The following is a 55,544-nucleotide window of genomic DNA, read 5'->3' on the forward strand; positions in this document are numbered from 1 at the left end:
ACGACGATCTCGCCCGGGGACGGGAGATCGCGTGCCAGTACTGACCCGGCTCATACCCTCGCCGGTCGTCGTGGACATCCGCCCGGGTGCCCTCGACGACCTGGCCGGCGTGCTCGCCGACGAACGCATCTCGCACTCGGGCAAGCTCGCCGTCGCCGTCAGCGGCGGCTCCGGCGCCCGGCTGCGCGACCGGGTCGCCCCGCAACTGCCCGGCGCCACCTGGTACGAGGTCGGCGGCGGCACCCTCGACGACGCCGTCCGGCTGGCCGCCGACATCAAGGCCGGCCACTTCGACGCACTCGTCGGCCTCGGCGGCGGCAAGATCATCGACTGCGCCAAGTTCGCCGCGGCACGCGTGGGCCTGCCGCTGGTCGCCGTCCCCACGAACCTCGCGCACGACGGCCTGTGCTCGCCGGTCGCCACCCTCGACAACGACGCCGGCCGCGGCTCGTACGGCGTGCCCAACCCGATCGCCGTCGTCATCGACCTCGACGTCATCCGCGAGGCCCCGGTCCGCTTCGTCCGGGCCGGCATCGGCGACGCCGTCTCCAACATCTCCGCGATCCGCGACTGGGAGCTGGCCAACCGCGTCAAGGGCGAGAAGATCGACGGCCTCGCCGCCGCCATGGCCCGCCAGGCCGGCGAGGCGGTGCTCCGGCACCCGGGCGGCATCGGTGACAACGACTTCCTCCAGGTACTGGCCGAGGCGCTGGTCCTCAGCGGCATCGCCATGTCCGTGTCGGGCGACTCCCGCCCCTCCTCCGGCGCCTGCCACGAGATCAACCACGCCTTCGACCTGCTGTTCCCCAGGCGCGCCGCCGCCCACGGCGAGCAGTGCGGGCTGGGCGCGGCCTTCGCCATGTACCTGCGCGGAGCCCACGAGGAGTCGGCCTGCATGGCCGAGGTGCTGCGTCGGCACGGACTTCCGGTGCTGCCGGAGGAGATCGGCTTCACGGACGACGAATTCGTCCGCGTCGTGGAGTTCGCTCCGCAGACCCGGCCCGGCCGCTACACGATCCTCGAACACCTCGACCTGACCACCGACCAGATCAAGGACATCTACGCCGACTATGTCAAGGCCATCGGTAGCTGAACTCCGCCCCGTCGTTCACCCCGCGGGGGTGAAGGACCGGCGCAGCGGTGAGCACTGGATGGGACGCCTCTACATGCGCGAGGTGTCCCTGCGGGTCGACCGCTACCTGGTGAACACCAGGGTCACGCCCAACCAGCTCACGTACCTGATGACCGTCTGCGGTGTCCTCGCGGCCCCGGCACTCCTGGTGCCGGGGATCCCCGGGGCGGCGCTCGGCGTGATCATGGTCCAGCTCTACCTGTTGCTGGACTGCGTCGACGGTGAGATCGCGCGCTGGAAGAAGCAGTACTCGCTGGGCGGTGTCTATCTGGACCGCGTCGGTGCCTACCTCACCGATGCCGCGGTCCTCGTCGGCTTCGGCCTGCGCGCCGCCGACCTGTGGGGCAGCGGCCGTATCGACTGGCTGTGGGCCTTCCTCGGCACCCTCGCCGCCCTCGGCGCCATCCTGATCAAGGCCGAGACCGACCTCGTCGGTGTCGCCCGCCACCAGGGCGGACTGCCGCCGGTCAAGGAGGCTGCCTCCGAGATGCGCTCCTCCGGCATGGCGCTCGCCCGCCGCGCCGCGGCCGCGCTCAAGTTCCACCGCCTGATCCTCGGCATCGAGGCGTCCCTGCTGATCCTGGTCCTGGCGATCGTCGACCAGGTCCGCGGCGACCTGTTCTTCTCCCGGCTCGGCGTCGCGGTGCTGGCCGGCATCGCGCTGCTGCAGACCGTGCTGCACCTCGTGTCCATCCTCGCCTCGAGCAGGCTGAAGTGAGCGGCATGAAGGTCGGGGCGGTCATCATCACCATGGGCAACCGCCCCGAGGAGCTGCGCGCCCTGCTCGACTCGGTCGCCAAGCAGGACGGCGACCCGATACCCGTGGTCGTCGTCGGCAACGGCTCACCCGTGCCGGAGGTCCCCGACGGTGTCCGCACGGTCGAGCTGCCCGAGAACCTCGGCATCCCCGGCGGCCGCAACATCGGCATCGAGGCCTTCGGCCCCAGCGGCCGTGACGTCGACATACTGCTGTTCCTCGACGACGACGGCCTGCTCGCCCGCACCGACACCGCCGAGCTGTGCCGCCAGGCCTTCGCGGCCGACCCGAAACTCGGGATCGTCAGCTTCCGCATCGCCGACCCGGACACCGGCGTCACCCAGCGCCGCCACGTCCCCCGGCTGCGCGCCTCCGACCCGATGCGCTCCTCCCGGGTCACCACCTTCCTCGGCGGCGCCAACGCCGTCCGCACCCAGGTCTTCGCCGAGGTCGGCGGCCTCCCGGACGCATTCTTCTACGCCCACGAGGAAACCGACCTCGCATGGCGGGCCCTCGACGCGGGCTGGATGATCGACTACCGGTCCGACATGGTGCTGTACCACCCGACGACCGCGCCCTCGCGGCACGCGGTCTACCACCGCATGGTCGCCCGCAACCGCGTCTGGCTCGCCCGCCGCAACCTGCCCGCCCCCCTGGTGCCGGTCTACCTGGGCATCTGGCTGCTGCTCACCCTGCTGCGCCGCCCCTCGCGGCCGGCTCTGCGAGCATGGTTCGGCGGGTTCCGGGAAGGCTGGCGCAGCCCGTGCGGCCCCCGCAGGCCCATGAAGTGGCGTACGGTGTGGCGGCTGACCCGGCTGGGCCGACCTCCTGTCATCTGACAAGCTCGTCCCTGAGAGCATTCGGGGCGTAACGCTCGGCTCCCGGCCCGTGGCCGGCCAGCACCGGCCGCGCATCTCGAAGACGAAAGTTTCCACCAGTGAGTGAGACAACGCACGACCGCTCAGTCGCGGTGACCGCGCCCGCGTCACCCGACGAGGGACTGACCGCGACGGAGCTCGCGGCGAAGTACGGCCTGTCCGTGAGCGGCGCCCGGCCCTCCCTCGTCGAGTACGTCCGCCAGCTCTGGGACCGGCGTCACTTCATCCTCGCCTTCTCGCGGGCGAAGCTGACCGCCCAGTACAGCCAGGCCAAGCTCGGCCAGCTGTGGCAGGTGGTCACGCCACTGCTGAACGCGGCCGTGTACTTCTTCATCTTCGGGGTGATCCTGGAGGCCGACCGCGGGATGGAACGCGAGGTCTACATTCCGTTCCTGGTCACCGGCGTGTTCGTGTTCACCTTCACGCAGAGCTCGGTGATGGCGGGCGTCCGCGCGATCTCCGGCAACCTGGGGCTGGTCCGCGCCCTGCACTTCCCGCGGGCCTCGCTGCCGGTGTCCTTCGCGCTCCAGCAGCTCCAGCAGCTGCTCTTCTCGATGATCGTGCTGTTCGCGGTGACCGTTGCCTTCGGCAGCTACCCGGACCTGTCCTGGGTGCTGATCCTTCCGGCGCTGGCCCTGCAGTTCTGCTTCAACACCGGCCTCGCGCTGATCATGGCCCGGGCCGGCGCCAAGACGCCCGACCTGGCGCAGCTGATGCCGTTCGTGATGCGTACCTGGATGTACGCGTCCGGTGTCATGTACTCCATCCCGATCATGCTCGCCGACAAGCCGCAGTGGATCGCCGACGTGCTGCAGTGGAACCCGGCGGCCATCTACATGGACCTGATCCGCTTCGCCCTGATCGACGACTACGGCTCCGAGTGGCTCCCCGACCACGTGTGGGCGGTCGCGGGCGGCTGGGCCCTCCTCTTCGCCGTCGGCGGCTTCGTGTACTTCTGGAAGGCGGAGGAGAGGTACGGACGTGGCTGAGCGCACCCCCGAGGACCGCATCCCCACCGTCATCGCGGACGACCTGCACATCGTCTACCGCGTCAACGGCGCCAAGACCGGCAAGGGCAGCGCCACCGCCGCCCTCAGCCGCATCCTGAAGCGTGGCGATGAGCGCGGCGTGCGCAAGGTGCACGCCGTGCGGGGTGTCTCCTTCGTCGCCTACCGCGGCGAGGCCATCGGTCTGATCGGCTCCAACGGCTCCGGCAAGTCGACCCTGCTGCGCGCCATCGCCGGCCTGCTGCCCGCCGAGAGCGGCAAGGTCTACACCGACGGCCAGCCCTCGCTGCTCGGTGTGAACGCGGCCCTGATGAACGACCTGACGGGCGAGCGGAACGTGATACTGGGCGGGCTCGCCATGGGCATGTCCCGGGAGCAGATCAAGGAGCGCTACCAGGAGATCGTCGACTTCTCCGGCATCAACGAGAAGGGCGACTTCATCACCCTCCCGATGCGCACCTACTCCTCCGGCATGGCCGCCCGCCTGCGCTTCTCCATCGCCGCCGCCAAGGACCACGACGTCCTGATGATCGACGAGGCCCTCGCCACCGGCGACCGCAAGTTCCAGAAGCGCTCCGAGGAACGCATCCGGGAGCTGCGCAAGCAGGCCGGCACGGTGTTTCTGGTCAGTCACAACAACAAGTCGATCCGCGACACCTGCGACCGTGTCCTGTGGCTGGAACGCGGCGAGCTGCGCATGGACGGCCCGACCGACGAGGTCATCAAGGAGTACGAGAAGTTCACCGGCAAGTAGCCCGGGTGTCCAGGGCCTGTCTTTCGGATCACGTCTTTCCGGCCGAGGGCACCCGAAAACGCTGGTGAGCGGGGCTTGGTGCGTGCAGCTGCAAGGCGGAGGAGGGAGTCGGCGACCGACGACAACGCGGCAGATGTGCGTGCGAAGCCCCGCGGCCCGGGCGTGATCCGAAAGACAGGCCCTGGGCCTCACCGGAACTGTTCCGGCGGGGCCCTGCGTCGTGTGCAAAGGGGCCTTGAGCCACCGGCAAAGGAAACGTCAACTCCGGCTTGCCGTAGGAATCTTGAGGTCAATCGGTGTGTTGTTGTGATGCGCCGGACACCCCCACGCTCCACGGCGCGTTGTACAACGTAAGCTGTACCGGTGCCGAATCACGGCAAGTAGGGCGATAATGCGCGACACCTACCACCGGGCGGCCGCACGAAACCCGGGCGGCGTGTCCGAAATAGTGCGTATTGGGTCGGCAGTGTAGAACGGGAGATGTGACGGCAATGGCTACGGAAACTCCCCAGCCCCGCGCAGCATGTGCCGTCCCCGCCCCGGGCAGCAAACGGTGACGGGAACCGACACGGCGCGCACGGCCGATCCGGAGCGCGCGACGCTGGACAAGGCCACGGCCGAGAACTTCCCCGTGGCCCCTTTCTTCCTGCCCAGAGCCTGGCGCACCGACCTGATGGCCGTGTACGGCTTCGCCCGACTCGTCGACGACATCGGTGACGGCGACCTGGCCCCCGGCGGCGCCGACGCACGGCTGCTCGGCGTGTCGGCCGACCGGGCCGGGGACCGGCTGGCGCTCCTCGACGCCTTCGAGGCCGACCTGCGCCGTGTCTTCGACTCCACGCCGCGCCACCCCCTGCTGCGCCGTCTCCAGCCGACCGTCCGCCGGTGCTCCCTCACGCCCGAGCCGTTCCTCGGCCTGATCGCCGCCAACCGCCAGGACCAACTGGTCAAGCGGTACGAGACCTACGACGACCTGCTCGCCTACTGCGAGCTGTCCGCCAACCCCGTGGGCCGGCTCGTCCTCGCCGTGACCGGCACCTCCACCCCCGAGCGGATCCGCCGCTCCGACGCGATCTGCACGGCCCTGCAGATCGTCGAGCACCTTCAGGACGTGGCCGAGGACCTCGGCCGTGACCGCATCTATCTGCCCGCCGAGGACATGAAGCGCTTTCATGTCCAGGAGGCGGATCTCGCCACGCCCACAGCGGGCGCGTCGGTGCGCGCACTGGTTGCGTACGAAGCGCAACGCGCCCGCGTTCTCCTGAATGAAGGCGCCCCCCTCGTGGGTAGCGTGCACGGCAGGTTGAGGCTGCTGCTTGCGGGGTTCGTGGCGGGGGGAAGGGCGGCAATCCGTGCGATCGCCGCCGCCGAATACGACGTACTTCCCGGCCCGCCCAAGCCCGGCAAGCTCCAGTTGCTGCGTGAGGTGGGCGTGACTCTGCGAGGAGAGGGGTGATCCGGACCGTGGAGTCGGAACCACACGTGTCCGCACCGGTACTCGCTGCCTACAGCTACTGCGAGGCCGTCACCGGACAGCAGGCCCGTAACTTCGCCTACGGCATCAGGCTGCTGCCGACGCCCAAGCGCCGGGCCATGTCGGCGCTGTACGCGTTCTCCCGCCGCGTCGACGACATCGGCGACGGCGCGCTCACCGACGACGTGAAGATCGCCAGACTCGAGGACACCCGGGCACTGCTCACCCGGATCCACGAGGAGGCGGTCGACGAGGACGACACCGACCCGGTCGGCGTCGCCCTCGCTCATGCCGCCCAGCAGTTCCCGATCCCGCTCGGCGGCCTGGACGAGCTCATCGACGGCGTCCTGATGGACGTACGCGGCGAGACCTACGAGACCTGGGACGACCTGAAGGTCTACTGCCGCTGCGTGGCCGGTGCCATCGGGCGGCTCTCGCTCGGCGTTTTCGGAACGGAACCGGGGGCGCGCGGCACCGAGCGCGCCTCCGAGTACGCCGACACGCTCGGGCTCGCACTCCAGCTCACCAACATCCTGCGGGACATCCGCGAGGACGCCGAGGGCGGACGCACCTACCTGCCCGCCGACGACCTGGCCAAGTTCGGCTGCTCGGCCGGGTTCAGCGGGCCGAAACCGCCGGAGGGCTCCGACTTCGCGGGCCTCGTGCACTTCGAAGTGCGACGGGCCCGCGCCCTTTTCGCCGAGGGCTACCAGCTCCTGCCCATGCTCGACCGGCGCAGCGGCGCCTGTGTCGCCGCGATGGCCGGCATCTACCGCCGCCTCCTCGACCGCATCGAGCGCGAACCGGAAGCCGTGCTGCGCGGCCGGGTCTCACTGCCCGGACGCGAGAAGGCGTACGTCGCCGTGCGCGGTCTGTCCGGCCTGGACACCCGGCATGTGACCCGGCGGACCGTCAGGAGGCGCGCCTGATGGACAACCTGGGACAGGGTGACGCCACCGGCGAAATGCGGCACGCAACCCTCCGCTGCCGGGCCGCGTCCCAGACTGCAACGACCTGCCGTGACCGGTTCTCGCGCCGCGGCCGGTACGTGGGGGAGGGTGCACGATGACCGACGGCACGTGGTCGGGGTCCGCCAGGGACGCCGTCGTGATCGGCGGAGGGCTCGCCGGTATCACCGCCGCGCTCGCGCTCGCCGACGCCGGAGTGCGCGTCACCCTGCTCGAAGGACGGCCCCGGCTCGGCGGGCTGGCCTTCTCCTTCCAGCGCGGCGAGCTGACCGTCGACAACGGACAACACGTCTACCTGCGCTGCTGCACCGCCTACCGCTGGTTCCTCGACCGTATCGACGGCGCGGCACTGGCTCCGCTGCAGGATCGTCTCGACGTGCCCGTCCTCGACGTCACCAAGCCCGAGGGCCGGCGGCTCGGCAGGCTGCGGCGCGACGCCCTGCCCGTGCCCCTGCATCTGGGGCGCAGCCTGGCGACGTATCCGCACCTCTCACTCGCCGAGCGTGCCATGGTCGGCCGGGCCGCGCTCGCGCTCAAGGGCCTCGACCTCGCCGATCCGACCCTGGACGCACAGGACTTCGGCAGCTGGCTGACCGCGCACGGTCAGTCGGCGCGTGCCGTCGAGGCCCTGTGGGACCTGGTCGGGGTCGCCACCCTCAACGCGGTCGCGGGCGACGCCTCCCTGGGGCTCGCCGCGATGGTGTTCAAGACCGGTCTGCTGTCCGACCCGGGCGCGGCCGACATCGGCTGGGCGCGTGTCCCGCTGGGCGAACTGCACGACCGGCTGGCCCGCAAGGCGCTCGACTCCGCGGGCGTCCGTACCGAACTGCGCTCACGAGTCACCTCCATCTCCCGGAACTCCCAGTACGAGAACGGGCGTTGGACCGTTCAGGTTCCCGGCGAGACCATCGAGACGGACGCAGTCGTACTCGCCGTACCCCAGCGCGAGACGTACGACCTGCTGCCGGACGGCGCCCTGGACGCCCCCGACCAGCTGCTGCGGATCGGCACCGCGCCGATTCTCAACATCCATGTCGTCTACGACCGCAAGGTGCTCGTCAGGCCCTTCCTGACCGCGCTCGGCACGCCGGTGCAGTGGGTCTTCGACCGCACCGAGGCGTCCGGGCTCGAGCAGGGGCAGTACCTCGCGCTGTCGCAGTCCGTGGCCCAGGACGAGATCGACGCTCCGGTCGCCGAGCTGCGCGAGCGGTACCTGCCCGAACTCGAAAGGCTGCTGCCCCGCGCCCGCGGTGCCGAGGTGCGGGACTTCTTCGTGACCAGGGAGCGCACCGCCACGTTCGCTCCCGCCCCCGGCGTCGGACGGCTGCGGCCCGGCGCCCGTACCAAGGCACCCGGCCTGTACCTGGCCGGAGCGTGGACCGCCACCGGGTGGCCCGCGACCATGGAGAGTGCGGTCCGCAGCGGCATCGGTGCGGCGGACGCCGCGCTGAGCGCCCTGGGCCGGCCCCGCCCCCGCCACCTCTTCGACGTCGAGGAGGCGGCCTGATGCTCGATCAGCGCGCGGCAGGCCCCCGCACCCCCGGTACCGCAACAAGAGGAGAGACTGTGCCCACTGTGCCCCTGGCCTCGAAGGCCGCTCGAGAGACCGCGGTGGACGTGACCGCGCTTCTGGAGCGCGGCCGGACCCTGGCCACACCGGTACTGCGGGCGGCCGTCGACCGCCTGGCACCTCCCATGGACACGGTCGCCGCCTATCACTTCGGCTGGATCGACGCCGCGGGCAACCCTGCCGACGGCGACGGCGGCAAGGCCGTGCGCCCCGCCCTCGCGGTGCTGTCCGCCGAGGTCACCGGGGCCGCGCCGGAGGTCGGCATTCCCGGAGCGGTCGCCGTCGAACTGGTCCACAACTTCTCGCTGCTGCACGACGACCTGATGGACGGCGACGAACAGCGCCGGCACCGCGACACCGTCTGGAAGGTGCACGGCCCCGCCCAGGCCATCCTGGTCGGTGACGCCCTGTTCGCCCTGGCCAACGAGATCCTCCTGGAGCTCGGCACCGTCGAGGCCGGCCGGGCCACCCGCCGGCTGACCACGGCGAGCCGCGCCCTGATCGACGGCCAGGCCCAGGACATCTCCTACGAGCACCGCGACCGCGTCAGCGTCGAGGAGTGCCTGGAGATGGAGGGCAACAAGACCGGCGCCCTGCTGGCCTGCGCCAGCTCCATCGGCGCGGTGCTCGGCGGCGCGGACGAGCACACTGCCGACTCCCTGGAGAAGTACGGCTACCACCTCGGCCTCGCCTTCCAGGCCGTCGACGACCTGCTCGGCATCTGGGGCGACCCGGAGGCCACCGGCAAGCAGACCTGGAGCGATCTGCGCCAGCGCAAGAAGTCCCTGCCGGTCGTGGCCGCGCTCGCGGCGGGCGGCGCCGCCTCCGAGCGGCTCGGCGAGATCCTCGCCGCCGACGCCAAGAGCAGCGACTTCGCGAACTTCTCCGAGGAGGAGTTCGCGGCCCGCGCCGCCCTCATCGAGGAGGCGGGCGGCCGCGAGTGGACCACCGAGGAAGCACGCCGTCAGCACACCATCGCCATCGAAGCCCTCGACGCCGTCGACATGCCCGACCGGGTGCGGCAGCAGTTCACGGCGCTCGCCGACTTCGTCGTCGTACGAAAGAGATGATCACTATCGGCCGAATAGCTCTCGCGTAGTCGCCGGCCGGTGCCGCGGATTCGTGTGTACCGGCCGACGGCGGACCCACAGCAGACGCACCACCGGAAGTGACTGCACGAAGGGGAAGCCATGACAGCGACGACCGACGGAAGCACCGGGGCCCAGCCGCCCCGCGCTGCCGCGGCCAGCGAAACCGACAGCACCACCCCCGAGGCGGCCGGGGGCCGAGAAGCCGCCGTACACGCCGTCCGGCGCGCCACCGACTTCCTGCTGTCCCGCCAGGACGCCGAGGGATGGTGGAAGGGCGACCTCGAGACGAACGTCACCATGGACGCCGAGGACCTGCTGCTGCGTCAGTTCCTGGGCATCCGCGACGAGTCCACCACCCGCGCCGCCGCCCTGTTCATCCGCGGCGAGCAGCGTGAGGACGGCACCTGGGCCACCTTTCACGGGGGACCGGGCGAACTCTCCACCACCATCGAGGCGTACGTCGCCCTGCGCCTGGCCGGCGACGCGCCCGACGCCCCGCACATGGCGAAGGCGTCGGAGTGGATCCGGGCAGCGGGTGGCGTTGCCGCCTCCCGCGTCTTCACCCGGATCTGGCTCGCCCTGTTCGGCTGGTGGAAGTGGGAGGACCTGCCCGAACTCCCGCCGGAGCTCATCTACTTCCCGACGTGGCTGCCGCTCAACATCTACGACTTCGGCTGCTGGGCCCGGCAGACCATCGTCCCGCTGACCATCGTCTCCGCGAAGCGGCCGGTCAGGCCCGCGCCTTTCCCGCTGGACGAGCTGCACACCGATCCGGGTGACCCGAACCCGGTGAAACCCCTTGCACCTGCGGCGAGTTGGGACGGGGCCTTCCAGCGGCTCGACAAGGGCCTGCACGCCCTGCGCAAGGTCGTGCCGAGGAAGCTGCGCAGAGCCGCCATGAACACCGCGGCGCGCTGGATCATCGAGCGGCAGGAGAACGACGGTTGCTGGGGCGGCATCCAGCCGCCGGCCGTGTACTCGCTCATCGCCCTGCATCTGCTCGGCTACGACCTCCAGCACCCGGTGATGCGGGCCGGGCTGGAGTCGCTGGACCGGTACGCCGTCCGGCGCGAGGACGGTGCCCGGATGATCGAGGCCTGCCAGTCGCCGGTGTGGGACACCTGCCTGGCGACCATCGCGCTCGTCGATGCCGGGGTGCCCGCCGATCACCCGCAGCTCGTCAAGGCCGCGGACTGGATGCTGGGCGAGCAGATCGTCCGGCCCGGCGACTGGTCGGTGCGCAGACCGGGGCTGCCACCGGGCGGCTGGGCGTTCGAGTTCCACAACGACAACTACCCCGACATCGACGACACGGCCGAGGTCGTCCTCGCACTGCGCCGGGTCAGGCACCACGACCCGGAGCGGGTGGAGAAGGCGATCGGGCGCGGGGTGCGCTGGAACCTCGGCATGCAGTCGAAGAGCGGGGCGTGGGGCGCCTTCGACGTCGACAACACCAGCCTGTTCCCCAACCGGCTGCCGTTCTGCGACTTCGGCGAGGTCATCGACCCGCCGTCCGCGGACGTCACCGCGCACGTCGTGGAGATGCTCGCGGCCGAGGGCCTGGCCCACGACCCGCGCACCCGGCGCGGCGTCCGGTGGCTGCTGGCCCAACAGGAGCCGAACGGCTCCTGGTTCGGGCGCTGGGGCGTCAACTACGTCTACGGCACCGGGTCGGTGGTGCCCGCACTCGTCGCGGCGGGCATCCCCGGTTCGCACCCGGCGATCCGCCGGGCGGTGACCTGGCTGGAGAGCGTGCAGAACGACGACGGCGGCTGGGGCGAGGACCTGCGCTCCTACCAGGACGTCGAGCGATGGAGCGGCCGCGGCGCCTCCACCGCCTCCCAGACGGCCTGGGCGCTGATGGCCCTGCTGGCGGCCGGCGAGCAGGACTCCAAGGCCGTCGAACGCGGTGTCGCCTGGCTCGCCGCGACCCAGCGGGAGGACGGCTCCTGGGACGAGCCGTACTTCACCGGCACCGGCTTCCCCTGGGACTTCTCCATCAACTACCACCTCTACCGGCAGGTCTTCCCGCTCACCGCCCTCGGCCGGTTCGTGAACGGAGAGCCCTTCGCACCGGCCAAGGGGAGCTGATGAGCACGCCGCCCGCCTCGGCACCGCTGCTGATCGCCTGTGCGCTCGGCATCGAGCGCCTGGCCCTGCGCCTGGGCGACCATGGCGGTGCCGACGGGCCGGTCACCGTCCTGCGCACCGGCATGGGGCCCCGGTCGGCCGAGCGCTCCGTCACCCGGGCGCTGGCCGACCCCGCCCTCACCGAGGCCTCCGTGCTCGCCACCGGCTTCTGCGCGGGGCTGGCCCCCGGCATGCATCCCGGCGACCTGGTCGTCGCCGAGGAGACCCGGCACCCGCATGGCAGCACGCCGTGCGTGGGCACCGAACTGCTCGTCAAGGAACTCATCCGTGCCGTGCCCGGCCGCACCGTCCACACCGGGCCGGTCACCGGCTCCGACCACGTCGTCCGTGGTCAGGAACGTGCCGACCTGCTCGCCACCGGCGCGATCGCGGTCGACATGGAGTCGGCGGCAACGCTTCTGAGCGCGGGGCGCGTGGGTGCGCGTCCGGTTGCGGCCGTCCGGGTGGTCGTGGACGCTCCAGAACATGAGCTCGTCCGGATCGGCACGGTGCGCGGTGGAATATCTGCTTTCCGCGTCCTTCGTTCCATTCTTCCCGCATTCTTTGAATGGCACCGTAATGTGTTGCTCCCCAGGAGGTGAGCCCGATGGCCATGCCGCTGCGTCAGTCCATCAAGGTCGCTACTTACTTGGCTGAACAGAAGCTCCGCAGGCGCGACAAGTTCCCGCTCATCGTCGAGCTCGAACCGCTCTTCGCCTGCAACCTCAAGTGCGAGGGCTGCGGCAAGATCCAGCACCCCGCCGGGGTGCTCAAGCAGCGCATGCCGGTCGCACAGGCCGTGGGAGCGGTGCTGGAGTCCGGGGCGCCGATGGTGTCGATCGCCGGCGGTGAGCCGCTGATGCACCCCCAGATCGACGAGATCGTGCGCCAGCTGGTGGCCAGGCGGAAGTACGTCTTCCTGTGCACCAACGCCATGCTGCTGCGCAAGAAGATGGACAAGTTCAAGCCCTCGCCGTACTTCGCCTTCGCCGTGCACATCGACGGCCTGCGCGAGCGGCACGACGAGTCGGTCGCGAAGGAGGGTGTGTTCGACGAGGCCGTGGCGGCCATCAAGGAGGCCAAGCGGCGCGGCTTCCGGGTCACCACCAACTCGACCTTCTTCAACACCGACACCCCGCAGACCATCGTCGAGGTGCTCAACTTCCTCAACGACGACCTCGAGGTCGACGAGATGATGATCTCGCCCGCCTACGCCTACGAGAAGGCCCCCGACCAGGAGCACTTCCTGGGTGTGGAGCAGACCCGCGAGCTGTTCAAGAAGGCCTTCGCGGGCGGCAACCGGCGCCGTTGGCGGCTCAACCACTCTCCGCTGTTCCTCGACTTCCTCGAGGGCAAGGTCGACTTCCCCTGCACCGCATGGGCGATCCCGAACTACTCGCTGTTCGGCTGGCAGCGCCCCTGCTACCTGATGAGCGACGGCTACGTGCCGACGTACCGCGAACTGATCGAGGAGACCGACTGGGACAAGTACGGCCGCGGCAAGGACCCGCGCTGCGCCAACTGCATGGCGCACTGCGGCTACGAGCCCACCGCCGTCCTCGCCACCATGGGTTCCCTGAAGGAGTCCCTGCGCGCCATGCGCGAGACGGTCTCCGGAAACCGGGAGTGACGCCATGACCGCCATCCCTCTGGGCGTCCCCGAGGTACCGGTCCGGCCGATCGCCGAGCGCCGGAAGAGCCGGCAGATCCAGGTCGGATCCGTGGCGGTGGGCGGAGACGCGCCGGTGTCGGTGCAGTCCATGACCACGACCCGTACGTCGGACATCGGCGCGACCCTTCAGCAGATCGCCGAGCTGACGGCGTCCGGCTGCCAGATCGTCCGGGTCGCCTGTCCGACCCAGGACGACGCGGACGCGCTGGCGACCATCGCGCGCAAGTCGCAGATCCCGGTGATCGCGGACATCCACTTCCAGCCGAAGTACGTGTTCGCCGCGATCGAGGCCGGCTGCGCCGCGGTCCGGGTCAACCCCGGCAACATCAAGCAGTTCGACGACAAGGTCAAGGAGATCGCGGGGGCCGCGAAGGAGCACGGCACGCCGATCCGGATCGGCGTGAACGCGGGCTCGCTGGACCGGCGGCTGCTGCAGAAGTACGGCAAGGCGACGCCGGAGGCGCTGGTGGAGTCGGCGCTGTGGGAGGCGTCGCTGTTCGAGGAGCACGACTTCCGGGACATCAAGATCTCGGTGAAGCACAACGACCCGGTCGTGATGATCGAGGCGTACCGGCAGCTGGCCGCGCAGTGCGACTACCCGCTGCATCTGGGCGTCACGGAGGCGGGCCCGGCGTTCCAGGGCACGATCAAGTCGGCGGTCGCCTTCGGTGCACTGCTGTCGCAGGGCATCGGCGACACGATCCGGGTGTCCCTGTCCGCTCCGCCCGCCGAGGAGGTCAAGGTCGGCATCCAGATCCTGGAGTCGCTGAACCTCAAGGAGCGCGGTCTGGAGATCGTCTCCTGCCCGTCCTGCGGGCGTGCCCAGGTCGATGTGTACAAGCTGGCCGAGGAGGTCACCGCCGGCCTTGAGGGCATGGAGGTCCCGCTGCGCGTCGCGGTCATGGGGTGTGTGGTGAACGGCCCCGGCGAGGCCCGCGAGGCCGACCTCGGCGTCGCCTCCGGCAACGGCAAGGGGCAGATCTTCGTCAAGGGCGAGGTCATCAAGACCGTCCCCGAGTCGAAGATCGTCGAGACGCTGATCGAAGAGGCCATGAAGATCGCCGAGCAGATGGAGCAGGACGGGGCCGCAGCGGGTGCCCCCACCGGCACGGGGAAGCCGGCAGTGACGGTGAGTTGAGGGAAGGCACGGACCGAGAGGGGGCCGAGCGTGACGATTCTGGAGAACATCCGGGGACCACGCGACCTGAAGGCGCTGTCCGAGGCGCAACTGCGCGAACTGTCCGACGAAATAAGAGAGTTCCTGGTGCAGGCGGTCGCCAGGACCGGCGGCCACCTCGGGCCCAATCTGGGGGTGGTGGAACTCTCCGTCGCGCTCCACCGGGTCTTCGAGTCACCGGTCGACCGCATCCTGTGGGACACCGGACACCAGAGCTACGTACACAAGCTGCTGACAGGACGTCAGGACTTCTCCAAGCTGCGCGGCAAGGGCGGGCTGTCCGGCTATCCGTCGCGCGAGGAGTCCGAGCACGACATCATCGAGAACAGCCACGCCTCCACCGCGCTCGGCTGGGCCGACGGACTCGCCAAGGCCCGCCGGGTGCAGGGCGAGAAGGGGCATGTCGTCGCGGTGATCGGTGACGGCGCGCTCACCGGCGGGATGGCCTGGGAGGCGCTGAACAACATCGCGGCCGCCAAGGACCGGCCGCTGATCATCGTCGTCAACGACAACGAGCGCTCGTACGCGCCGACCATCGGGGGGCTGGCCAACCATCTTGCGACGCTGCGCACCACCGACTCGTACGAGAAGGTCCTCGCCTGGGGCAAGGACGTGCTCCTGCGCACCCCGGTCGTGGGAGGAACGGTCTACGAGGCGCTGCACGGCGCGAAGAAGGGCTTCAAGGACGCCTTCGCGCCGCAGGGGATGTTCGAGGACCTCGGCCTGAAGTACGTCGGCCCCATCGACGGACACGACATCAAGGCCGTCGAGTCGGCGCTGCGGCGCGCCAAACGCTTCCACGGGCCGGTGCTGGTGCACTGCCTCACCGTGAAGGGCCGCGGCTATGAACCCGCCCTCGCGCACGAGGAGGACCACTTCCACACCGTCGGCGTGATGGACCCGCTCACCTGCGAGCCGCTGGCTCCGTCCAACGGGCCCTCCTGGACCTCGGTGTTCGGCGACGAGATCGTCAGGATCGGCGAGGAGCGGGAGGACGTCGTGGCGATCACGGCGGCCATGCTGCATCCGGTGGGCCTCGCCGAGTTCGCCCAGCGGTTCCCGGACCGGGTGTGGGACGTCGGCATCGCCGAACAGCACGCGGTGGTTTCCGCGGCCGGCCTCGCGGCCGGCGGACTGCACCCCGTCGTCGCCGTCTACGCCACCTTCCTCAACCGCGCCTTCGACCAGCTCCTGATGGACGTGGCGCTGCACCGCTGCGGGGTGACCTTCGTCCTGGACCGGGCCGGCGTGACCGGCGCCGACGGGGCCTCCCACAACGGCATGTGGGACATGTCGATCCTCCAGGTCGTGCCCGGGCTGCGGATCGCCGCGCCACGCGACGCCGACCAGCTGCGGGCCCAGCTGCGCGAGGCGGTCGCCGTCGACGACGCCCCGACGCTCGTGCGCTTCCCCAAGGAGTCGGTGGGGCCGTGCGTTCCGGCCGTCGACCGGCTGGGCGGCATCGACGTACTGCACTCTTCGGATCCTTCGGATGTCCTGCTGGTCGCCGTCGGCGTGATGGCGCCGGTCTGCCTGCAGGCCGCCGAGCTGCTCGAAGCACGCGGCATCGGCTGCACCGTCGTCGACCCCCGCTGGGTCAAGCCCGTCGACCCGGCGCTGCCCGGCCTCGCCGCCACGCACCGGCTGGTCGCGGTCGTCGAGGACAACAGCCGCGCCTCCGGGGTCGGTGCGGCGGTGGCGCTCGCGCTGAGCGACGCCGAAGTGGACGTGCCCGTACGGCGGTTCGGCATCCCGGAGCAGTTCCTCGCGCACGCCAAGCGCGGTGAGGTGCTGGCCGACATCGGCCTCACACCGGTCGAGATCGCCGGGCGGATCAGCGCGAGCCTGGCCGTCAAGGAGGAGCTGTCCAAGGCGACCGACCTCCACGCGGAGCTGTCCGGGGAGACGGCTGTGACGGAAGAGCTGTCCAAGGAGACTCAGCCATGACAACCGCGGAATCCGCGTCCCAGCCACCGGAGCCGGGGCCCGAGAAGGAGTTCGACCTCGGTGCGCTGCTGGCCCGGCGCGGAGCCGAGCGCTACGAGCTGCACGCCCGGTACCTCAACCACCAGCTCCCGCGCATGCTGCACACGATCGGCTTCGACAAGGTCTACGAGCGGGCCGAGGGCGCCTACTTCTGGGACGCGGACGGCAACGACTACCTGGACATGCTTGCCGGCTTCGGGGTGATGGGCCTGGGCCGCCACCACCCCGTGGTCCGCAAGGCGCTGCACGACGTCCTCGACGCCCAGCTCGCCGACCTCACCCGCTTCGACTGCCAGCCGCTGCCCGGCCTGCTGGCCGAGCGGCTGCTGGCGCACAGCCCGCACCTGGACCGGGTGTTCTTCGGCAACAGCGGCACCGAGGCCGTCGAGACAGCGCTGAAGTTCGCCCGGTACGTCACCGGCCGACCGCGGATCCTGTACTGCACGCACGCCTTCCACGGACTGACCACCGGCTCGCTGTCCGTGAACGGCGAGTCGGGCTTCCGCGACGGCTTCGCCCCGCTGCTGCCCGACACGGCCGTGCCGCTCGGCGACCTCGACGCCCTGGCCCGGGAACTGAAGCGGGGTGACGTCGCCGCCCTGATCGTCGAGCCCATCCAGGGCAAGGGCGTGTACGAGGCCCCGCCCGGCTATCTGCGCGCCGCCCAGGAGCTGCTCCACCGGCACAAGGCGCTGCTCATCGCGGACGAGGTGCAGACCGGGCTGGGCCGGACCGGCGACTTCTACGCCTACCAGCACGAGGAGGGCGTCGAGCCGGACCTGGTGTGCGTGGCCAAAGCCCTCTCGGGCGGCTATGTGCCGGTGGGCGCCACCCTGGGCAGGGACTGGATCTTCAAGAAGGTCTACTCGTCGATGGACCGGGTGCTGGTCCACTCGGCCAGCTTCGGGTCCAACGCCCAGGCCATGGCGGCGGGCCTGGCGGTGCTGTCGGTGATGGAGAACCAGCAGATCGTCGCGGGCGTACGCACCACCGGCGAGCTGCTCAGATCCCGGCTGGCGGCGCTGACCGACACGTACGAGATGCTCGCGGACGTCCGCGGCCGGGGACTGATGATCGGCATCGAGTTCGGCCGGCCCCGGTCGCTGAAGCTGCGCAGCCGCTGGGCCATGCTGCAGGCCGCCCGTAAAGGGCTGTTCGCCCAGATGGTGGTTGTGCCGCTGCTGCAGCGACACCGGATTCTCACCCAGGTCTCCGGCGACCATCTGGAGGTCATCAAGCTGATCCCGCCGCTGATCATCGGCGAGCGGGAGGTGGACCGGTTCGTCGACGCGTTCACGGCCGTGATGGACGACGCACACAACGGCGGCGGGCTGGTGTGGGACTTCGGGAAGACACTGGTGAAGCAGGCGGTCGCCAACCGATAGCGCTTTTGCCTGGAAGGCAACAAATTTGCCCGATGGGCAAAGTGTCCGGCTGAATGGAGGCATGAACTCCTCCGCCTCCGAGCCCGGGGCCGAGCCGGCCGACGGTCTGCCGGTGGTCGCCCCGCAGCTCCGTGCCCTGCGCCGACGGGCCGGCCGCACCCTGGAGGCCGCCGCCCGCCTCGCCGGACTCTCGCCCGCCCATCTCTCCCGGCTGGAGACCGGGCAGCGTCAGCCCTCGCTGCCGATGCTGCTCGCGCTCGCCCGTATCTACGGTACGACCGTCTCGGAGCTGCTCGGCGAGACGGTCGCCGACCAGGATGCCGTCGTGCGCGCGGCCGACATGGAGCCGACCGGAGCGGGCGGCTGGACGTACTGGCAGGCCGGCGCGCCCGGCCGCGGGATGCAGGCGCTGCGCGTCCAGGTGCCGTACGGCTCCCAGGGCGACATCGTGCGCGTGCACCCCGGTGAGGAGTGGCTGTACGTCCTCCAGGGCCGCCTGCGGCTGCGCCTCGGGGACACCGTGCACCTGCTCGCACCGGGGGACAGCGCCCACTTCGACTCGCTGACCCCGCACCGCATCGCCGCCCAGGATCCCGACGGCGTCGAGCTCCTGTTCGTCCACACCCTGCTACAGAGCCCCACGGCCGCGCTGTGCCTCGGCCCCATCACGGGAGAAACGCCATGAGTAACCTCGAGCAGAAGTTCCCGCGGGCCATCTGGGTCCGGCTGTTGATCTACATCGCGGCGGGACATGTCTTCGCCGGCTTCCTCTACCTGCTCTTCGAGGTGGGGGCGAAGTAGGGCCGCAGTCGGGTCCGGCTCAGTCGAGCAGTCGCGCGCGCAGCCGGTCCCGGGTCTCCGGGGCGATCCCCAGTCCCTGTTCCAGGTAGGTGTCGACGCCGCCCCACGTCCCGTCGATGGTCTCGATGGCCGCCGTCAGATACTCGGCGCGCGCGTCGAAGAGAGGGCTGAGAAGCTCCATGACCTCGGGGGAGTAGGCCGAGGCGGAGGTGCTGCTGCGGTGCACCTTGTAGCGGCGGTGCTTGGCGTTCGACTCCAGGTAGTCGGCGAGGATGGCCTCGCGCTCCACGCCGAGGGCGAGCAGCGTGACGGCGATGGACAGGCCGGCGCGGTCCTTGCCCGCCGCGCAGTGCATCAGGGCCGGGACGCTGTCCTCGGCGAGCGCGTGCAGCACCTGGGAGTGCTCGGTCGTGCGCTCCTTGATGATCGTGCGGTACGAGGTGATCATCCGGTTCGCCGCCTTGCCGTCCGCGAGGATCGTGCGCAGCTGGTCCAGGTCGCCGTCCCGGACCATCTTCCAGAACTCGGCGCCGTCCGCGGGGTCCGTCAGTGGCAGGTTCACATTGCGCACACCCGGCAGCTCGACGTCGGGGCCCTCGAGCTTCTGGTCCGCCGCGTTGCGGAAGTCGAAGATCGTGTGCAGTCCGAGGGAGCCGAGGAACTCGGCGTCCTCGTCGGTGGCGTGCGCGAGGTGACCGCTGCGGAACAACACCCCGTACCGCACCCGTCGGCCGTCCACCGTCGGCAGGCCGCCGACGTCACGGAAGTTGCGCACTCCGGCCAGTTCGGGCTCGGTCGACGGCACCTGCTGCGTCACGGGGGCTCCCTCCCATCGGCCCCGTCGGCGCGGCTCGTCGACGGGCACGCAGTCGACGATACGACATGGATTCCTGGGGCAATGAGTTGTCCACAGGAGGTCACCGCCCATTGGACGAGTTGTCCACAGGCGTTGCCCCGGACGCCCGTGGCCCTTGATGATGTTGGTGCTTGAGTGGAGCTGTCGGAATCTGTGGGGGCCTGATGTTGGAGATCGCCGAGAACGGGCGTACGTGGCTGCTGTCGGGGCCCACGAGCAGCTATGCCGTCCACCTCGCCGACGACGACGAGCTGCTGCATCTGCACTGGGGCCCGCGGATCGCGCTCGCCGACGCCGAGGCCCTCGCCGTGCGCCCACTGCCGGACTACTGGCCCTTCGAGTCGCCGCTCGACGGGCGCGAGGAGTATCCCGTCGAGGGCGGCCCTCGCTTCGTGCGGCCCGCCCTGTCCGTGCGCACCGACGAGCGGCGCGGCACCGAGTGGCGTTTCGAGGCCCACGAGACCGCGGACCAGGAGCTGCGGCTGCGCTTCCGCGACGCCGGGCTGGCGATCACCCTGCACTACCGGATGCGTGACGACGTCGTGGAGCGCTGGGTGACCCTGCACAACGACGGGCCCGAGGCCGAGCTGCTGCGTGCCGACTCCGCGACCTGGACCCTGCCGGACCGCGACGCATGGCGGCTGTCCCAGCTGCACGGCCGCTGGGCCGCGGAGTCCCGGCTCGTGCGCTCTCCCCTCACCTACGGTGAGAAGGTCATCGGCAGCCGCCGCGGACACACCGGCCACCAGCATCTGCCGTGGGTGGCGCTGGACACCGACGCGACCGAGGAGCGCGGCGAGGTCTACGGCTGCGCCCTCGCCTGGTCGGGCTCGTGGCGGATCGCCGTCGCACAACTGCCGGACGCGCGCGTGCAGATCACCGGCGGAGCCGGCTACGACGACTCCGGCCTGCTGCGGCTGGCGGCGGGGGAGTCCTTCACCACCCCTGTCTTCGCCGGCCTCTTCAGCGACGGCGGCTTCGGCGGTGCCAGCCGCGCCTGGCACGCCTACCAGCGGGCGTACGTCATTCCGGACGCCGAGCGGGACCGGCCGGTGCTGTTCAACTCCTGGGAGGCCACCGAGTTCGACATCAGCGAGGAGCAGCAGCGGGCGCTCGCCCGGCGGGCCGCGGCGATCGGCGTCGAGCTGTTCGTGGTCGACGACGGCTGGTTCGGGGCGCGCACCAGCGACCGCGCCGGGCTCGGCGACTGGACACCCAACCCCGACCGCTTCCCGGCCGGGCTCAAGCCGCTCGCCGACGACGTGCACGCCCTCGGGATGCAGTTCGGGATCTGGGTCGAGCCCGAGATGGTCAACCCGGACAGCGAGCTGTACCGCGCCCACCCGGACTGGGTGCAGTTCCAACCGGGGCGAAAGCGGGCGGAACTTCGTAATCAGCTCGTACTGAACCTCGCGCGGGAGGATGTGCAGGACTACCTCTGGGAGCAGCTGCACGGGCTCCTGTCCAGCGCCCCGATCGACTACGTCAAGTGGGACTTCAACCGTTGCTTCACCGATGCCGGCTGGCCCGGCGAGCCGTATCCGCAGCGGCTGTGGGTCGACCATGTGCGCGCCGTGTACGCCCTGTTGGACCGGCTGCGGGCGGCCCACCCCGGTGTCGCCTTCGAGTCCTGCTCGGGTGGCGGCGGTCGCATCGACCTCGGTGTGATGAGCCGTACCGACCAGGTGTGGACCTCCGACAACACCGATCCGCTCGACCGGCTCGCCATCCAGGACGGCTTCAGTCAGATTCACCCCGCGCGCGTGATGGCCGCCTGGGTCACCGACAGCCCCAACACCCAGCTCAACGGCCGGGCCAGCTCGTTGCGCTTCCGCTTCGTCAGCGCCATGGCCGGGGTGCTCGGTGTCGGGGGTGACCTCACCCGGTGGACCGACGAGGAGCTTGCGGAGGCCCGGGGCTGGGTGGCGCTCTACAAGGAGATCCGGCCGCTCGTGCAGCGCGGGGACCTCCACCGGCTGCGGCCGCCGCGGGGCGGGCTGAGCGCCGTCCAGTACGTACGCGGCGACGAGGCCGTCGTGCTCGCCTGGCTTCAGGCGCAGAGCTACGGGGAGCCCGTCCCGGCGCTGCGGCTGCGTGGGCTCGACCCCACCGCGTCGTACGAATGCCGCGAAACGGGTGAAGTGCACCGGGGTGCCGTACTGCTGCACCACGGACTGCGCACCAGGCTGCGGGGTGACCTCGATGCGACGGTTCTCCGACTGCGTCGCATCTGACTCTTCTGTCCGAATTAGCCTCTTCATTCCAAGTCGCTCGGGAATAAAGGAACCTGGAGCGATGTCACGTGAGCAGCGTCATATCCGTGACCGTGCGTTGCCCGTCATGTCCACGTAATCCAAGCGCTTTTCAAGGGCATTTGCGGAACATGACGGTTTCGGAATCCACGGAGGGTGACGGTGAATTCGGTGAACTGATCAAGAAGTGGGCGTTCGTGCGGAACCTCTTGCTTGTCCCATTGCGTCTTGGTCGCTTACGTTCCACACCGATCCGGGCGGACGCCTAATCCTGCCGCCGCCCGGTGCCCGCGCAAACCCACCCGTGTACGGCAGGAGCGGGGGACCCACAGGTACAAATGCCTGTTCCGGTCTCCGGAACGGCTAGGGGTACAGCCGCGCTTCGGCGCGGCCGGGCATCTCCAGTCCGCACCCGACAGCTCACCTCGCAGGCGCCGGAGAGGAATTCGCCATGCCCGCGAAGGGTAAGCACCGCCGTCCGAAGACCCAGCGTTTCACCCGTTCCATCGCCATTGCCGGAACCGGTGGCGCCGCACTCGCCCTCCCGCTGATGGGGGCCGCCGGCGCCCATGCCACCACTGTGCAGTCCGCTCCGGAAAACGCCGTTCAGTCGGTCGCCGCAGAGAAGGCCGCCGCCCAGAAGAAGGCCGCCGAAAAGAAGTCCGCCGCCAAGAACGCCGGTGTGAAGACCTATTCGGTGAAGATCGGCGACTATCTTGCGAAGGTCGCCGAGGAGCAGAGCGTCAGCGGTGGCTGGCAGAAGCTCTACCAGGACAACCGTGAGGTCGTCGGCGACAACCCGTCGCTGATCCACCCCGGCCTGAAGCTCACGATCGGCAAGAAGGCCGCGGCGAGCGCGGACGAGCCGTCGTCCGCTTCGTCCTCTTCGTCTCCTTCCTCGTCGTCGGAGTCGCCGGAGGCGTCCAAGGCCTCGAAGTCGTCGAACTCGACGGAGTCCTCGGCGAAGTCGTCCGATCAGTCGTCGTCCGCCGAGTCCTCCGCGTCGAACGCGTCGACGGCCACCCAGAGCTCCGCCGGCACCTCCAGCGGCTACTCCTCCCCCGTTGACGGCGTCGCCGTCGGCACCGCCTACAAGGTGGCAGGCAGCATGTGGTCCAGCGGCTACCACACCGGCGTCGACTTCGCCACGCCGACGGGCACCCCGCTCAAGGCCGTCGGCGCAGGCACGGTCGTCTCCGCGGGCTGGGCCGGTGCGTACGGCAACCAGGTCGTCCTCAAGCTGGCCGACGGCTACTACGCCCAGTACGCCCACCTGTCCTCGCTGTCCGTCTCCGCCGGCCAGACCGTGACCGCGGGCCAGCAGGTCGGCTTCTCGGGCTCGACCGGCAACTCGACCGGTCCGCACCTGCACTTCGAGATCCGCACCACGCCGAACTACGGCTCGGACGTGGACCCGGTCGCGTACCTCCGCTCGCACGGCGTCTCCGTCGGCTGACGCACGCGCTCTCACGCCACCGAAGGCCGGACCCCGATCCCCGGGTCCGGCCTTCGGTGTGCGCGGACGGAGCGGTTATTCCACAGTTGACCAACCTTTTGGCAGTGGCTTATCTCACCGCCCGTCAACCCCTTCCTACGGTCGCGTAGGTCACATTCGAAGCGGAATCATGTCCCGACGTGGCAGACGATTCGAAGAATGACAGCAGATCAGTGATCGGGTCGTACGTGGCGGTGGGGGACAGCTTCACCGAGGGCGTAGGCGACCCCGGCCCCGACGGGGCGTTCGTCGGCTGGGCCGACCGCTTCGCCGTACTGCTCGCGGACCGCCGAGCCGAGGGCGACTTCCAGTACACGAACCTCGCCGTGCGCGGAAAACTGCTCGACCAGATCGTGGCGGACCAGCTTCCGCGGGCCGTCGAACGCGCGCCGGACCTGGTCTCGTTCTGCGCCGGCGGCAACGACATCCTCCGGCCCGGCACCGACCCGGACGACGTCGCCGAGCGCTTCGAGCGGGCGATCGCCGCGCTGACGGCCGTCGCGGGCACAGTGATGGTGACGACCGGCTTCGACACCCGGGGCGTACCCCTGCTGAAGCACCTGCGCGGCAAGATCGCCACCTACAACGGGCATGTGCGGGCCATCGCCGACCGGTACGGCTGTCCGGTGCTCGACCTGTGGTCCCTCAAGTCCGTTCAGGACCGCAGGGCCTGGGACGACGACCGGCTGCACCTCTCGCCCGAGGGGCACACGCGCGTGGCGCTGCGGGCCGGTCAGGTCCTCGGCCTCGCCGTCCCCGCCGATCCGGAGCAGCCCTGGCCGCCAGTTCCACCGCGCGGCACGCTCGACGTCCGGCGGGACGACGTCCAATGGGCGCGCGAGTACCTGGTGCCGTGGATCGGCCGCCGATTGCGCGGCGAGTCGTCGGGCGACCACGTGACGGCGAAGGGGACGCTGTCGCCGGACGACATCAGGATGCGGATCGCGTCGGTGGCTTGAGGCACATCCGTGGCGGAAGCCGGGGGAGCGGGTCGTTCCGATCGCCTGCGTCGGACCGGCCCGCCTCCGGCGCGGACGGGCGTACGCCATGAACCGCAACCTGTCCTCGCGGACGGCTCACGCGTGCCCGGCCGACGACACCTCGGCCAGTCCGAGCTCGCGGGCGAGCGCCTCGTCGACCCACTCCTGGGCCCGGGCGCGGGACAGCGCGCCCGGGTACGACGTCAGCTGGACGGCCAGGCCGTCGAGCAGGGCCGTCAGCCGCAGCGCCGCGCCCATGGGATCCGGGCAGCGGAACTCGCCGGCGGCCACGCCCTCGGCGATGACCTCGGCGATCGCCGCCTTCCAGCGCCTGTCGAGGTCCCGGGTGACCTCCTGCAGGGCCGGCTCGCGCAGGGCGGCAGCCCAGCCCTCTATCCACAGCCGCCAGCCCTTGGCCTGGCCGGTCGGGGCGTACCAGCGCACGGCCGACCGGAGCCGGCGCAGCGCCGTCGTACGCCGGCCGAGCAGCTTGCTCAGCTGGGCCAGGTCGTCCTCGGCGGCGTATGCGAACGCGGCGGCGACGAGCTTTTCCTTCGTCGAGAAGTGATAGAGCACCAGCGCGTTGCTCACGCCGAGCGTGGAGGCCACGTCGGCGATCCGGACCGCCGCGACACCCCGCGCCTCGATCTGCTCCACGGCGGCGCGCAACAACTCCTCGCGCCGTTCCTGCACGCTCAACCGCACTCTCGCCACGCGTTCACCCTAGGCCCTGTCGCACATCGGTGCGCACGCGCGCGCGTGCAGCTTCACCGGTACCAGCCGTAGCGTTCCGCGAGCACCGGGAGCCGGGCCGCCGCGACGGCGTGCGCGGCGGTCCGTGGTGTCGTGCCGTCGGTCTGCGCGCGGGACAGGACGAGGTCGACGAGAGCGCGCATCGAGCGGCGCGTGTACGTGAACGCCTCGTCCGCGTCGGCGCCGATGTCGCCGAAGAGGGTCCACCACCACCAGGCGTTCGTCCCGGAGTTGACCACCACGTCCGGCAGGACCGTGACTCCGCGCCCGGTCAGCAGCTCCTCCGCCTCCGGCAGTACGGGCATGTTGGCCGCCTCGACGATCCAGCGGGCGGTGATCCGGTCCTGGTTCGTGGTGTCGATCGCGTAGGAGACCGCCGCCGGCACCAGCACCTCCGCGTCGGCGGACAGCCAGGCGTCACCGGCCAGTTCACGGTCCCCGGGCCGCAGTACGCCGCGGTCCACCACGCCGTACGCGTCCCGCGCGGCGAGCAGCACCTCGACGTCGAGCCCGTCGGGGTTGGCGATGGTGCCCTTGATGTCGGCGACCGCCACGATCGTCAGACCCGCGCGCGCGAGGAACCGTGCGGTGGCCCCACCCATGGTGCCCAGCCCCTGGACGGCGACCCGCGTCCCGGCATACGGCACTCCGGCCCGGTCGAGGGCCGTGAGCAGCGACTCGGCGACCCCGCAGCCGCCGACCAGCTCGTCGAGCCCGATGCCGTCCACCTCGACCGCGAACGCGTCGGCGAGCCTCTGCCTGGCGGTGGCCTCGTCGTCGAGCAGCGGATACACGGCCTGGACCGACGAGACGAGCCCTGCCTCGGTGGCGGCCCGGTCCACGAGGTCCTGGGTGAGACCGAGGTCCTCGCCCGTGGTCCAGCAGCTCTCGACGTACGGCCGCATGGCCCGCAGGTACCGCACCAGGATTCCGTACGCCTCCGGGTCCCGCGGGTCGCAGTCGATACCGCCCTTGGCGCCGCCGAGCGGGACGTAGCGGCCCTCGGGGTTGTAGTGCAGCGCCTCCTTCATGGTCATGCCGCGCGCGAGCCCGGTGACCTCGTCCGACGTGCAGCCCGCGCGCATCCGCAGCCCACCGCTGGCGACGCCGCGCACCAGCCGGTCGACGACCAGGAAGCCCTGGCGGCCGGTGACGTGGTCGGTCCAGGTGAGCGACAGCAGGGGGGCGGTCATATGGGGACTCCTCGGGGCGGATCGGCCAGTGATTACTGACTCGCGATTCAGTATGGGGCCTGGTCGGCGCAGGAGTGTCGGAGGGGCGGACCATAATGGGAGGCCTTACCGACTCCACCTGGAGGTACCGTGGCCGGTTCCCGTTCCCTGAGCTCCGGGCTCCGCGCACTGCAGCCCGAGGCCTTCGGCGCGGATCCGAGCGGTGAGCGCATGGCGCGCATCCGCAGATCTCCCTACTTCAAGGACGGGGTCTTCCAGAATCCCGGCGGCCCTTCCCGGACCCGGCCGTCGGGGTCGCCACTGGACTTCGCGAAGAAGTACTTCGACAAGGAAGATCGCACGCGCCGTTCCCCGAAGGGTGCGGTGCCGGTGCACGCCACCACGCTCGCCGACCTCGCCAAGCCGCCGGTCACCGGGCTGCGGCTGACCTGGATGGGTCACTCCAGCGTCCTCGCGGAGATCGACGGACAGCGGGTGCTCTTCGACCCCGTCTGGGGTGAGCGCTGCTCACCGTTCCCCTTCGCCGGCCCCAAGCGCCTGCACCCGGTGCCGGTCCCGCTGGCGGCGCTCGGCCCGGTCGACGTCGTGGTCATCTCGCACGACCACTACGACCACCTGGACATGCCCACGATCAAGGCGCTGGCCGACACGGACACCCTGTTCGCCGTCCCGCTCGGCGTCGGCGCACACCTCGAGCACTGGGGCGTGTCCGCCGAGCGGCTGCGCGAACTGGAGTGGCACGAGACGACGCGGGTCGGCGGGCTCACCCTGACCGCCACCCCCGCCCGTCACTTCTGCGGCCGTGGCCTGCGCAACACCCAGCACACGCTGTGGGCCTCCTGGGTCGTGGCGGGGGACGAGCACCGGATATTCCACAGCGGTGACACCGGGTACTTCGAGGGCTTCCAGGACATCGGCGCCGACTACGGCCCGTTCGACGCGACGATGATCCAGCTCGGCGCGTACAGCGAGTTCTGGCCCGACATCCACATGACTCCGGACGAGGGCATGCGCGCCCACCTCGACCTTCAGGGCGGGGAGCCGGGCGGCGTGCTGCTGCCCATCCACTGGGGGACCTTCAACCTCGCCCCGCATGCCTGGGCCGAGCCCGGCGAGTGGACGATGGACGCCGCCGGCGCGGTCGGACAGGTGGTCGCCGTCCCTGTTCCGGGCGAGCCCTTCGAGTCGGCTGGAATCCTCCCCACGCGCCCCTGGTGGCGGGATGTGTCCCTGCCGCTGAACCGCAAGTGGCCCGTTCCGGAGATCACCCCGGAGGCGTCTCGTGACGACCTCGACCTTGTGGGTGAGGGCTGACCGTGGACGAGCTGAAGCACGTGACGGACGTCCTTGCAACCATGTCGGAGGCCGAGCGATAGAAGGTCCTGCGGGTCATCGACGGGCCGCCGCGTCGGCAGAGTCAGGAACGGGTGTCGGAGTTCCGGCCGTGGCCCTCCGCCTGCCGTGGCGGCGCGAGTGTGCGAGTGACAGTGAGTGGCGCGTAGAGCCATGCGGCAGACGATCGGCCTTACTGGCCATCTCCGGGACCTGCGCCTGGGGGGCACTTCAGGGCGTGAGCGCGTAGCTGGTTGCAGGGTGTCCAAGTCAGGAGTGGCGGTCGTGGAGTGGCAGTTCATTCCGTGGTAGCGGCATGTCTTCCTGCTGGGGAGCCTCCCGAATCCGACCGTTACGGCTGGTCGATGACGTCCCTCGTCAAGTCGTATGCGTTCGATCAGGAACATCATGACCTTGATGCGGCCGGCCTTTCGGTGCGTCCCCTGGACCTCGGCAAGTGCGGCACAGATGCCAATCGCGCGATGGCGAAACCTGCAGGAGCATTCCGGTTTCAAGCTGGTGGAGTCCGCCCAGGCCCGCTGGCGGGCCGTGAACGCACCCCACCTCGTCGTCCTTGTCCGGGCAGGTGCCCGCTTCGAAGGCGGCCAGCTCGTTGAACGCCCCACCACCGTGGCAGCATGACCGACTTCGGCCCAGCGCCCGCTGACATGAGAAACCGTCCGCATACCTTTCGACAGGTATGCAGACGGCTCTCAGTCGGCCACACCTCGTCTACGCCTGGATCCACCGCCTCAGCGCCTCGACCGTGTCCTCCGGCGTCGTGTTGAAGCACAGCCGGATCCCGGGCGCCGCCTCGGTGAGGAGGTTGACCAGCCGCTCGAACAGCAGGGTGTTCTCCGGCAGCATCCGCACGCCACCGCCGATCATCGCCAAGCCGAACGCGTGCTTCTGGAGCTGCTCCCGGACAGTCGCCTCGGCGCGGTCTGGAGAGATGTCGATCAGGCACACAACAGCATCGAACCCCGCTTCGCGCAGCGCCGCGTTCGCCGCCTCGATCCGGGCAGTGAGCACCGCCTCGTCGACACCGTCGGGCATCCGGCTGTAGTCGAGCGCACTCGGGTGCAGACCGATGGACAGTACCTTCGTGTCGCCCGGCAGGGGAGTCGAGGTCGTCGGTCGACCCATGGACGGTGTCCTCTCTGCTCACATCACGCTGATCTTCCCGGTGTATCACGGAAGTTGGGCAGAGGGCCCGCTCGGTTCGAAATCGGCAGACGATCTCGGCCGGCTCCCGAGCGCGATGATCGCTCTCTGTCCCAACTGACACGCCAACAAGACGTACGGCGCCGACAGGGAAGCGCTCACAGAGGCTCTCCGTGCTGATGCCCTGAGGCTGCACGAAGACGGCGTGCGGCGCTTTTCGCGAAGTACCTGGTACCGGCGGGCATGGCGGACGATGTGCGAGGAGTTGGAGGAGGTCATCCAGCTGACGGGTTGTTCCGGGGCAAGGCGAATATTCGAGATGGCTGCCGAGTCCGGCAGCGTAGTACGCCAGGCTGTCTCTGTGTACCGTTCGGATTCATGGGTGACCTGGCAGGGCGCTGACACGAAAGATGCAAGCGACTGTGCAGGTCAGGACGTTGTGATGGGTTCGAAGCGGAGGGTCATTCCGAGGCTGTTGGCTTCCTTGATCATGCGGCGCATGGCGCGTTCGGGGTCACGCTTGGTGAAGTAGTCGGCGCCGAGGTCGCGGTAGGGGACGTGGTCGTGCAGGACGTGCCAGATCGCGATGGCGAGTTTGTGCATGACCGCGACCATGGCGCGCTTGCCTCCCCTGCGTGCGGAGATGCGCCGGAAGTAGGCGGCGAGGTAGGTGTCCTTGTTCCTGATCGCGGCCATGGCGACGACGCCGAGCAACCGTTTGAGGTTGCTGTTGCCCGGTCGGGTCTTCCCCGACTTGCTCACTCCCGCGGATTCGTTCTGCCCGGGGCAGACACCGATCCACGAGGCGAGGTGTCCGGCAGTTGGGAACTGGTTCATGTCCCCACCGGTCTCGGCCAGGATGATCTCCGCTGCCATCCGGCCGATTCCCGGGATCGAGTCGAGAAGGTCGAGCTCGTGCTCGCGCTCGGCCAGAAGGCCGGCGATCCGCGCGTCGAACGCGGTGACGGCACTCTTGAAGCGGTCGATCTCATCGAGGTAGTGGCGGACCATGAACGCGTGGTGGTCGGTGAACTCGCCGTCCAGGGCCTCGATGAGGGCTGGGATCTTCGCGCGGGCCTTGCCGACGGCGAGGCCGGCCAGCTGCCCGGGGTCACGTTCCCCGGCGATGAGAGCCTCCAGGATCGCCCGGCCGCTCACGCCCGTCACATCGGTCAGCACCGAGGTGAGCTTCATGCCGGTGTCCTCCGGCTCCTTCTCCAGCCGCTGAACCTCCCAGCCCGCGGCCCGCACGAGCTCGGTACGCCTGCGGGTCAGATCCCGCAGTTCCCGGACCGCACGCTCGGGGACGAACGAGGCCATCACCAGCCCGGACGCACCGGCCCGGGCGAGGAAGGCCGCGTCGCTGGGGTCGCTCTTGCGCCCCCGGATCCCCTTGAGGTGGGCAGGGTTGACCAGCATCAGGTTCAGATGGGGCTGCAGAAGGTAGTAGACACCGCGCCAGTAGTCGGCGGTGGCCTCCATGACCACCACCTCAACCTCACGCTCCGTCAGCCAGCCCAACAGCCAGCGGACTTCCGACCGCGTGGTCCCGAACCGCTCGGTCTCCAAACTCCACGTCCCCGACCGCTTTGTGCTGGGCGTGCGCACGCAGGCCAGCAGGAAACGCTTGCCCAGGTCCACTCCCGCGGACCGCAGATGGATGACCTCGTCCTTCACATCCTGCCGATTCATCGCCCGCTCCCGACGGCCGCACCCACCCCGCTCGGCGGCTGTCCCGGAGGAGTCAAGGGAAGACTCGGAATCTGACACGCGTGCTCCCGGACGGCAGATGCCGCCATGGCGACAAACCGTGGTCCCCTCGGCTGACCCCCGCACCATCCTGGCAAACGAGCTCACCGGCATCGCAGAGCCATCGGCGTGGCCGGGACATCCAGGTCTACTTTCCCGCACTCGGGGTGATCAGCGCAGCGATACGCGTTCCTGGCAAGAATTGAACCGGGCGTACTGGGACGAGCGGGTGCCCGTACATCTGGGCTCGGACCTCTACGACATGGAGCAGTTCCGTGCCCGGCCCGATTCATTGAAGGGCTTCGAGACGGCCGAGGTGGGGGATGTCAGGGGCAAGCGCCTGATCCATCTGCAGTGCCACTTCGGCCGGGACACGCTGTCGTGGGCGGCACGAGGAGCCCAGGTCACCGGGCTGGACTTCTCTCCGCCCGAGATCGAAGCGGCCTCACGACTCGCGACCGAACTCGGCATCGACGCACGCTTCCTGACCGCGGACGTCTATGACTCCGTCTCAGCGGTCGGGGGGGGGAGACATTCGACATCGTCTACACCAGTTTCGGGGCGCTGAACTGGCTTCCTGACATCACGCGCTGGGCATCGGTGGTCGCAACACTGCTCGCCCCCGCCGGCTTTCTGTACCTTGCGGAGTTCCACCCGTTCAGCTTCGCCCTCGACGACGAGACCGGAAGCACGGTCGCGCATGACTACTTCGACGAGGGACCGGAAGCCTCGGGAGGCCCCGGCACCTACGCCGACGAGGTGGCGACGACCGAGCACAACGCGACCGTCGAGTGGAGGCACAGGCTTTCGACGGTTGTCTCTGCGATCGCCGGATGGCGAGCGATGACGCCGATCAGCGACGACCTTGCCGAGGTCGCGCAGATACTGGCGCGACTCACGTCCCAAGGGCGCGATCGCGTGCTGCGGGCATTGGACGGGGTACCCCGCAGGAGCGACCGGACGTCGCCCAGCTTTTCAGACCCAGGTCTGTGTAGCGAACGGCCCTGGCTCACTTTCGGAGGTGACGGAGCGTACCGCTATCCGAGGAGGACGCGGTGGCGCAGCAGAGCGAAGCCTGCTGCGCCCATGCATACGGCGCGCCATCCGTTCGGTCTTGGTGTTGACACCCTCGGCGGGGCCGTTGCTGTACCGAAGTGTGAGCCTGGCGATCACGGCGTCGAGGTCTGAAGTTTCCCCGTGATGTTGGACACTCGATGCTTACGCCACGAGGGCGTGTCCTTGTTCGTGTCGTTGCCGGATCTCCAGCGGGGTGAGGTAGCCCCAGACCGGATGCTTCCGCAGTCGCCGGCGGTTGTAGAAGGTCTCGATGAAGGCGAAGACCTCCGCTCGGGCGCTCGCCCGGTCCGGCCAGCAGCGGGTGCCGATCTCTTCCTTCAGCAGTGCGAAGAATGACTCGGCGGCGGCGTTGTCGAAGCACGAGCCGGTGCGGCCCATGCTCTGCCGCAGCCCCAACCGGCATATCTCGCGGCGGAGTTCGTCGGAGGTGTATTCGCTGCCGCGGTCCGAATGCGCGATGCAGCCGGGCTGGAGCCGGCTGCGTGCGGCAGCCATGACCAGCGCGTCGACGACCAGCGAGGCGCGGTGGTGGTCGGCCATGGAGTAGCCGACGATCTCGCGGGTCGCCAGATCGAGCCAGGTCGCCAGGTAGAGCCAGCCCTCCTCGGTGGCGATGAAGGTGATGTCGCCGACGAGCTTCATCCCGGGTGCCGGGGCGGTGAAGTCCCGCCCGAGCAGGTCCGCCGCGGGCACGGCCCTCTTGGCCGGGCGGGTCAGCGACCGGCGCCTGCGGCGGGTCACGCCGGCGATGCCGCGCTCGCGCATGACGCGCTCGATGCGCTTGCGGTTGATCCGGTGCCCGAGCCGGCGCAGCTCAGCATGGATCCGCGGCACCCCGTAGGCGCGGCGGGAGGCGAGGTGCAGCACGGTGATCTCGTGCGCCAGGGCGTCGTCGGCAGCCTGCTTCGCCCGCCGGGTCTTCTCGCCGGCCAGCCACGCGTAGAAGGAGGAGCGGGCCACCTTCAGCAGCCGGCACAGAAGAGCGACGCCATGGATGGTCTTCTCCGCCTCGATGAACGCGTACACATCGCTCATCGATCGCTCTCCTTCGCGAAGAAGACCGCCGCTTTTCGCAGCACCTCGATCGTCTCCGCCTGCTCGGCGGCCAACCTCCGCAGCCGGCGCAGCTCTTCGCGCTCGGCCGTCGTCAGCTCTCCCGGCGCCCCCTGCCCGCGGTCGATCGTGTCCTGCTTGACCCAGTTCCGCAGTCCCTCAGCGCTGACCCCGAGCTCCCGGGCCACCTCGGTGACGGTCTTCCCGGAGGAGCGCACGAGCGCGACCGCGTCCCGTTTGAACTCCTCCGTGTACCGCCTGCTGCGGTTGCTCTTGCTTCCCACCTGGTGCTACTTCCTCTGGAACCTCACGTCCCAGTCTCCAGGTGTCCGTGATCAAGGGGAAGCTTCACTCCCCGTCCAGGCTCCGGGTGAAGGCATGCAGATGGGGCAGGCTGGCTTGTTCGGGGCCGGGCGATCCAGCGCGCGTGAGCACGTCGGCGTGCGGCGTAAGGAGCAGTGCGAAGTCCCGTTTTCTGCTGCCAGTTGAGTCATCTCGGGGCAGGCGGCGGCGAGCTTGGCCAGAAGTTCGTATTGCTCGGCCCCGGTTGATGTACTTGTGCAGGAGGTTCAGGCAGCCCGTGAGGCCGAGGATCTTGGTCTCCTCGAAGAGGCGCGTAACGGGGACGCCCGGATCCTCGGCTCGGCGTTTGGGCAGGTGCTCGCGGTAGTGGCCGAGGAGGCTGGCGCGGTACTTGGGAACGCGGAGCATGCGCTCAGGCCGTCGGCACGAGCGTACCTTTTGACGGTGTCAGGGCCAATTGCAGTCGGGGGACGCATTCGAGCAGGCCGACGCCCTGGTCGAGCAGGCCGTCGATCGGGTGCCAGCGTTCGAGGGTGGTCTGGGCGCGGGGCCCGTTGTACAGGGGCGCATCCAGCACGGTGGCCCAGCAGGTGCTGTGCGCTTTGACCTTGCTCAGAGCGGCTTCGCACAGGTTCTTCCACACATGCCATCGGTCTCCGACCTGGACCGCGCCCGGGCAGAGCGCGCCGAATGGCCTCGGCAAATCAACGATCACAGTGTGACGCCGGCGTAGGGCGAAGTCGTCGACATTGATCACACGGGGCACCCGCCCGGTGGGCAACGGGATCCGCAGTAGGGCGCGCAGAGCCGTGTGACGCGACAGACTCACCGCCAGAATCGCCAGCGGCCGCCCGCTAACTCCTTGACCATGGCATTGACTTGCCTGGTCAGGCGGGTGGTACGACGCTGGTACTGGTCCAGGACGTCGGGCACTTGTTCGCGGAAGATGTGACTGCAGTCGCGCGTGAGACACCAAGCGCCGCACCCGCACACGGACCACCACCCGGCGCCCGTCGATCGGCAGGTCGGCCACCGTCCGCCAGTGATAGCCGTGCACGCGCTCCGACGGCGCCCCGCACGCGGGGTAGCCCTCGGTGTCCGGCCGAGTCTGTGCCCGCATCACGATCCGCTCGCCCGCGTCGAGCACGTCCCTGATGACCAGTGGGGACAGACCCGAAAGCACCGTCTTCACAAGCTCGTTGACCTCAATCATTCGAATGTCAATGAGGCCCACGACGCTCCGTCACCACCGAAAGGAGCAATGCTCAAGACCTAATAGCAGTGCACGGTGGCGGGTGACCCCTACTCAAGGCCTGGAGCCGGACTCCTCTCCACAGGCAGAGGGCCCCGTCGCCGTGCACACCTGCCGGTGTGTCGCGTATCTGGCCGATGACGTCATGATCGTGACCTGAGCCGTCCGTACGGCCACCTCTCCCTCGCTGCGCGAGCCACTGAGCTCCTTCCAGAGACCGAGGCCCGTGCGGGGAGCTGGGGCTGCGAACTGCTCATCGGATGTCGGGCCATCGAGCCCTCCTATTAGGTCGCGGCGTGCCCTGCGCAGGCTCACACGGAACGAGCACGACGATGAGGGAGCTTGAGGTTGACGATCACGTGTGGGATCGACTGGGCGGAGGATCACCACGATGTGGCGCTGGTCGATGAGGTGGGGAAGCTGGTCGCCAAGCGGCGCATCACGGATGACCTGGAGGGCTTCCGGCAACTGCTGGCCATGCTTGCGGAGGCGGGTGACAGCGCCGAGGCCCCGATACCAGTGGCCGTGGAGACCGCGCGCGGCCTGATGTTCGCCTGCCTGCGCGCGACCGGCCGGAGGGTGTACTCGATCAATCCGATGGCGGTGGCGCGCTACCGCGAGCGGCACCGCAGCGCCCGGGCGAAGTCCGACCACGCCGATGCCATGACGCTGGCCAACATCCTGCGGACCGACGCCGAGGTGCACCGTCCGCTGCCGGCCGACTCCGAGCTGGTCCAGGCGATCGCCGTCCTCGCGCGCGCCCAGCAGGACGCGGTATGGAACCGCGCCCAGCTGATCAACCAGTTGCGCTCACACCTGAAGCAGTACTACCCGGCCGCCCTCGTGGCCTTCGCCGTCCGTGGCGTCGGCCTGGACGCCCGGGAAGCGCGGACGGTTCTCGCCGTGGCCCCTGAGCCGGCCGCCGCCGCCCGCTTGACCCGTGCCCAGCTGCGGGCTGCGCTGCGCAGATCCGGCCGGCAGCGCAACATCGAGGTGTGGGTGGAACGGCTGCGCACCGTCTTCACCGGCGACTACCTGCATCAACCGCCGCTCGTCGAGCAGGCCATGGGGCGCCAAACCCTCGCCCTGGTAGCCCAGTTGGATGCCGCCTGCCGGGCGGCCGACGACCTCGCGGAGGCCGCGGCGGAGGCGTTCGCCGAGCATCCGGATGCCGAGATCCTGGGCAGCTTCCCCGGGATCGGGCCGCTCACCGGCGCACGTGTCCTGGCCGAGATCGGCGATGACCGCACTCGTTTCGCCGACGCCCGCGCCCTGAAGGCGTATGCCGGCTCGGCGCCGGTCACCATTGCCAGCGGCAAGAGCCATATCGTGCGCCATCGCCGGGTGAAGAACCAGCGCCTGGCCGCCGCGGGCTACGTATGGATCTTCGGGGCACTGCCCTCCCCACGGGTCAAAGCGGAGTACGACCGGCGCCGCGGCCTCGGCGACCGGCACACCGCCGCCATGCGCAACGTCTTCAACCGCCTTCTCGGCTGCCTCTTCCATTGCTTGCAGACCGGCCAGAGGTTCGATCCCGACAAGGCATTTCCCGGTACGACCCCGGCGCCCGTGGCACTCGCGGCTTGACTTCTTACCAAGCTCGGATGTCTGTGGATCGGCCTCGGGTTGGACGTGAAAAGGCGTACCTTCCCGAGTGATCGATAGGTCACCGAGTAGACCGACGTTGCACCGTCGGTTGGGAAGGCACGCCCATGCTCAGCGTAAGGCTTGTCCCGTAAATGATCTCTGACTGGTGTGGACGAGGTCGGGGATCAATCTGTCCGCTCGCCTATCCGGCGAGGTTGAGGTTGTGTAGGCGTGCGATGCCGAGCATGGCGTGGTGGACGCCGTCGCCTTTGAGACGGCAGTCGCGGAGGATCTTCCAAGTCTTCATTCGTGCGAAGACGTGCTCGACACGGGCGCGGACCTGCTTGTGGGACGTGTTGTGGGCCTGTTTCCAGTCGGGCAGCTCTTCGCCTTTGCGGCGGCGGTGAGGCATGACAAGCCCTGTGCCTGGATAGCCACCGTCGGCGATCGTCGTGGTCGTGCCCACGGCGGCCTTCGCGCCGGACTCCTCCCACGCCTTGCAGTCGTTCCGGTTACCGGGAAGGGGCCGGCCGATCACCACGACAAGTCGGGTATCGGCGTCGATGACGACCTGGTGGTTCGTGGAGTACCGGTAGTTCTTGGACTGCTCAGCGATGATGTGGTCGCGGGTGGGAACCAGGGTGCCGTCCACAATGAGGACGGTGTCTTTGCTGAACCGTCTGCGGGGCCGCAGGGCAAGCGCGGGACCGAGGTGGTCGATGATCCGGCCAGCCGCGGACTTTGAAATGCCGAAGAGCGGAGCGAGCTGGCGCATCGTCAAATTCGTGCGCCAGTAGGCCAACACGAGCAGTACCCGGTCCTCCAGCGGAAGGGACCACGGCCGGCCCTTGCGGACCGGATCCGCACCTTCGCGGCGCAGCGCAGTCACCAGCCACCGCAAGATCGTTCCAGGGTGCCCGGCGCAACATCGCGAGTGCTCCATCCTCTACGTGTCGCCCGGCGCAGTCCACGCCGAATCCTGTAGCAACGCCCAAATTCAGTCTCTACAGTCAGCGCATGGCCACAGAGGACGAGCACCCCAGTCACCCCGACATCGCCGCGATGCTCACCGACCAGACGAGCGCGTGCAAGGCAGCACGCGACACCATCGCCGCCGGCGCCGAGGTAAGGGTTTTCGACGGGGCGGCGCCCCACTGGATGGTCGCCGACATCGCCGCAACGAGGCTGAGGCGGTCGTTGAAGCGTGGTCTGCCGAAGACCATCGGCCTCGACGAGACCGTTGAGATCCTTGCACGGCACCGCGGCGAGCAACTGCGTACCGGGACCATCGACGCAGCAGACCGGCTCTGGTTCTTCAATCTGTACTTCGACGCCACCGGGACCGAGCTCTTGGCGTGCAGCGGTGTCAAACGCTTTCGGAGGCCCAGCACGAAGGACTCGTTCGAGCCCTGAGCTGATCCGCATCCGCCCTCTGCCCGACCGTAGCCGCCACTACCTGCAGAACCTCAGCTTCGAGGAGCAGGTCGCGGAGGCAGGCATGCCGAAGAAGTCTCAACTGCGGCCAGGCGTTGCGGGACAAGCCTTAGTCAACGAGGACGGCACGACGCAGTCCGGTTCCCTGATCGACGACATCGTCCGCGAGGGAGCCAGGCGGATGCTGGCCGCCGCGCTGGAGGCCGAGGTCAATGCCTATATAGCCGAGTTGGCCGACCAGCAGGACGAGCACGGTCGCCGTTTGGTGGTCCGCAACGGCTACCACCAGCCGAGGAAGGTCACCACCGCGGCCGGGACGGTCGAGGTGAAGGCCCCGCGCGTGAACGACAAGCGCATCGATGAAGCCACGGGCGAGCGCAAGCGGTTCTCCTCCGCGATCCTGTCGCCGTGGTGCCGCAAGTCCCCGAAGATCAGCGAGGTGCTGCCGCTGCTCTACCTGCACGGCCTGTCCTCCGAGGACTTCGTGCCCGCGCTGGAGCAGTTCCTCGGCTCCACGGCCGGCCTCTCACCGGCCACAGTCACCCGGCTCCCCCAGCAGTGGCAGGCCGACCACCAGGCGTTCGGGGAGCGTGACCTGTCCGCCACCGCCTACGTCTACGTCTGGGCGGACGGCATCCACCTGCGCATACGCCTGGTCGAAGCGAAGTCGTGCGTGCTCGTACTGATGGGCGTGCGTGCCGATGGCACCAGGGAACTGATCGCCATGAGCGACGGCTACCGCGAATCGTCCGACTCCTGGGCCGACCTGCTGCGCGACTGCTGGCGCCGCGGCATGCGCGCCCTCGCTGTCGGCGACGGTGCACTCGGGTTCTGGAAGGCCCTGGCCGAGGTGTTCCCCGAGGCCAGGCACCAAAGGTGCTGGGTTCACAAGATCGCAAACGTGCTCGCCAGCCTGCCGAAGTCCGCCCAGCCCGGAGCGAAGAAGGCCCTGCAGGAGATCTGCAACGCGGAAGACAAGGAGCACGCGCTCCAAGCCGTCGCGGTGTTCGAGAAGACCTACGGCGCGAAGTTCCCCAAGGCGGTGAAGAAGATCACCGACGACGTCGATGAGCTGCTGGCGTTCTACAACTTCCCCGCCGAGCACTGGATCCATCTGCGGACCACGAACCCCATCGAGTCGACCTTCGCCACCGTCCGGCTGCGGACCAAGGTCACCAAGGGCGCCGACAGCGCGGCCGCCGCCCTGGCTATGGTGTTCAAGCTGGTGGAGTCCGCCCAGGCCCGCTGGCGGGCCGTGAACGCACCCCACCTGGTCGCCCCGGTCCGCGCCGGGGCCCGCTTCGAACGCGGCCAGCTCGTCGAGCGGCCGGAAGGCAGGGCGGCATGACCGGCCCGCACCAGGGCAACGAGCCCGCCGAACACCGGCGCTTCGCCCACTACCTCCACGCCCTGCAGACCGTCGCCGAAGCGAACGAAGCCGACCTGCTGGCCGCCGTGCTACGCGATGAGGACGCCACGATGGCAAACAGCGCGGTGGGCCGTCATCTGGACCGCCGGGCCGCCGACCTGCTCACTGATCCGGCATTCACCGCCTGGGCCCAGACCATGGCCCAGGTGGTCGACCAGCGTGACTTCCTCACCAGCCGACTGCGCGAATGGAGCCTGCTCAGGACCCTCGCCCTGGGCGAGCCGTGGGCCGCCGAGGAACTCACCGACGCCTCGGACTGGCTCCAGCGCATGGCCGCGACCACGCAGATCGTCACCGCCCCCCAGGCCCTCCGACTGCTCGCTCAGCGCGGACGGACCCGCCGAGTCCGCACCGCAGCAAGCCGCCGACTCCATCAGCTCGAGAAACCAAGCTGACTTGATCCACAGGTCTTGACGATTCCTCCACCGAAAAGTGAGACAGGGCCGTTAGTTTTACAGTCCTCCGCCGACGACAGCGCCCGGGGCAGAGCGCGAGTCAGGTCTCTGGGCGCTGTTCCACATCGGAAAGTGGTCAGCAGTGGAACCTGCCCACACCTGCGCTTCAACCGCCATGGGCCCAATGCGGGCCACCACACGAGTCATACGTCATTCCTCGTCGGGTACAGCCACCGCGCCGTCACGACCGCGCATGCGGGCGAAGATGGGGTTGGCAGACTCGGTGGCCTCCGCCAAGCGGTCAGCGTCCGCCGTTCTGCTCTCCGCGCGGAGTGCGATCACGACGTCCTGCGTGACCGCTGCTTCGTTCCACTGGTAGGCGCCGGAGCGGTAGACGCCGAGGGCCGCCTCGAAATCGGCGTGGGCCTCCGCGTACCTCCCAAGCTCCCGGTAGGCGACGCCTCGGAGATGCAGGGCCATGGAACCGGCGTAGGCATCTCCCGCCCGTTCCGTCACCTCAACCGCATAAGTGAGCGGGTCGACAGCGGTATCCGCCCGTCCTGCCTTGATGTGCAGCCATCCGATGTCCCGCTGGGTGTGCGCCTGCCACATCTCGTCACCCAACTCCTCGAACGTGCGCAGTGCGGCGTTGGCCGTTGCTGCTGCCTGGTCGAGGGAGCCCATTCCCGCCAGGACACGGATCCGAGCATTGTTGACGCGCCCGACCCAGTGCCGCTCGCCCATGGGGCCGAAGATCTCCTCAGCCCGGGTATACCGGTCCAGAGCCTCCTGGCGCCTGCCGAGGAGCCGGTAGATCTTCCCCAAGGCGTAGAGGCTCGCTCCCTCCCACCTGCGGTCCTTGAGAATCCGGAAGTCACGGATCGCGGCCTCCAGCAGTGGGGCCGCCTCTTCCGGCCGGCGCAAGTAGCCGAGGGTCTCCGCCAGGGTACGCCGTAGTCTGGCCCTGGCGCGTACGTCCCCGGAGCGCTCCGCTAGTTGGAGAGCATCTGCCTGGCTCCGTTCCGCGCCCTCAGGGTCCCCGCGCCACCGTTGGAACTCGCCCAGCTTCTCCAGCGAGTTGAGAACGTGCCACACGTCGTCGGCTTGACGAAGATCGTTGACGGCTGTCGCCATGTGGTCATGTGCCAATCTGAAATCCTGTTTCGCGGCGTACGCCCGCGCAACCACCGACTCGTCCCGAGGACCCACCACCGAAGTGGCACTGCCGTCGACCGGTTCCAGAGCCGGGGCGAGCAGGGCCAGCGCGGTGTCCGGCGAGCCCTCTGCCAGGGCAGCCATTGCCCGAGCACGCCTCAGGCCGGCAAGGACACGGACGCGGGTCTCGGACGGATGCGCCTCGAACAACCAGTCGGCGGACCCGGCGGGGAGGCTGATGTCGTCGAGGAAGTACGAGAGTGCCTCACCAAGGTCGGCGGCCTCGGCGTGCATACCGAGGCTCTTGCCACGGGCGATGGCCTCGCGGATTCTGTCCTCCTCGGTGGACATCCACCCAGCGGCGGACTCCTGGGCGAACTCGTCCACCACCTCGGAGGGAACCTCCCCCTGGAGCTCCGGGGCCCGCCTCGCGGCCAGCGCCACCGCGGCATCACGGTAGGCCCGGACCATCCGGGCCTCGTGCTGCTGTCGCTCCTCCGGCGGCAGTTGCTCATGCTGCTCCGCCGCGAAGACCCTGACCAGGTCGTGCACCCGGTAACCGGCGGATGCGGCGGCCGTTTCCTCCTGCGACTCATCGCCGGAGTGCCTTTCCATCAGGCCGGTCTGGAGTAGTTCCTCCCTCACCGAGAAGGCCGTCCCCCGGGACCGGGCCACGCTCCTGAAATGCCAGTCCGAGATCTCCCCGACCGGCAGTACGGAAATCAGGCCGAGTGCCGCCCGGGTCTGCTCAGCCAGGTCCCGGTAGGTGACCATCAGCACCCGATGCAGGCTGTCGCCCTCGAATTCCAGTGTGTCCCACCGGTCGTCCTCGGCCTCCAGTAACGCCAGCATGTCCCGAAGGCTCGAGTTGGTCTGGCGGACCTTCGCACCCACGATGCGTAACGCCAGGGGAAGCCGGTCGCAGAACTTCGTGATCGCCAGAGCCGTTGCCGGGTCCCCTAAGATGCGCTCCCGACCTGCGTAGTGGCTCAATACCTCCAGAGCCTCGTTCTCGTCAGGAAGCGCCACCGGAATTGGCCGGCTCTGGGTCATGCCCGCAGAGAGTGGCCTGCGACTGGTGATGAGTACCGAACATCCTGCTCCCACTGGGAGTAGCGGCCGAACCTGCTCTGTGCTGTGGGTGTTGTCGAGGACCAACAGCAACCTCAGGTCGTTGGTGAGGTTGCGGAGCATGGCCGAACGACTGTCGACATCTCCCGGGATGTCGGCGTGATCAACGCCAAGACTCTCCAGGAGGTCTTCCAGCGCCCTCGCGCTGGGCTTGGGGGCGTCGCCGTCACCCCTTAGGTTGACGTACAACTGGCCGTCAGGGTAAAAGCTCTGGACCCGATGTGCTGCGGTGAGTGCCAGCGCGGTCTTCCCCACGCCAGGCGCCCCGTGCACCACGACGATCTTCGACCGACTTACCGCCGAGTTCACCGGCAGGGCACTGCGTGCGGGGGCAGGGACATCGCTCAGAAGCGTGAACAGCACATTGAGCAGTTCCTGCCGCCCTACCAGTGGCTCCTGCGGAGGTAGTTGATGCCGACGCGTCCAGACGCTGACCACAGCCTGTTCTAGGCCCTCGCGCTGGGCCTTAAGTGCCTGGTAAGCCACGAGACCACCCGTCGCGACCGTGGCCCCGATCGAGACCACCTTCGCCGCCGTCCCTTGGAGGACGTTGAAAATCAGGTCTCCGGTGGTGCCGAGGGCCGCGGCGCCGAAAGCCGCACCGGCAAAGACAACCGTGTTCCGGCGCGACCCGACCTGTTCCGCCATGCCCGTCCCCCATGAAATCAGCGTGATCGCATGATGGCATGAGCCCGAGAGGCCCGGCCAGCAAAGCAGAAGAAAGCCAATTGGGACTGCTGCAGGGTCGGGTCACATCTTGACCTGGCTGGCCGTCGTGCGGGTCGGAGTCAACCCGGACGACACCTGGTGACTCGCACAACGCCCACTCGGATCTCGAAGAGGTTGGGACACCACGGTGTGGTCGAAGGCTTGGACCTGATAGAGCGTCATATTGCCCAAGAACCACACGGATTCTACGCCGCTGCCCAGGGCCTAGCCAGACAATCACATGTCGCCCGCCCAGGGGGTGCCGGCCCATCTTGACCTGCAGGGAGGCGGTCCGGGCGGGTTCTGCTGCCGATCCACTGGGGGACCTTCAACCTGGCTTTCCATGCGTGGGCGGAGCCGGGGGAGTGGACGAAGGATGTGGCCGAGAAGATGGGTCAGGCGGTGGCGTTCCCGCGACCGGGTGAGCCGTTCGAGTCGGCGGGGAGGCTGCCGGTGGAGGCGTGGTGGCGGGCAGTGTCGCAGCCGATCTCGCATCCGTGGCGGCGTCCGCGGACTGCTGAGGGTGTGGCCGGGACGAGCAAGGGGGGGACCTCGACCTCGCTGATGAGCGGTGACGTCGGTCGAGAACACCAGGGACGGTCTCGAAGAGATGCTCCGGACACTGGAGCGGCCCTCGGCAGAGGGGCGCGACAGTCGGCTCCGCGCTTACCGGTCGTTCGTTAAATAGGGCGGTGGTGCGGGTTGACGGCCGGTCAGATGGATCGTAGGCCGGTGGTAGAAGTCAGTTGCCCTGCTGAAGGCTCAAAATGACTACTCGTCGTCCATGTCCGCCTGCGCCGGGGCCGTTGGAGGAGTATGCGGCCCGGTTTGACGACCTCTTCTTCGCCCTGGCCCAGCGCTCGGCAGTCTCGCGAGTACCTGACCGGGCTGCTGGCGCCGCGGGAACGGAATAAGACCATCACCTCCCTGGCGGGGTAGAGCCAGTGGCCGGTGCGACGACCTCGGCTGGGGCAACCTCCAGGTCCGCTCCGACCGCGCCATCCGCCACCACCAAACCCTCGTCAACTGCGCCTTCTCCTTCTGCTGGAACCAGTGGTTCGCCCCACCCGGACACCTGGATGCCACCGCGCCCGACCCATGCCCCGACGGCGGGCCAGAGCGGGGGACCAGCCGAATCTCAATATCAACAGCTCTGCTGACCAATGGTTTTACGGGCCATCCGCTCCTGGCTCAACCTCGTCATCACCCTCCCCCGGTCGTGGCAAGCCTGGACGGACAAAGACCCGACCTCCGAGCTTCAGTCGCTGATCGACGCAGTCACCACCGGACACGGCCTTGATCTCTACTGCCGCTTTTGGCGAACTACGATTAACATCGCAGGACTTCACTTGCACGGGCTTTATGTAGCTAGCATGCTGGGATCCTATCTGCTCACGAGAGGCGGCGCCGGTTGGCCAGGCATCATCTGCGCTTCGCGCCCAAGATCCTCACGCGTCTCGGTGAAGAGCTCGTTCCGCATCCGGACATGGGGATCATGGAGTTGGTACGCAACGCGTACGACGCCGACGCCACCGAGTGCAGCATCGAGTTGGTCGACTCCGCGCGCACTGGCGGCTCGATCATCGTTTCGGACAACGGGCATGGTATGACCGATGCCGAGCTCACCTCCGACTTCCTGCTCATCGGCAGTTCGAGGAAACCGTCGTCGCCGTTCACCCGCAGCGGGCGAAGGCGGGTCGGCGAGAAGGGACTCGGGCGTCTGGCAGCGCTTCGCCTGGGCCGGCGTGTGAAGGTCACGACACGATCCGCGGCGACCCCAGGGGTGCAGTACACCCTGGGTATTGACTGGGACGAACTCGACTCCGCTCACGCGGTGGAGGACGTAGCGCTCGAACTCCGAGACGTCCCGCCTCACGCCCGCGTGGGAACTCGTATCGAGATACACGATCTCCGGCAGGGGCTGAGCGTCGCCGATGTCGAGCGACTGACGCGCTCGCTCACGCTGCTCACGGGCCCGTTTCAGACCGAGTCGACCTTCAAAATTCTCTGGAATCAAACGGCGTTCGGGTATGAGGACCTCACCTCGGCCGTGACGGATGCACACCTACAGTGGGCGGAGTTCCATTTGTCGGGACGGCTCGCTGCGGATGGCAGCCAGTCGGCAGAACTCAGGGATCATCAAGGAAATCTGATCGGCACCGCAACGGCGAGCGACCTTCGGTCCGCAGCCGCCGGAGGCCGACGCCAGACGACCGCCACCGGCGGCCCGCGCCTTTTCACCAGTGCCCCTGCGGCCAAGTTCGATCTGTGGATGTTCAACCTCAACCCAAGGCATTCGGTCGCCCTGCGTGACTCAATCCAGCCAACACCGGAGATTAAGAACTGGCTTGCCGACGTCGGCGGTGTGCACCTGTATCACCATGGTCTGCGAGTCCAGCCCTATGGGGACCCTGACGACGACTGGCTGAGCATCAACGTCCGTCGTGCTGTGCTCTCCGAATTCCGGCCCTACACAAACAACTCCGTAGGGGCGCTGATCGTCAATGACCCGGAAGATCGCCTCCAGCCGAAGACGGACCGTAGCGGTTTCGTCCAGAACGCCGCCTTCGGTGAGCTACGTGAGTTCGCCCGGTCCGCGATCGAATGGGCATCACAGCGCCGTCGTCAGATTCGCGAAGCCGAACGGCAAGAACAACGTAAGCGCGCGAAGGAGCAGACGGCCGACGCCGAGGCCGACTTCACCGAAGCAAAGAAGGCTCTTGAGGAGCAGCTCTCAAACAACCAGGGTCGCCTAGATGGCAACTTTGACCGTGCGTCGGTTCAACGCATCTTGACCACCTCGCAGCTCCTCGCGGATCAGCGTCTGCGAGAGATTAAGGATCTCCAATCCGAGCTGCTCCTCTACCGGGCCCTCGCCACTGTGGGAACGAGTACCTCCGTGTTCGCCCACGAGGCGCAGCAGCCCGCTGATCGCATCCTGCAGGAAGCGCGCACGGTCGACCGGAGGGTGCGTCGTGACATCGATCCGGCAACCGTCGACGACCGCTACAAACCGTCTCTGAGTGCCATCATGGACGGGGCCCGCACCTTGCAAATCTTCGCGAAACTACCCCTGGAACTCCTTGTCCGCAGGAAGCGCGATCTGACATACGTCGACATCGACGAAGTGTGCCTGACCACATTGCGCCTGTTCCACAACTTCCTCAGTGACCGCTGTATTCACGTCACCCATGATCTCGATGGCCAGAACCTCCGCGTACGAACCTACGAGGCTGCGATCGAATCCATCGTCTCCAATCTGCTCGTCAACTCCATCCACGCACTGACGCGTACGGACGGCGGCCTTGAGCGCAGGATCCACCTCGCGACCCGCTCCTTCGTCGATAAGGACGCTCCGTGGATCCGCCTAACCGTGGATGACTCGGGCCCAGGAATCCGGGACGCCTCGACCGAAGAGATTTGGGTTCCCGGATTCACCACCCGAGACGGTGGGACAGGCCTGGGTCTGACCATCGTCCGTGACACGGTTGGCGACATGTCGGGACGCCAGAAAGCGCTCAGAAACGGCCCTCTAGGAGGAGCCCGGCTACTGGTCGAGTTGCCTGCCTCGACGACGTCGGCTCCCCCTGCCGGGACCACGACCGACGAACGGGAGGAGTGACGATGGCTCTGCACCTTGAGGATGTCCACAAGGTCGGCATCGTGGACGACGTGAAGGCCGACGCAGAAGCCCTTGGCCGACTCTTCGAAGACTTCGACATGCAGGCGCTGATTATGCCCCGGCCACTTCCCCGCGCCACGGCAGAGGAGTATCTGTCGACACTCCCCCCTCTGGACGTACTCGTCTGCGACCACCAGTTGCGCAACAGTTGGACGGTCGCATTCACGGGAGCGGAGCTCGCCGCCCGGGCCAACAGCCGCCCTCACAAGCTCCCGGCCATTGTCATGAGTTCGCATGTAGGCACCCACGAGGCATCATCCATCCACCGATGGCGGGCCGACATCCCCGCAGTCGTCCCCAAGCAGGCCGACGACGAAGAAGTCCTCGGCGCCGTCCGATACGCTCTCGAAGAGGCGGCCGGCAAGTGGTCACGGGAGCGGAGCCGGTTCCGCACCCCGATCGAGGTCCTCGCCGTGCACCCGGCAGGCGAAGCACCGTATGCCGAAGTGCTGGTCAGTGGCTGGAGCCTGACGCAGGTGGCGCAACTGCCGCTGCTGCGCTTCGAGGAAGACACCGGGATTCCGGCCGACGCCCTGCTGCCCGGCACCTGGTTGCGGGCAGAGGTCAACTGCTACGCCCCTCGGGCTGAGGACCTCTGCTTCGCACACATCTCCCTGGCCCCCCAACTGTCCGAGGAAGTCCGCGCCCTGTGACCGTTCCATTTCTTCCCCGTCAGAGCGCATCTTCCGAGGACGACCTCGCGGTCACGATCCTGGATGTCGGTCATGGCAACTCCGCCATCGTCCGTGACGGGCAACGGTGCGCGGTTGTCGACGCTGCGGACGACACCACGCACGCCGAACTCGAAAGACTCGGCTGCACGGACCTAGAGGAAGTCATCGTCTCGCACGTCGACAACGATCACATCGCGGGAATGAACAGGCTCCTCCTGGACCCGCGGTGGTCGCTCGGCCGCGTCCGGGTCAACACCGACGCGTCCAAGGACACGCGGGCGTGGCGGCACCTGCAGGAAACTCTGCAGCTCCTGAGGGACGACAAACGTATTACGGGCATCCTTCCCGTATCTACGGATACGGGCCTTCCCATCCGGGTGGGCCGGGCGGAGCTCGAAGTGTGTCATCCTCGATCGCTGATGGCGCTCTCGGGTCCGCGCACGCGCGATGCCCGGTTCGGCACGGTGACGAGCAACACCATGTCCGCCGTCATCCGGATCCATCTCGACGGCGCGGCGGCCGTGCTCCTCGCCAGTGACATCGACGGCGTCGGCTTGCGGGACATCTTGGATCGCCGGAGTCAGCAACTCTGCGCGGAGGTTCTCGTCTTCCCGCATCACGGCGGCCTCCCCGGGGCTATGAATCCGGTGGAGTTCGCCCGCTCGCTCACGTCCGCGGTCGGCCCGCGCATGGTGATCTTCTCGATGGGGACGAGCGGCCGAACGGCCAATCCGCGACCGGAGATTATCGAAGGCGTACGGGCGGCAGCACCCGACGCACACATCGCCTGCACGCAACTGTCGGTCCATTGCCACGAGGCGGGCTCTCCGCCGCCACCCGAGGGGCACCTCTCCAAGGCTATGGCCCGTGGCCGCTCGACGAGTCGCTGCTGCGCGGGCAGCATCGTGATCACCCGCACCGAGAACGGCTTTCAGTATGCGCCGCCGCTTTCTCGCCATGGCGAGTTCGTGTTCGCGCTGGCGTCAGGGGCGGGGGCAGGATCGTTGCCGTTATGCCGCGCGGGGGCGTCGTCGATCCCGAACCCTGCAGCTGGCAACAGCGTCAGATAACAGCAAGTGGACGAAGTCAGCTGTATCTCGGCCCAGACCGTGTTGGTATAACGGAGCGGAGTCCAACCACACCCAAGTGCGCGGCTCCGAGCCGCTGCCGTCTGTATGCCGACAGATCCTCGCCCTGTTCGAGGATGGCGAGCACGGCCTACGGGCCCAGGACTTCTGCGAAGCCCTGGGCACCGGCACCGGGAATCGGCACGTCGAAGGAGCCCGGGCTAAGGTCAAACGCCTCGTGAGCCGCGGCATCCTCACCGAACCCGAACCCGGCCTGTTCACCATGCCCGGACTGACAAATCCGTGTGAAGGCTCAGAGAACACCCACTGAGAACCATCACGTCGAAAACACTGGCACCAAGCTCAAGCGCGTCATCGGCCGCGGCACCCCTTATCGAACCTGAGCCCGGCCTGTTCATCGCGCCTTGACCCGATCCACCGCCGTCAACGTAGGACCGGCCGATGGCTCGCGCAACGCCCTTTGGAGGCTAAGAGAATCAAGAACGGCTTGTGGCCCAAGAACCACACGGATTCTACGCCGCTGCCCGGCGCGTGGCCGGACATTCACATGAACCCCTCGCAAGGGGTCCAGAGCCACCTTGACCTGCAGCAAGGCCAGCCGAGCGGTGTCATGCTGCCGATCCACTGGGGAACATTGAGCGTTTTCAGGGTGGCCACTGATCGGGTGACGGGCTGCGGGTGCGAAACGGACAGGGCCCCGGTGCTGTTGAGGGAGGTGTTCGAAGTCTCAACTCATCAGCGCTGGAGCCCTGTTGGTTCCCCATCCTGCCGTACTCGACCTGCCGCACGCTCTCGTCGAGTGGCTCACGATGCTCATCGTCACCCGTGAGGGTGACCGCCGCTGCAAACTCCGTCCGTCCCAGCGTGCGCTGGTCGCTCTGGTCTACCTGCGCAAGCACGAGCCCCTGGCACAGATCGCCGAGGCCTTCCAGATCTCGGTCGGCACGGCCCACGCCTACACCTCAGCTGCCGTCGACCTGCTCGCCGAACGCGCACCGGGCCTGCTGAAAGCCCTACGGGAGGCGGACCCGGACTACGTCCTGCTCGACGGCACGCTCGCCGAGTGCGACCGAGTCGGCGACAGCCGCAGCGACTACTCCGCCAAGCACCGCCGGCACGGAGTGAACCTCCAGCTGGTGAGCGACCCGGACGGACGACTGCTGTGGATCTCCCCGGCCCTGCCCGGACGCACCCACGACCTGACCGCCGCCCGCACCCACCGGATCATCCGGATCTGCGAACGTCAGGGCGTTCCGATCCTGGCCGACTGCGCCTACATCGGGGCCGGTTCCTGGGTCACCACCCCACGACGGCGCCCGCCCGGAGGCGAGCTGACCCCGACCCAGCAGACCGTCAACCGAGCGCTGTCGCGGACCCGGGCAGCCGTCGAACGCGGACCGGCCCGCCTGAAGACCTGGAAGATCTTCCGCAAGGCGCGATGCAGCCCGAATCGAATGACGTCAATCGCCAAGGCCGTCCTCACCCTGGAGCGGCAACATTGAAAGAGCTCAGTGATTGCCGCAAGTCGACGTACAGGCACAACCGCACAAGGGCCAGCCGGATTCGGGTGGCGCGCCCGGCTGCCGCACTCGCCCACGATCCGACGATCGCGGCTTGGACGGCATACATGGTGTCGTCCAGGCCCGCCAGGTCGATGACGATCAGACCGAGGCCGGCGACGCGGCGTCGACCCCGCCGGCGAGTGGCGATGCGGCACAGAGAGCACACCACGACGCACTACGAGGAGAAGTGAGTTCACCGAGAGCCGGGCGAGGGCGGCAGGACGGCATTCGCCGGCGTGCCTGCCGCGGTCTGAGCACGGCCTTCCTCTGCAACGAGGCGGAGCACGCGCTCCCGCTCATGGCGGCCCCAGGTCTCCTTGGTTGCGAGGATGCCGACGAGGCCGATCAGGGCCGCGCCGAGATAGAGCAGCGCCGCGCCTGGCCATCCGAAGGCGCCTACCAGGGCGGCGGCAAGCAGCGGCGCGAAGCCGCCGATGGCCGCGGCGACTTGGTAGCCGAGCGAGGCGCCCGAGGTACGAGTTGCGGTGCGGAACTGTTCGGTGAGCAGAGAGCCCTGGGTTCCTGTGAGTGATGCGTGGATGAGGCCGATGCCGATGATGAACACCGTCACCACCAGGGCGGGTTGGGCGGAGTTGGTGAGCAGATACATCGGGAAGGCGAAGAGGATCGCCGCCGTACAGGCCGTTATGTAGATGGGGCGGCGTCCGATGCGGTCGGTGAGTGCGCCGGCGAGGAAGGTGACCGCAATGGCGAGGACGCTGGCGGCGGTGATTGCGCTGAGGGCGACGGGCCGGAGGTCGGGATGGCGTTCGGTGATGTAGTTGAGCAGGTAGGTCGCGGTGGAGTAGTAGGCGAAGGATTCCACGACGCGCAAGGCGATGACACGCAGGATGCCGCGCCAGTCGCCGGCCAGGGTCGCGAGGAGGGGGTTCTTCTCGGTCTTGCCGCTGGCCTGGGCCTCCTGGAATTCGGGGGATTCCGAGAGTCGGGAACGTACGATCAGCGCGACAATCACGAGGACGGCGCTGAGCAGGAAGGGGGTCCTCCACTGCCAGTTGCCGTCGAGGGTGTCACTCCACGCGAACACGCCGCTGGCCAGCGCAATGCCCAGAGGGTTGCCGGACTGGGGGATCGCGGCGAACATGCCGCGGCGGTGCCACGGCGCGTGCTCGTAGGCCATGGTGATCGCACCGCCCCATTCGGCACCGAACGCAAGGCCCTGAAGCATGCGGAGGGCCACGAGCAGGATCGGTGCGAGCACACCGACCTGTTCGTAGGTCGGCAGCGCGCCGATGAGGAAGGTGGCGGCACCCATGACGAGCATCGCCGTGACGAGGACGGGTTTGCGGCCGACCTTGTCGGCGAAGTAGCCGCCGACGGCCCCTCCGAGCGGGCGCATGACGAAACCGACGGCGAGAGTGGCGAAGGAGAGCAGGGTGCCGACGAACCGGTCGCTCTCGGGGAAGAAGACCGCTCCGAAGTAGAGCGCGGAGGCGGTGCCGTATGCGATGAAGTCGTAGTTCTCGACGCTGGTGCCGAGGCCCGCGGCGACTGCTGTCTTGACGCGGTCCTTGGAGCCGAGCACGCTTCGCCGTCCGGCGGGGACGCTGGTGGACATGGGGGATCTCCTTGGTGGGTCGCCGGAGAGAAGCCGGCGTCTACGCAGTGAGGAGGATGGGGCCGCACGAGGGGGAGGCCGGATCCTTTGACTGGGTGCTTTTGGGCATGACGAACAGGCGCCCGGCGCAGTCGTTCGCGGGCGGGGCCTTCGGCGTCAGCGAAGGAGAGAGTTCACCCGCTCAAGGGGTGTGCGGGCGGCTTGTCAGGGGCCGGGGTCAGGGCGTCGAGCGCGTTGAGCTTGGCGACCCGGCGGCGGGTTTCTTCGTCGTCGTCGAAGACAGCACCGAGGAACTCACGGACGATCTCGGGCACGAGTGCGTGCGGGACCAGCCAGGCCCCGATGGCGATGGCGTTGGCGTCGTCGTGCTCGACTGCTTGGTGGGCGGAGTAGGGCTCGTGGGCGAGGCCGCAGCGGACGCCGGGCAGTTTGTTGGCGGCCATGACGGCGCCCTGGCCGGTGCCGCATACGAGCACCGCCCGATCGGCGGAGCCGGAGAGCACAACTTCGCAGGTGCTGCGGGTGATGTCCGGGAAGTCGACAGGGTCGCAGCTGTGGGTGCCGCAATCGATCACCTCGTGACCGAGAGCCTCGATGGCCTGGCGGACGGCATCCTTGAGCGGATATCCGGCGTGGTCCGCGCCGAGAGCGACCTTCATCGGTGGTCCTTTCAGAAAGGGCGCACTGCCTTCCGCCGGATGGGGGGACGGAGGTTGCGGTGCTGGGTCGGGTGTGACAGCGGCGGTGAGCGCGCTGTGCGGCCGTTGGTCGTACGCTGCACGATCGCGTAAGCGCAGGCGACGGCCTTGCCGGGCATTGCACGCTCGGCGCCGGGCCCGGTTGCGGTGCACGGCCACCTGGCCCCCAGGGGTGCTCTTCACCTGGGCGGCTCCGCCAGTGAAGACGCCGGGATCGCGAGTGAGGAAAGGGCGCAGGGAGGCATCACCGTCGACGGCGCCGGCCTCGGCCGAGTGGACTGCGACAGCTACGCCTTGACGACGCGGATGGCTGAGGGAGCCGGCGTCCTCGGTGACGGCGTCGAGGGCGATCCGCATGCTCATCGGATGTCCTGCGCGGACCGGTCGGCGAAGGTGGTGGGGACGCGCTGCCCGAGTGCGGCGCGGCCGGCGATGAGGTCGACGAGCCCGCGTACACCGAGCCGGCCGATCGACGACGCATCGTTGCGGACCGCGCTGATGGGCGGCGAGGCGAACTCGAACCAGTCGAGGTCGTCGAAGGAGACGACTTCGATGCGGGCGGCCTGCTCTGCGCCGAGCCGCTCACGCAGTGCGCGCACGGCTCCCAGGGTGGTCAGGCCGTTCGCGCCGAACACGGCCGTGAACGTGACGCCACGGTCGAGGATGCGGGACATGGCCTCGGCCGCTCCGTCGGCCAGGAAGTCACCGGCGTCGAGCAGTCTGTCGTCGGTGCTGATGCCGTGTGCCTGGCGCCCGGCAAGGTAGGCGGCGCGGCGCTCGGCGCCGGTGGAGATCGAGTCCGGGCCGCCGATGAAGGCGACGTCGCGGTGGCCCCGGCGCTGGAGCCAGGCAAGCACCTGCTGCACGCCCTGAGCGTTGTCCGTACCGTACAGCGGGGCGTCGACACCCTCGATCGTGCGGTTGAGGAACACAAGCGGCAGTCCGGACGCGAGCGTGGCGGCGACCTGCGGCGAGACGGTGCTCTGCGGTGAGAACAACAGGCCGTCGATGCGCTGAGCGGCGAAGGTTCGAAGGTATGCATCGGCCTGCTCGGCGTCTTCGTTCGCGTTGGCCAGCAGCACGGTGTATCCGTGGCGGCGCGCCTCCTGCTCGGCGGCGTGCGCCAGCTCGGAGAAGAACGGGTTACGGATGTCCGAGACGAGCAGACCCAGCACGTCGGTACGGGCACGCCGCAGCGAACGGGCGGGCCCGTTGGCGATGTATCCCAGCTCGGCCGCGGCCGCGAGCACACGGGCACGGGAGTCGGCCGAAGTCTGACTGCTGCCGCTGAGTACACGGGATGCGGTACCGAGCGCGACGCCGGCTCGTGCCGCGACATCCTTGATCGTGGCCATCCGCCCCACCTCCTTGTGGAAACGTTTCCATGAATGGAATGAGACTAAGATCGCACATCGATCGCGGAATGGGCAAGGGTCGAAACAAACGCAGCACCGTAGGGCGCGCCCCGAGCCACCGGGCGGCACCGTCGCTTTGTGCCGCCGCCTGGATGTGCCGGCTCGGCATGTGGCCGAAGTTCTGACACCTGATAGAGCGTCATGTTGCCCGACATCCACATGACTCCGGACGAGGGCATGCGCGCCCACCTCGACCTTCAGGGTGGGGAGCCGGGCGGCGTGCTGCTGCCGATCCACTGGGGGACCTTCAACCTCGCCCCGCATGCCTGGGCCGAGCCCGGCGAGTGGGTGATGGACGCCGCCGAGCCGGCGGGGCGGGCGGCGGCGTCCCCCCGTCCCGGTGGGCCCTTCGAGCCGGCCGAGGAGCTTCCGGTCGACCCGTGGTGGCGAGCGGTGTCCGCGCCTCTGCCGCACGCGTGGCGCCGTCCGACGGGAGCGGTGACGGCATCGCCCGGCCGGTGACCTCGGCCTGGCGGGTCAGGGGTGACGGTCGAGGTCCCGTCACGGCTCACCTGCTGACCGGTGGCAGCGGCCGCTGACCAGCACGGTGACGACCGGTGATGTTCCACGGGGCCGGGCGGGCGGCACGGGCGCTCGGCAAGCCTCGCGGCCGTCCCCGGCGAGCGAGGAAACCGACAGACGGAGGGGGTCGGGGAGTTCAGAGCTCCCCAACCCCCTCCGTCTCTTCGTGACCGCTTCTGACCAGGTCCGATCGTTCGGTGCGCCATTCGATACGGAGCGTCCGGCGGGCTTATCGGTCTGTCGTACGAGGTCTCATACCAGAGTGGGACGCTTGCCGTAGGACTTTGTCAACTGCCCACCGCACATGATGCGTTGGCGACTACGGTGAGTGTCCGTCGGGCGACGCAGGGCCGGTTTCGTCGGCTCTCTCGACCGGCGCCGCGATGCCGCATGCCCGAGTCACGCAGACCGGGCCACTCAAGGCCCCGACCGACGGACCAGTACGAGGACACCGATGTCACACCTCCGCGCACCGGCCGCACGCGCAGACCGCCGCGAGGGCGGACGGCACGGACGGCCGGTCGCCCGTACCGTCCCCTCGCTGCCCGAGGCCCACATACGGCCCCAACTGCTGCGCCTGGCCGTACTGCCCCCCGTCGCGGTTGCCCTCAGCGCCTGCGCCGCCGTCCTGTTCACCGTCCGCTCCACCGGCGCCCGCAGCAGCCTCACTCTGTGGGGCGTACTCGCCGGAGCGGTCTGTGTGACGCTCGCCGGTATCGTGATCGCCGCCGTCGCCGCCGGCCGGACCGCCCGGTCCGTGCACGAACGCGTCGGTGCCCTGCGCCGCAGCAGCGCCCGCCGTGAGGCCGATCTGCGGGCGCTCGTCGAGGCGTTGCGCCGCGGCGAGGTCCCGCCCCAGCGCAAGCCGCGCGGCGGACCCCCCGAGGATGCCGACGACTTCGAACTGCTCGCCGCCGACCTGGCCCGCGCGCACGACGGCGCCGTCACCGCCGTCGTGCAGGCCGCCCAGCTCTCCAGCCAGGCCGGCAGCGAACAGAAGCTGGAGGTCTTCGTCAACCTCGCGCGACGGCTGCAGTCGCTGGTGCACCGCGAGATCGCGATCCTCGACGAGCTGGAGAACGAGATCGAGGACCCCGACCTGCTCAAGGGCCTCTTCCACGTCGACCACCTCGCCACCCGCGTCCGCCGCCACGCCGAGAACCTCGCCGTGCTCGGCGGCGCCGTCTCCCGTCGGCAGTGGAGCAACCCGGTCTCCATGACCGAGGTGCTGCGCTCGGCGATCGCCGAGGTCGAGCAGTACTCACGGGTGAAACTCGTGCCGCCCATCGACGGCACCCTGCGCGGCCACGCGGTCGCCGACGTGATCCACCTGCTGGCCGAACTCGTCGAGAACGCCACCGTGTTCTCCGCCCCGCACACTCAGGTGCTGCTGCGCGCCAGCCTCGTCACCTCGGGACTGGCCGTCGAGGTCGAGGACCGCGGCCTCGGTATGCCGGTCGCCGAGCAGAACAAGATGAACGCCCTGCTCACCGACCCCGACCAGGTCAATGTCGCGCGACTGCTCGCGGACGGCCGCATCGGGTTGTTCGTCGTCTCGCAGCTCGCCCGACGGCACGGCATCACCGTCCGGCTGCAGAGCAACATCTACGGCGGGGTACAGGCCGTACTCGTCGTGCCGCAGGCCCTGCTGGGCACCCCGCCGGGTGCCCTGGGCGCCGTACCCCCCGTGCAGGACGGCGCGGTCGAGGGGCGGCAGCCGCGGGAGGCCACGAGCGCGCGCCGAGCAGCCCCCGTACCGCCGTCCCACCTGCAGCCTTCGCACACCCGAACCGACACGGCCGCCCCCACCGGGCAACCTGTCACCGGGCACTCGCGGCCGCCGGACACCGCACCGGCCACCGGCAGCCGACCGACGCCCCTGCCGGTGCGCGGAGCTGAGGAGCGGCCCAACCCGGCGGAGGCGGTGCCCGGCATCAGGCCCGGCGAGCGTGCGGTCGTCGCCGAGCACACGGCGACGCCGCCCATGCCCCGAGGCGGCGCGGTCCGCGGCACCATGGGCAAGCCCCAACTGCCCCGTCGCCGCGCCCAGGAACACATCGCACCCCAATTGCGCGGCGGACCGGCCCCACGGCAGGACACCGAGCCCGTCGTCGGCCACGACCCCGGCCTGATGGCGGCCTTCCAACGCGGTATCGGCCTCGCCGAGGCCCAGCAGAACACGGAGTCCGCCCCCACGGCCGCCGCCCACCGAGCCCCCGCCGACACGGGCCCGCACACGGCAGT

The 55,544-nt window shown here is 68.9% G+C and carries 45 protein-coding genes, 6 pseudogenes and 1 riboswitch (1 of these 52 only partly in view); of the genes and pseudogenes, 38 read left to right on the forward strand and 13 right to left on the reverse strand.

The window, feature by feature from the left end; translation table 11 throughout:
* The 18 genes from StrepF001_RS36255 to StrepF001_RS36340 all read left to right on the forward strand — a co-directional run.
* Positions 1–44: the end of a phosphocholine cytidylyltransferase family protein gene (locus StrepF001_RS36255; RefSeq protein ID WP_129802420.1), read on the forward strand. It extends 718 nt beyond the left edge of the window; only the last 44 of its 762 coding nucleotides appear in the window; its start codon lies off the left edge, out of view; it ends in the stop codon at positions 42–44.
* Entirely contained in the window at positions 32–1,093 is a 1,062-nt protein-coding gene (locus StrepF001_RS36260) for an iron-containing alcohol dehydrogenase family protein (RefSeq protein WP_129802421.1), read from the forward strand. The genes StrepF001_RS36255 and StrepF001_RS36260 overlap by 13 nt, the downstream gene beginning before the upstream one ends.
* Positions 1,071–1,850 carry a CDP-alcohol phosphatidyltransferase family protein gene (locus StrepF001_RS36265; protein ID WP_129802422.1) on the forward strand — a complete coding sequence of 260 codons (780 nt, stop codon included), beginning with the start codon at positions 1,071–1,073 and terminating at the stop codon, positions 1,848–1,850. Before StrepF001_RS36260 ends, StrepF001_RS36265 begins: the two co-directional genes overlap by 23 nt.
* A 5-nt stretch (positions 1,851–1,855) precedes the next feature.
* Positions 1,856–2,728: a glycosyltransferase gene (locus tag StrepF001_RS36270; RefSeq protein ID WP_129802463.1), complete on the forward strand. Its 873-nt coding sequence runs from the start codon at positions 1,856–1,858 to the stop codon at positions 2,726–2,728.
* 98 nt (positions 2,729–2,826) lie between these two features.
* Positions 2,827–3,756 (forward strand): ABC transporter permease, encoded by a 930-nt coding sequence (locus tag StrepF001_RS36275; RefSeq protein ID WP_129802423.1) that lies wholly within the window; start codon positions 2,827–2,829, stop codon positions 3,754–3,756.
* On the forward strand, positions 3,749–4,528 hold the full coding sequence (locus tag StrepF001_RS36280) for an ABC transporter ATP-binding protein (protein ID WP_129802424.1): 780 nt from the start codon (positions 3,749–3,751) through the stop codon (positions 4,526–4,528). Before StrepF001_RS36275 ends, StrepF001_RS36280 begins: the two co-directional genes overlap by 8 nt.
* Positions 4,529–5,081: 553 nt before the next feature.
* The gene (gene hpnC / locus StrepF001_RS36285; RefSeq protein WP_129802425.1) at positions 5,082–5,984 is read left to right on the forward strand and encodes a squalene synthase HpnC; all 903 of its coding nucleotides are present in this window, start codon (positions 5,082–5,084) and stop codon (positions 5,982–5,984) included.
* Positions 5,981–6,931, forward strand: a complete 951-nt coding sequence (hpnD, locus tag StrepF001_RS36290; protein WP_129802426.1) for a presqualene diphosphate synthase HpnD — start codon at positions 5,981–5,983, stop codon at positions 6,929–6,931. The genes hpnC and hpnD overlap by 4 nt, the downstream gene beginning before the upstream one ends.
* Before the next feature lie 136 nt (positions 6,932–7,067).
* Positions 7,068–8,477, forward strand: a complete 1,410-nt coding sequence (hpnE, locus tag StrepF001_RS36295; protein ID WP_129802427.1) for a hydroxysqualene dehydroxylase HpnE — start codon at positions 7,068–7,070, stop codon at positions 8,475–8,477.
* Positions 8,478–8,545: 68 nt separating this feature from the next.
* Positions 8,546–9,610, forward strand: a complete 1,065-nt coding sequence (locus StrepF001_RS36300) for a polyprenyl synthetase family protein (RefSeq protein ID WP_165396481.1) — start codon at positions 8,546–8,548, stop codon at positions 9,608–9,610.
* A gap of 120 nt (positions 9,611–9,730) precedes the next feature.
* Positions 9,731–11,722 (forward strand): squalene--hopene cyclase, encoded by a 1,992-nt coding sequence (gene shc, locus StrepF001_RS36305; protein ID WP_129802429.1) that lies wholly within the window; start codon positions 9,731–9,733, stop codon positions 11,720–11,722.
* Positions 11,722–12,363 (forward strand): 1-hydroxy-2-methyl-2-butenyl 4-diphosphate reductase, encoded by a 642-nt coding sequence (locus tag StrepF001_RS36310; RefSeq protein WP_129802430.1) that lies wholly within the window; start codon positions 11,722–11,724, stop codon positions 12,361–12,363. Before shc ends, StrepF001_RS36310 begins: the two co-directional genes overlap by 1 nt.
* Positions 12,364–12,368: 5 nt before the next feature.
* Complete coding sequence (gene hpnH / locus StrepF001_RS36315) at positions 12,369–13,391, forward strand: adenosyl-hopene transferase HpnH (protein WP_129802431.1); 1,023 nt, start codon at positions 12,369–12,371, stop codon at positions 13,389–13,391.
* A 4-nt stretch (positions 13,392–13,395) separates the two neighbouring features.
* Complete coding sequence (gene ispG, locus StrepF001_RS36320) at positions 13,396–14,571, forward strand: flavodoxin-dependent (E)-4-hydroxy-3-methylbut-2-enyl-diphosphate synthase (protein ID WP_129802432.1); 1,176 nt, start codon at positions 13,396–13,398, stop codon at positions 14,569–14,571.
* Positions 14,572–14,601: 30 nt separating this feature from the next.
* Positions 14,602–16,557 carry a 1-deoxy-D-xylulose-5-phosphate synthase gene (dxs, locus tag StrepF001_RS36325; RefSeq protein WP_129802433.1) on the forward strand — a complete coding sequence of 652 codons (1,956 nt, stop codon included), beginning with the start codon at positions 14,602–14,604 and terminating at the stop codon, positions 16,555–16,557.
* Positions 16,554–17,981, forward strand: coding sequence for an aspartate aminotransferase family protein (locus StrepF001_RS36330; RefSeq protein ID WP_129802434.1), 1,428 nt, complete (start codon positions 16,554–16,556; stop codon positions 17,979–17,981). The genes dxs and StrepF001_RS36330 overlap by 4 nt, the downstream gene beginning before the upstream one ends.
* 61 nt (positions 17,982–18,042) lie before the next feature.
* Positions 18,043–18,666, forward strand: a complete 624-nt coding sequence (locus tag StrepF001_RS36335) for an XRE family transcriptional regulator (RefSeq protein ID WP_129802435.1) — start codon at positions 18,043–18,045, stop codon at positions 18,664–18,666.
* Positions 18,663–18,782 carry a DUF6126 family protein gene (locus tag StrepF001_RS36340; protein WP_129802436.1) on the forward strand — a complete coding sequence of 40 codons (120 nt, stop codon included), beginning with the start codon at positions 18,663–18,665 and terminating at the stop codon, positions 18,780–18,782. The genes StrepF001_RS36335 and StrepF001_RS36340 overlap by 4 nt, the downstream gene beginning before the upstream one ends.
* A gap of 19 nt (positions 18,783–18,801) precedes the next feature.
* Here StrepF001_RS36340 and StrepF001_RS36345 read toward each other — a convergent pair whose 3' ends face one another.
* A complete protein-coding gene (locus StrepF001_RS36345) occupies positions 18,802–19,599 on the reverse strand; it encodes a tyrosine-protein phosphatase (RefSeq protein ID WP_129802437.1) in 798 nt (265 codons plus the stop codon).
* Between the two features lie 203 nt (positions 19,600–19,802).
* Between StrepF001_RS36345 and StrepF001_RS36350 the strand changes: the two genes are divergently transcribed.
* The 3 genes from StrepF001_RS36350 to StrepF001_RS36360 all read left to right on the forward strand — a co-directional run bounded on the left by StrepF001_RS36350 (position 19,803) and on the right by StrepF001_RS36360 (position 24,344).
* Positions 19,803–21,872: an alpha-galactosidase gene (locus tag StrepF001_RS36350; protein WP_129802438.1), complete on the forward strand. Its 2,070-nt coding sequence runs from the start codon at positions 19,803–19,805 to the stop codon at positions 21,870–21,872.
* A 307-nt stretch (positions 21,873–22,179) separates the two neighbouring features.
* Positions 22,180–22,337: riboswitch (cyclic di-AMP (ydaO/yuaA leader) on the forward strand.
* A 4-nt stretch (positions 22,338–22,341) separates the two neighbouring features.
* Positions 22,342–23,346 (forward strand): M23 family metallopeptidase, encoded by a 1,005-nt coding sequence (locus StrepF001_RS36355; protein ID WP_129802439.1) that lies wholly within the window; start codon positions 22,342–22,344, stop codon positions 23,344–23,346.
* Between the two features lie 212 nt (positions 23,347–23,558).
* Positions 23,559–24,344, forward strand: coding sequence for an SGNH/GDSL hydrolase family protein (locus StrepF001_RS36360; RefSeq protein ID WP_129802464.1), 786 nt, complete (start codon positions 23,559–23,561; stop codon positions 24,342–24,344).
* Between the two features lie 117 nt (positions 24,345–24,461).
* On the opposite strand, the gene StrepF001_RS36365 is transcribed toward StrepF001_RS36360, so the two are convergent.
* Both StrepF001_RS36365 and StrepF001_RS36370 read right to left on the reverse strand, forming a co-directional pair.
* Positions 24,462–25,079: a TetR family transcriptional regulator C-terminal domain-containing protein gene (locus StrepF001_RS36365; protein WP_206307046.1), complete on the reverse strand. Its 618-nt coding sequence runs from the start codon at positions 25,077–25,079 to the stop codon at positions 24,462–24,464.
* Positions 25,080–25,132: 53 nt separating this feature from the next.
* The gene (locus StrepF001_RS36370) at positions 25,133–26,311 is read right to left on the reverse strand and encodes a glutamate dehydrogenase (protein WP_129802440.1); all 1,179 of its coding nucleotides are present in this window, start codon (positions 26,309–26,311) and stop codon (positions 25,133–25,135) included.
* A 129-nt stretch (positions 26,312–26,440) separates the two neighbouring features.
* Between StrepF001_RS36370 and StrepF001_RS36375 the strand changes: the two genes are divergently transcribed.
* The gene (locus tag StrepF001_RS36375; protein ID WP_129802441.1) at positions 26,441–27,625 is read left to right on the forward strand and encodes an MBL fold metallo-hydrolase; all 1,185 of its coding nucleotides are present in this window, start codon (positions 26,441–26,443) and stop codon (positions 27,623–27,625) included.
* A gap of 528 nt (positions 27,626–28,153) precedes the next feature.
* A pseudogene (locus StrepF001_RS48655) lies at positions 28,154–28,285 on the forward strand (IS256 family transposase); the annotation flags it as partial.
* Between the two features lie 90 nt (positions 28,286–28,375).
* Here StrepF001_RS48655 and StrepF001_RS36385 read toward each other — a convergent pair.
* On the reverse strand, positions 28,376–28,789 hold the full coding sequence (locus StrepF001_RS36385) for a hypothetical protein (RefSeq protein ID WP_129802442.1): 414 nt from the start codon (positions 28,787–28,789) through the stop codon (positions 28,376–28,378).
* Positions 28,790–29,236: 447 nt separating this feature from the next.
* On the reverse strand, positions 29,237–30,499 hold the full coding sequence (locus StrepF001_RS36390) for an IS110 family transposase (protein WP_129802443.1): 1,263 nt from the start codon (positions 30,497–30,499) through the stop codon (positions 29,237–29,239).
* A gap of 319 nt (positions 30,500–30,818) precedes the next feature.
* On the opposite strand from StrepF001_RS36390, the gene StrepF001_RS50220 reads away from it, so the two are divergent.
* A complete protein-coding gene (locus tag StrepF001_RS50220) occupies positions 30,819–31,124 on the forward strand; it encodes a class I SAM-dependent methyltransferase (RefSeq protein ID WP_206307047.1) in 306 nt (101 codons plus the stop codon).
* Between the two features lie 32 nt (positions 31,125–31,156).
* Positions 31,157–31,744 carry a hypothetical protein gene (locus tag StrepF001_RS50225; protein WP_346656984.1) on the forward strand — a complete coding sequence of 196 codons (588 nt, stop codon included), beginning with the start codon at positions 31,157–31,159 and terminating at the stop codon, positions 31,742–31,744.
* A 30-nt stretch (positions 31,745–31,774) separates the two neighbouring features.
* Here the strand turns inward: StrepF001_RS50225 and StrepF001_RS36405 are convergent, their stop codons facing one another.
* The 3 genes and pseudogenes from StrepF001_RS36405 to StrepF001_RS36415 form a co-directional block, all read right to left on the reverse strand.
* Positions 31,775–32,668 (reverse strand): IS3 family transposase, encoded by an 894-nt coding sequence (locus tag StrepF001_RS36405; RefSeq protein ID WP_129799404.1) that lies wholly within the window; start codon positions 32,666–32,668, stop codon positions 31,775–31,777.
* Positions 32,665–32,970 carry a transposase gene (locus tag StrepF001_RS36410; protein WP_129799403.1) on the reverse strand — a complete coding sequence of 102 codons (306 nt, stop codon included), beginning with the start codon at positions 32,968–32,970 and terminating at the stop codon, positions 32,665–32,667. The genes StrepF001_RS36405 and StrepF001_RS36410 overlap by 4 nt, the downstream gene beginning before the upstream one ends.
* A gap of 67 nt (positions 32,971–33,037) precedes the next feature.
* A pseudogene (locus StrepF001_RS36415) lies at positions 33,038–34,208 on the reverse strand (transposase family protein); the annotation flags it as partial.
* Between the two features lie 381 nt (positions 34,209–34,589).
* Between StrepF001_RS36415 and StrepF001_RS36420 the strand changes: the two are divergent.
* Positions 34,590–35,828, forward strand: a complete 1,239-nt coding sequence (locus StrepF001_RS36420) for an IS110 family transposase (protein WP_129802444.1) — start codon at positions 34,590–34,592, stop codon at positions 35,826–35,828.
* Positions 35,829–36,030: 202 nt separating this feature from the next.
* On the opposite strand, the pseudogene StrepF001_RS36425 reads toward StrepF001_RS36420, so the two are convergent.
* Positions 36,031–36,720, reverse strand: a pseudogene (locus StrepF001_RS36425) (transposase); the annotation flags it as partial.
* Positions 36,721–36,845: 125 nt separating this feature from the next.
* On the opposite strand from StrepF001_RS36425, the gene StrepF001_RS36430 reads away from it, so the two are divergent.
* The 3 genes from StrepF001_RS36430 (at position 36,846) to StrepF001_RS36440 (ending at position 39,086) form a co-directional block, all read left to right on the forward strand.
* The gene (locus StrepF001_RS36430) at positions 36,846–37,241 is read left to right on the forward strand and encodes a hypothetical protein (RefSeq protein WP_129802445.1); all 396 of its coding nucleotides are present in this window, start codon (positions 36,846–36,848) and stop codon (positions 37,239–37,241) included.
* A gap of 85 nt (positions 37,242–37,326) precedes the next feature.
* The gene (locus StrepF001_RS36435) at positions 37,327–38,610 is read left to right on the forward strand and encodes an IS256 family transposase (RefSeq protein ID WP_240797825.1); all 1,284 of its coding nucleotides are present in this window, start codon (positions 37,327–37,329) and stop codon (positions 38,608–38,610) included.
* Positions 38,607–39,086 (forward strand): hypothetical protein, encoded by a 480-nt coding sequence (locus tag StrepF001_RS36440; RefSeq protein ID WP_129802446.1) that lies wholly within the window; start codon positions 38,607–38,609, stop codon positions 39,084–39,086. Before StrepF001_RS36435 ends, StrepF001_RS36440 begins: the two co-directional genes overlap by 4 nt.
* Before the next feature lie 210 nt (positions 39,087–39,296).
* On the opposite strand, the gene StrepF001_RS36445 is transcribed toward StrepF001_RS36440, so the two are convergent.
* A complete protein-coding gene (locus StrepF001_RS36445) occupies positions 39,297–42,020 on the reverse strand; it encodes a tetratricopeptide repeat protein (protein ID WP_129802447.1) in 2,724 nt (907 codons plus the stop codon).
* 289 nt (positions 42,021–42,309) lie between these two features.
* On the opposite strand from StrepF001_RS36445, the pseudogene StrepF001_RS48665 reads away from it, so the two are divergent.
* The 7 genes and pseudogenes from StrepF001_RS48665 to StrepF001_RS36490 form a co-directional block, all read left to right on the forward strand.
* A pseudogene (locus StrepF001_RS48665) lies at positions 42,310–42,655 on the forward strand (MBL fold metallo-hydrolase); the annotation flags it as partial.
* Positions 42,656–43,491: 836 nt separating this feature from the next.
* Entirely contained in the window at positions 43,492–45,702 is a 2,211-nt protein-coding gene (locus tag StrepF001_RS36465) for a sensor histidine kinase (RefSeq protein ID WP_129802448.1), read from the forward strand.
* 2 nt (positions 45,703–45,704) lie between these two features.
* Complete coding sequence (locus tag StrepF001_RS36470; RefSeq protein ID WP_129802449.1) at positions 45,705–46,415, forward strand: response regulator; 711 nt, start codon at positions 45,705–45,707, stop codon at positions 46,413–46,415.
* Positions 46,412–47,506 carry an MBL fold metallo-hydrolase gene (locus StrepF001_RS36475; protein ID WP_129802450.1) on the forward strand — a complete coding sequence of 365 codons (1,095 nt, stop codon included), beginning with the start codon at positions 46,412–46,414 and terminating at the stop codon, positions 47,504–47,506. The genes StrepF001_RS36470 and StrepF001_RS36475 overlap by 4 nt, the downstream gene beginning before the upstream one ends.
* A gap of 76 nt (positions 47,507–47,582) precedes the next feature.
* The gene (locus StrepF001_RS36480; protein WP_206307051.1) at positions 47,583–47,834 is read left to right on the forward strand and encodes a hypothetical protein; all 252 of its coding nucleotides are present in this window, start codon (positions 47,583–47,585) and stop codon (positions 47,832–47,834) included.
* A 180-nt stretch (positions 47,835–48,014) separates the two neighbouring features.
* A pseudogene (locus tag StrepF001_RS48670) lies at positions 48,015–48,158 on the forward strand (MBL fold metallo-hydrolase); the annotation flags it as partial.
* A 118-nt stretch (positions 48,159–48,276) separates the two neighbouring features.
* Positions 48,277–49,026: a transposase family protein gene (locus StrepF001_RS36490; RefSeq protein ID WP_129802451.1), complete on the forward strand. Its 750-nt coding sequence runs from the start codon at positions 48,277–48,279 to the stop codon at positions 49,024–49,026.
* A gap of 253 nt (positions 49,027–49,279) precedes the next feature.
* Here StrepF001_RS36490 and StrepF001_RS36495 read toward each other — a convergent pair whose 3' ends face one another.
* From StrepF001_RS36495 to StrepF001_RS36505, 3 genes are all read right to left on the reverse strand, one after another.
* A complete protein-coding gene (locus tag StrepF001_RS36495) occupies positions 49,280–50,665 on the reverse strand; it encodes an MFS transporter (protein ID WP_129802452.1) in 1,386 nt (461 codons plus the stop codon).
* A gap of 173 nt (positions 50,666–50,838) precedes the next feature.
* Positions 50,839–51,324 carry an RpiB/LacA/LacB family sugar-phosphate isomerase gene (locus StrepF001_RS36500; protein WP_129802453.1) on the reverse strand — a complete coding sequence of 162 codons (486 nt, stop codon included), beginning with the start codon at positions 51,322–51,324 and terminating at the stop codon, positions 50,839–50,841.
* 398 nt (positions 51,325–51,722) lie between these two features.
* Positions 51,723–52,718, reverse strand: coding sequence for a LacI family DNA-binding transcriptional regulator (locus StrepF001_RS36505; protein ID WP_165396479.1), 996 nt, complete (start codon positions 52,716–52,718; stop codon positions 51,723–51,725).
* A gap of 207 nt (positions 52,719–52,925) precedes the next feature.
* Between StrepF001_RS36505 and StrepF001_RS36510 the strand changes: the two are divergent.
* Together StrepF001_RS36510 and StrepF001_RS36515 are read left to right on the forward strand one after the other, a co-directional pair.
* Positions 52,926–53,265 (forward strand): annotated as a pseudogene (locus StrepF001_RS36510) (MBL fold metallo-hydrolase); the annotation flags it as partial.
* A gap of 489 nt (positions 53,266–53,754) precedes the next feature.
* Positions 53,755–55,544 (forward strand): ATP-binding protein (locus StrepF001_RS36515; protein ID WP_129802455.1); only part of this gene is annotated, 1,790 nt, incomplete at its 3' end.

The organism is Streptomyces sp. F001 (genome assembly GCF_004187715.1).
In the GTDB taxonomy this organism is placed as follows: Bacteria; Actinomycetota; Actinomycetes; order Streptomycetales; family Streptomycetaceae; genus Streptomyces; species Streptomyces flavusporus.

What these genes read in the sequence shown, in the direction of transcription:
- StrepF001_RS36265 (WP_129802422.1), top strand. Translation starts at nt 1,071, where the DNA reads ATGTCAAGGCCATCGGTAGCTGAACTCCGCCCCGTCGTTCACCCCGCG.
- StrepF001_RS36385 (WP_129802442.1), bottom strand. Translation starts at nt 28,789, where the DNA reads ATGGGTCGACCGACGACCTCGACTCCCCTGCCGGGCGACACGAAGGTA.
- StrepF001_RS36310 (WP_129802430.1), top strand. Translation starts at nt 11,722, where the DNA reads ATGAGCACGCCGCCCGCCTCGGCACCGCTGCTGATCGCCTGTGCGCTC.
- hpnH (WP_129802431.1), top strand. Translation starts at nt 12,369, where the DNA reads ATGGCCATGCCGCTGCGTCAGTCCATCAAGGTCGCTACTTACTTGGCT.
- StrepF001_RS36440 (WP_129802446.1), top strand. Translation starts at nt 38,607, where the DNA reads ATGACCGGCCCGCACCAGGGCAACGAGCCCGCCGAACACCGGCGCTTC.
- StrepF001_RS36390 (WP_129802443.1), bottom strand. Translation starts at nt 30,499, where the DNA reads ATGAATCGGCAGGATGTGAAGGACGAGGTCATCCATCTGCGGTCCGCG.
- StrepF001_RS36370 (WP_129802440.1), bottom strand. Translation starts at nt 26,311, where the DNA reads ATGACCGCCCCCCTGCTGTCGCTCACCTGGACCGACCACGTCACCGGC.
- shc (WP_129802429.1), top strand. Translation starts at nt 9,731, where the DNA reads ATGACAGCGACGACCGACGGAAGCACCGGGGCCCAGCCGCCCCGCGCT.
- StrepF001_RS36330 (WP_129802434.1), top strand. Translation starts at nt 16,554, where the DNA reads ATGACAACCGCGGAATCCGCGTCCCAGCCACCGGAGCCGGGGCCCGAG.
- StrepF001_RS50220 (WP_206307047.1), top strand. Translation starts at nt 30,819, where the DNA reads ATGGAGCAGTTCCGTGCCCGGCCCGATTCATTGAAGGGCTTCGAGACG.
- StrepF001_RS36335 (WP_129802435.1), top strand. Translation starts at nt 18,043, where the DNA reads ATGAACTCCTCCGCCTCCGAGCCCGGGGCCGAGCCGGCCGACGGTCTG.
- StrepF001_RS36355 (WP_129802439.1), top strand. Translation starts at nt 22,342, where the DNA reads ATGCCCGCGAAGGGTAAGCACCGCCGTCCGAAGACCCAGCGTTTCACC.
- StrepF001_RS36430 (WP_129802445.1), top strand. Translation starts at nt 36,846, where the DNA reads ATGGCCACAGAGGACGAGCACCCCAGTCACCCCGACATCGCCGCGATG.
- StrepF001_RS36495 (WP_129802452.1), bottom strand. Translation starts at nt 50,665, where the DNA reads ATGTCCACCAGCGTCCCCGCCGGACGGCGAAGCGTGCTCGGCTCCAAG.
- StrepF001_RS36445 (WP_129802447.1), bottom strand. Translation starts at nt 42,020, where the DNA reads ATGGCGGAACAGGTCGGGTCGCGCCGGAACACGGTTGTCTTTGCCGGT.
- StrepF001_RS36405 (WP_129799404.1), bottom strand. Translation starts at nt 32,668, where the DNA reads ATGAGCGATGTGTACGCGTTCATCGAGGCGGAGAAGACCATCCATGGC.
- StrepF001_RS36270 (WP_129802463.1), top strand. Translation starts at nt 1,856, where the DNA reads ATGAAGGTCGGGGCGGTCATCATCACCATGGGCAACCGCCCCGAGGAG.
- StrepF001_RS36505 (WP_165396479.1), bottom strand. Translation starts at nt 52,718, where the DNA reads ATGGCCACGATCAAGGATGTCGCGGCACGAGCCGGCGTCGCGCTCGGT.
- StrepF001_RS36470 (WP_129802449.1), top strand. Translation starts at nt 45,705, where the DNA reads ATGGCTCTGCACCTTGAGGATGTCCACAAGGTCGGCATCGTGGACGAC.
- StrepF001_RS36350 (WP_129802438.1), top strand. Translation starts at nt 19,803, where the DNA reads ATGTTGGAGATCGCCGAGAACGGGCGTACGTGGCTGCTGTCGGGGCCC.
- ispG (WP_129802432.1), top strand. Translation starts at nt 13,396, where the DNA reads ATGACCGCCATCCCTCTGGGCGTCCCCGAGGTACCGGTCCGGCCGATC.
- hpnE (WP_129802427.1), top strand. Translation starts at nt 7,068, where the DNA reads ATGACCGACGGCACGTGGTCGGGGTCCGCCAGGGACGCCGTCGTGATC.
- StrepF001_RS36435 (WP_240797825.1), top strand. Translation starts at nt 37,327, where the DNA reads ATGCCGAAGAAGTCTCAACTGCGGCCAGGCGTTGCGGGACAAGCCTTA.
- StrepF001_RS36340 (WP_129802436.1), top strand. Translation starts at nt 18,663, where the DNA reads ATGAGTAACCTCGAGCAGAAGTTCCCGCGGGCCATCTGGGTCCGGCTG.
- StrepF001_RS36500 (WP_129802453.1), bottom strand. Translation starts at nt 51,324, where the DNA reads ATGAAGGTCGCTCTCGGCGCGGACCACGCCGGATATCCGCTCAAGGAT.